We start from the raw sequence: 55,635 nt of genomic DNA on the forward strand, positions 1-55,635 counted from the left end.
CAACTCAGTGATGGAGCGCTTCTTCCTGAGCTTGAAAATGGAGCGGGTATGGCGGCGCGATTACGCCAACCACGCCGAAGCGATACGTGACATTACTGAATACATCGTTGGGTTTTACAACAACGAGCGGCTGCACTCGAAACTCGGATATCTGCCACCGACCGTTTACGAACGGGAGATGGCGTCGAAATCACCTATCGAGGTGTCCGGAATTAGTTGACCACGACACAGCCCAACGGGGATAAATCCCCTCACCACAGTTCGCCAGCTGCTACAGGGTATGCGGTGCGGTTGATGGCGGGTATTGGACACATTGCCACGCGGACACATTCCAGATACATAAGTGCGCTTTCATGGTCCCGTCCCCCATCATAATGAGAGCGTTGCCATGTTCCATAAACTGCAGCAAGCCGCCCGACTTCTCAGCCAGGGCGCGCGTTTGATGATCGGCGTCCCCGATTACGACAACTATGTCGCTCAAATGGCGCTCAAACACCCGGAAGAACCGGTCATGAGCCATTCGGCGTTTCTTCGTGAGCGTCAGGAAGCCCGCTACGGCGGCAAGCAATGCACGACGCGTTGCTGCTGAAAACCGCTCGAAACGCGGCAATCCGCACAATATCTTCGCCATTGCGTTACGGCTGCTAAGCTTCGACGTTGCAGCGTCCGAGCCTTTGCGGGATCGGGCGTTGAGCGTGGCCATGGAGTACGACTTCAGTATCAAAAACCACTTCAACAGGGGTGGCGAGCGATTGTCGATAACCTGCACGGAGGCAGGCAATGGTGATCAAGCACGTTGGCAATGCGAGTGCCGAGGGTGTTCCCGAGCCACTTGATCGTGAAGAGATGGAACGGGTGCTGGCGCTGCTGCTGGCCAGTCCGGTGTTTGCGAAGTCCAGGCGGATGGGCAGCCTGTTGCGTTTTATGGTCGATCACGACCTTCAATTTTCCAACATCCCGCTCACCGAGCACGCCATCGGCATTGCGGTGTTTCGCCGTGACCCGGCGGTTTACTGCACGGGCGACGATCCGGTGGTGCGCGTCCAGGTGGGCCGGTTGCGGCGCAAACTCGCGATACATTACGCCACCCAGGGCCAGCAGGACCCGGTACGTCTGAGCATTCCGGCCGGATGTTATCGGCTGGCTTACCAGCGGCTCAGACCCAAAAGCCTCGCGACTCGCCATCCTGTCCTGCAGATTCAGCCGTTTACCTGTATCACCAGTGACGGCGATGACTTTACCCGGGGCTTGTGTGAAGAGTTGAGCTGCCGGCTGTTCGAGTCGTTCGAGCAGACGCAAAGCCAAGGCAACCACGTGTTGATGAAGGTGCCGCGAAACAGCGTTAAAGCACTGGACGTTGTGCGGGCCGGGCGCGGTAACTATTCCCTTGAGGGCAGCGTGCGGGTGGAACCGAGCCGTGTCCGGGCATCGTTGCGCCTGATTGATGTCGCTCAGGGCCGGATCCGCTGGTCAGAGCAATTCGATCGCAATCGACCTTACGGCATTGCGACCCAGGAAGATCTGGCGGAGTCCATTTGTCGGTCGTTGACGGGCTATTTCGCCCGGGGTGGGGGGGACGTTTCCTGAATAAAAGGGGCAACCGCAAGGTTGCCCCCGGTGTGACGGTTACACCGTTTTCCATTCCCCTTCTTCGTAGAGGCGGGTTGCGTTGTTATCGAAGGTCAGGTCGATTTCGACGGCTTTTGACCGTGAGGTGCTGAACATGGTGCTGGTTTGCACGTTCTGTTCGAACCATACAAGAATGGACTCCTTAGGCGTCAGGGCGGTATCGCCGGTGACCACCTGCGCCGCGGCAACGTAGATGGGGGTGCTGACCTGTGTGCCGTCAATGCCGGTGGACAACTGGTTGATGCCGGGGTGGATCGGACCGTAGTTGTTTATCAGCGTGATGGACGTATCAGGGCCACCGGTTACCGCCGAACCCAGCAGGCCTTCTTCGCTGAGTACAGACTGTTGTCCCAGACCAATGCTGACGATGTTCGTCGCGACCTGGACCGCTACGTTAGCCTGAAAACTGTTCGACCCGAACAACTGATACTGGGGCGTCCAGCTGAAACCGTTGTTGCTCAAATACTTGTCATAGGATTGCCAGACGACGTTGTAGGCTTCGGTACCGACCTTTTTCGCAAAGCACAGCTTGTATTTGGACTGTTTGAGTAAGGTCAGATCACCGGCTGCGATCTCTATCGTGACTGACTTTTGAGTGGCCGCCAGGGTCGACGTCAGCACCTTGCTGTAGTCCGACGTTTTCAGAGCCGTGGGGGCAACACCCTGGAACGATTTGAGGGCCTCTTGCACATCATTGTGAAGTTGCAGAGCTTGTTTGCTTACAGCGCTCGACTTACTCATGGCTTTCCTCTTCCTTGGTTGTGTTAGGCAATCAATGGGCAGCGGGCAGCGAATCCGACAAGTGATCGGGCAGCACCCCCTAAACACATTGACGGCTTCACATTAGGCGCAAGATTCAGGGTGGCGAAGTGTCTTGGCGTTACAGCGGGGAGGGCGGTTAAATCGGCAAGGTAACAGCCTGCGTAACCGGGTTGTATCAAGGAATATTGCGAGGTGAAACAGCGGGGCGGCCGTGCGACCGCCCCACATTGGCCTCATGCAGCCGGGCTACTCACCTTCGCGTCCGCCCAGACGAAGTTCCAGCTGGTTCGTTTCCCTTTGGCAATGTTGATCAGGTTGTTCTCATAAGTAGTGTGATTGACCGTGCCGGTGTAAGTCAGTTTCCGGGCCGCATTGGTCCCGGTGACATCCCCGGGTTTGCCGCCAGAGTCGGTCATGGCCTTTTTCATATCGGCTTCCGACGGGGCACTGCTCTGATTTTTTTCAACGGTTACGAAACTCATGGTGTCACCTCTTCCGTGATGGGGGGATCGGCGGACTGCAGGCCGGCACTTTTTTCGTCCCGGCCCACACACCGAAGCCAATACTCTATTGGCCTGCCGCGCATCGCAGAAGTGACAACACGGTCGGTAAGGTAACAACGCGGATACAGAAAATAGAGCGATGTAACGGCTACGTATCAGCCCGCGACATCACTTCGCTTTCCAGTGACCACCACCCGATTCGCAATCGATCTTCGATTGGTTCAAGTGTTCCGCACCGTAGTAATACGTGGTGACTTGGGCGTTCTCGGGAATATTGAGCGACTTGCTGTTCTTGTCCTTGCTGGTGGAGTGGGGGTTGGCCAGGGACTCTTGAGTCAGCGTCGCGATGCAGGTGGCCTGATACTGATCGTCGCACTGTTCGACTTTTTTCTTGGTGCTGGTGAGCATTTCCTTGCTTTCGTTGCTGCACGACCAATCGATGGCGTTCACCGGCATACCTTCGTACTCATAGCAGCTATGGGACTCGACCACCGGGACGGAAGGGCTTTGGGATCGGGTCAGGACGTCACAGCCTTCAGCGAATGCCAGCGCGGGACTCAGGCTGGCGAGCAGAAACAGCAGTCTACGTTTCATCGGGATTTCCTCTCCAATGGCGCCGCTCGTGATCAAAGATTGGCGCTGATAGGGTTTCGAATACGTGAAGAGGCGCGGGGTTCAATTCGTTTTTTGATTTGACGGGGTGGCTGCTTCGCAGCCCAACGGGGCGATGCGGCTGCGCAGCAGTCGTAAACCTGTGCACACGGTTTTCCTGATGCACCGCAGCGCCTGACATCACGACTGCTTCGCAGCCGAACGCAGGCTTCGCCAGCTGCTACACAGGTCGAGTTGCGGCTCTACTGCGCAATAAACTCGCGAATCGCCTGAATGGTCTGCGTCGGCGCTTCTTCCATCAGCCAATGTCCCGCCCCCGGTATCACCACTTCCGTCACCGTGTCCGCCGCGTTGCGCATCACGATCGCTTCGTTATTTCCAAAGGATTTCTCACCGCCGATGGCCAGCACCGGCATCGTCAGTTTTGTTTTCATCGACGCTTCGTTGTCCACCGCAAATGTCGCCCGCCTGGGTCTTCTTGTCGTAGCCACTATCCGGGATCGAGGACAAGCCCATGCCACGCAGGTCCGGCACCACGACGGTGTGGTCCTTGGCCAGATCAGCTGCCAGTGGCGCCCACATGTCGCCGGTGTCGCCGAAGCCATGCAACATCACCACGGCGGGGCCTTTGCCGCCGACGCGCACATGAATCGTGGCGCCTTCGACCGGGATGTCCTGAACTCGAAAACCGGCAGGAAAGGGCGTCACCCCGGCATGGGCCGGGATGCTCAATGCAAGCAAAAAAGCGCTCAACAGGATACGGATCATCACGGTGCCCCCGTCAGTCCCCGGGGAAGGAACCCCGAAAGCAATGTGGATGAGCGTAGACCGTTTGATCCGTAGAAGGAGTGCCCTCTCGTTCGCACGAGAGGGCAGGTGCCGACCTCAGGTGTGATGAATCTCCCGGTCCTTGGTTTCCGGCATGAAGAATATGCCCAGAACGGCCGTCATCACGGCGATGACGATCGGGTACCAGAGGCCGTAGTAGATATCACCCGTGGCCGCCACCATGGCGAACGCCACCGTCGGCAGGAAGCCGCCGAACCAGCCGTTGCCGATGTGGTAGGGCAGCGACATCGAGGTGTAACGGATGCGCGCCGGGAACAGCTCCACCAGCCAGGCTGCGATCGGGCCGTAGACCATGGTCACGTAGATCACGAGGATGGTCAGGAGTAGCAGCACCATCGGGTAGTTGGTCTTGGCCGGGTCGGCTTTCTCGGGGTAGCCGGCTTCTTTGAGCGAGGCACCGAGGGAGGCGGTGAAGGCATCGTTCTTGGCTTTGAAGTCGGCGGCCGGCATGCCGGTGCCCTCGAAGCTCTGGATCACCTTGTCACCGATGCGCACCTGCGCGACGGCACCCGGTTCAGCCTTCTCGTTCTTGTAGGGGATGGCCCGCTTCGCCAGAACGGTCTTGGCGAGGTCGCAGGAGCTGGTGAATTTGGCCTTACCCACCGGGTCGAACTGGAACGAACACTGGTCGGGATCGGCGATCACCGTGACCGGGTTCTTCTCCTGCGCGACGAACACGTCGGGGTTACCGTATTGGGTCAGCGCATGGAAGATCGGGAAGTAAGTCAGCGCTGCGATAATGCAGCCGGCCATGATGATCCCTTTGCGGCCGATGCGGTCGGACAGGCTGCCGAAGATGACGAAGAACGGCGTGCCGATCAGCAGCGAGCCGGCGATCAGCAAGTTGGCGGTCTGCGGGTCGATCTTCAGCGTTTGCAGCAGGAAGAACAGCGCATAGAACTGCCCCGTGTACCAGACGACGGCCTGGCCGGCAGTGCCGCCGAGCAGGGCCATGATCACGATTTTGAGGTTGTCCCAACGGGCAAAGGACTCCGTCAGCGGCGCCTTGGAAGACTTGCCCTCAGCCTTCATTTTCAGGAACACCGGCGACTCGCTGAGCTGCAAGCGGATGTACACCGAGATGATCAGCAGCAGGATCGACAGCAGGAACGGAATCCGCCAGCCCCAGGCCTCGAAGGCTTCGGTGCCAAGGATGGTGCGGCAAGCAAGGATCACCAGAAGCGACAGGAACAGCCCGAGGGTCGCCGTGGTCTGAATCCACGAAGTGAAATAGCCCCGCTTGCCTTTCGGCGCATGCTCGGCGACGTAGGTCGCCGCACCGCCGTACTCACCACCCAGGGCCAGGCCTTGCAACAGCCGCAAAGTGATCAGAATGATTGGCGCCGCCACGCCGATGGTCGCGTAGCCGGGCAGGAAGCCCACGATGGCGGTGGAGATACCCATGATCACAATGGTGATGAGGAAGGTGTGTTTGCGCCCGATCATGTCGCCCAGTCGGCCGAACACGATGGCCCCGAATGGACGCACCGCGAAGCCTGCGGCGAACGCGAGCAGCGCGAAGATGAAGGACGTTGTCTCATTGACGCCAGCGAAGAAGTGCTTGGCGATGATCGCGGCCAGGGAGCCGTAAAGGTAAAAGTCGTACCACTCGAACACGGTGCCCAGGGACGAGGCGAAGATGACCTTGCGCTCCTCCTTGGTAATGCCGTGGTGGGGCGCGCTGCCCGTGGAAGTGTTGTCGATTGCGGCCATGAGTCTTCTCCGTCGTTCTTGTTTTAGGCCGGAGTACCTCATTACCTTTTTTGCCGCACCCAGGCCCTTGGGCTGATGTCGTCGGATTACGGATTGCGCGAAGCATGCACACAGGTTGACGGCCTCGCATCGCTGCAAGGTTTCATGAAGCATAATCGGCTTCGCGCAGATATCCACTCGACATCACGCTTAGCCGCTGGATCAGGTGGCGAGTCGGGCCGCAGGGCTCAGTTCGCAACCATTCGTTTAATCAATAATCACCATCAAGGAATGCGAGTTCAGTTTTTTTGTCATGAGAGGAGGATAGCGTCATACCAAAGTCGCCTCTGAAGGAACCTGCGCGATGAGAATATCTACCTTGCTGGCCCTTGTCGCTGTATTGACCGGCAGTGTTGCCGCCACCGTGCCGGCCTACGCGGCTGACCCGTCCTGCCATTTCCTTCCGGTGGCCGACAGCACCGCCAGCTTGCAGCACACTCAATCGGTGGGCGTGCTCTACAGCGAAAACACCCTCAACACGATCGAATACCTTGAGCAGTACCATTCTGTCGCGCTGAACGGCGCGAAGAACCCGGCGCTGGATTCGCGTATCAGCAACGCCTTCGTCAACAGCTCCGATCCGAAACTGGCGATCAACTGGCTGATGGTCTCGCTGCAAAAACAATTCGCCTCAGTGACCGTCTACGACAATCTCGACGCAGTGGTGCAAGCCCACCCGGATGTGGTGGTGATGCTGGACACCTACAGCCGTCTGGTGTCCAAGCGCAACAACCAGGTCGAGGCGCGTTTCCTGGCCAAGTTCTACGACTCGAATTTGCAATACATCGGCAAGGCCGAAGGCTCCCGTGAACAACAGATGCCTTCGGTCTGGGTGCACGGCAAAGCTGCCCCGGACATTGCCGCGCAGATTGACCGGCAAAACGTGGTGCAGGTGAATGCGTTGAAGCAGTTTGATGCGTCGTTGAAGGCGCTGGTGACGTCTGGTAACGGGGCGCAAGTCGCCAGCAACTGACGCACATTCAAGGTGATCCGTTAAGCCGCCAAACCTTGTGGCGAGGGGGCTTGCCCCCGTTGGGTCGCGCAGCGGCCCCCAAACCTGCAACCGCGTTAATTCAGAAAAAACGCGTGCACAGGATTACGAATGCTGCGCAGCCGAACGGGGGTAAACCCCCTCGCCACAGGGTGTTGGTGAATTCCTCACATCGAGGTCTGACCGCTCCCTCTGTGAGGAAGGCCGGCCAGATGATTCTCAGATTTATTCAAGCGCCACGCTCATCAGGAGGCGCACAACCTCGGTTTCCACAGCGCCTTCGTCGCCACTCTCACAAAAGGCCGCACAACTCGCCGTGCGACTGCCATCAATGCAGCGGTAGACCGCAACGACGCTGCCCGGTCCGGCTCCGGTGTGACCACTCAAGGTGACGCCACCCTCCACCTTGCCCTGCATCAAACCGAGGCCGTAACCCGGCGCAATCCAGGGACGTCCCGCAATCGGTCCGCCAAGCGTGCGTGCCGTTTGCATCTCCCGCAGCAATGATTGCGGCAACAGATGCCCGCCCAATAAACGATCCAGACACAGAACCGCGTCAGCAAGCGGACCGACCAGCAATCCGTGATAGACCCAGCGCGGGTCGTAATTCGCGGTCACGCCCATGTTGATGCCCTCCAGATCGGCTCGCGTCGTTGCAAGGCGCACGCGCGATAAACCGAGAGGGGAGAACACGCGTCGCGTCAGTGCTTCCTCAAGTGCGAGGCCTGTCACGCGTTCAATGAGTCTGGCGACGAACAGGTAGCCCACGTTCGAATATCGCCAACCGTCTCCCGGTGCGTAGCGCAACCGGGCGGCATCAAGCCGTTGCAGCAATTCATCGGCTGACCAAGGTGTCTCATGGTGGGCTACGGCGGTGTGGTATTCGGCGAGCTCATCGTAATCCGCCAGCCCCGCTTCATGCCGCAAGAGTTGGCGCAGGGTGAGCGGACCTTCATGCACAACATCGTCCAGACCGATCAATCCATCACGCACCAGCGACAGCGCCGCGGCAGCCAGAACCGTCTTGGTAAAACTCCACCACGGCACCGTTACGTCGGGCTGGTCTGGCGTGAGTAATGAACCGTTTGAGACAAGGGCGAAATGCATTTGGAGACTGCTCTGGATGGAGGCGTCGGGGGAGTTTGCCAGAAAACAAAACCGCGATTGTGTTTGTGCAACGCTTTGGCTAATCTCGCACAAACACGCAAAAGCAGGCATAAACATGCAAGATCAGCATTCGGCTACCGAGCTTCCTTCCGTCCGCCGGCAGAAAATCCTCCTGATCCTCGAACGCGACGGCAAGGTCATGGCCTCGGAATTAAGCCAGCATTTCGCAGTTTCAGAAGACACCATTCGCCGCGATCTGTCGGAGCTGCACAGCGCCGGCCTGGTGCAACGCGTCCACGGTGGCGCGCTGCCTCGTCCCAAGGACACCGGCAAGGATTACTTCACCCGCGTCGGCGAAACCGATGAAGTGAAAACCCACCTGGCACAACTCGCCTCACGCCGCGTGCAAAATGGCCAGATTGTGATGTTCGATTCCGGCAGCACCACCCTGCAGATCGCCCGGTCGCTGCCTTCGGACATTTGCATCACGGCCATCACGGCGTCGCCGATGATTGCGATCACGTTGGCGGAATACAAAGGCGTCAAGGTGATCCTGGCCGGTGGCCAACTCAATCCGGCGACGATGTCTGCCAGCGGGCATGAAACCTTGCGGCTGATCCAGTGCATCAAGGCTGATCTGCTGTTCACCGGGGTTTGCGCGATTCACCCGGGCGTCGGCATCAGCTCGCTGCATTTTGATGAAGTGCCGGTCAAGCAGGCGATGCTCGACAGCGCTTCCCATGTGGTGGCCGTGACCACGGCCGACAAACTCGGGGCGGTGGAGCCTTTCGTGGTCGCGCCGTGCAACCGCGTGCATACGCTGATTACCGAGCAGCACGTGGCGTCGGGCGATGTCGGGGATTATCGGAAACTGGGGATTGAAGTGGTGCAGGCTGACGCGTGAAGCGAAGCCTGCACGCAAAGGTGCAGAACGCTAAACCAGATATTTGTTAAACCAGGCTACTGTCCTGTCCCACGCAAGCTTCGCCGCGGCTTCATCGTAGCGAGGCGTGGAGTCGTTATGAAAACCGTGATTACAGCCTGCGTAAATGAACGCCTCGTAGGTTTTGCCCGACGCTTTCAGCGCTGTTTCATAGTCCGGCCATCCGTCATTAATGCCCTTGTCCAGTTCGCCGTAATGCAGCAGCAGCGGCGCCTTGATTCTCGGCACATCTTCGGCCTTTGGCTGACGGCCATAAAAGGGCACGGCGGCCGCCAGTTCCGGGTAGGCCACAGCGGCCGCATTGGAGACGCCACCGCCATAGCAGAACCCGGTGATACCGACTTTTCCCGTGGTCTTGTCATTTTTCATCAGCCACTCAATGGCGGCAAAGAAGTCATTCATCAGTTTTTCGGGATCGACAGTCGCCTGTAGTTCCTTGCCTTTGTCGTCGTTGCCGGGATAGCCGCCCACTGAACTCAGGCCATCGGGGGCGAGTGCAATAAAACCTGCTTTGGCGACTCGCCGGGCAACGTCCTCGATGTAAGGATTGAGCCCGCGGTTTTCATGCACGACCAACACCGCCGGCACCTTGCCCGTGGCTTTGGCCGGGCGCACCAGATAGCCGCGGACATTGCCGTGGCCCTTGGGCGAGGGATAGGAAATGTACTCGGCGAGAATGTCCGGGTCGGTAAATTCAACCTGTTCGGCGAGCGCGTAGTTCGGGCTCAGGGCGGCGAGGAGGGCACTGGCCGTCAAACCGCCCAGGGTGAACAGCGCGGCTCGATCAAGAAACTCGCGCCGGTTGATCTTGCCATGGGCGTAGTAGTCGTAGAGCTCAAGCAGTTCCGGGGCGAAGTCTTTGGCGGTGAGACGATCCATGGGGGCGCTTCCCGTTGGTTCAGGATGTGAATCAGTAAAGCAGTGTTTGGCGCACTGATTCAGTTTTCGAAGCAGGACGCCAGGAAACTCATCACCGCCTGCACTGACGGGGTGTGCCGGATGTCGCTGTGGACCACCAGCCACACTTCACGCGTAAGCCCCGCGCCCACGGTCTCCATCGCTTGCAAGCCGTAGTGCTCGCCAAGAAAGCACGGCAATGCCGCAATGCCGCAATGCCGCAACGCCGGTGCCTGCCCGGGCAATGGTCGCCTGGATGTTCAAATCATTGCTGCGCAGCAGGATCGGCCGATCCCCTGCTTGTTGCTTGAGCCAGACCTGTTGCGGAGTTTGTTCCATGGTCTCGTCGTAGGCGATGAAGGCCAAATCTTCCGGCGCCGTTCTGGATAAATAATCCGTCGAGCCATACAGGTGAAACTGCACCGTTGCGACCTTGCGTGCCACCAGGTCCGGCTCCTTGGGACGCCTCAGGCGCACGGCAATATCGGCTTCGCGCCGCGACAACGAAGCGCTGTCCAGGCTGCCAATCAACTGCAAGGACAGCCGCGGATGCTGGGTGCGCAACGCATTGATTCGCGGCGCGATCAACGCGCAGGCCAGGGCGGGCGGGGCACTGACGGTGACTTCAGCGCTAAAGCTGTCCTGCCCGGCCAACGCCGTGCGCTGCACCGCGAAAGACTCGCTTTCCATGCGCCGCCCTAACTGGGCAGTACGTTCGCCGTCCTCGGTGATGACATAGGAACGAGGGCGCCGGTCCACCAGCTTGAGATTCAGCGAGTTCTCGAGCGCACTGATGCGCCGCGCCACCGTGGCGTGGTCGACCTTGAGCTGGCGAGCCGCTGCGGACAACGACTGCTCGTGGGCGAAGACGATGAAGTAGCGAAGATCCTCCCAATCGAACATGGGCGTTTTCTCACATGAAGGGTGAATAAATGGGGAATTTTGCCCCGACGACAAGCCTGCAAGAATTCTTCAACACCTGACAAGCAGGTCTGAAGCATTCCGCAGTTTGCCGAGTGTTCATCGCACGACTTGACGAGGAAAAAGCCATGTCAAAATCAACGCCTCTCGCCTATGCCGGGATCGTCGGTGCCACGTTTTTCTGGGGCACCAACTTCAATGCCGGTGCCTACATCATCAAGAGCATGGCACCGATCAGCGCATCTATTGAGCGCTTTGCCATTTCCACCTTGTTGCTCGTGCTTATTTTCGGCCTGGCGGGCAAGTTGCGCCTCAGCACGCTGAAGAACAATCTACCGGCCTTTATCGGTCTGGGCCTGCTGGGCTTTACCGCGTTCAACCTTGCAACATTCTTCGGCCTGCAAACCACCACGCCCATCAACGGCGCACTGATCCTGGCGACCACGCCGCTCTGGACGATGATTTTTGCGGTGCTGCTGGAAGGCGAGCGCATCGATCGCGGCCGTGCCATCGGGCTGGTCCTGGGTTTGCTGGGCGTTGGCCTGGTGATTACGCGAGGGGATATCCAGGTGCTGCTCGGGTTGAAAGTGGCGACCGGCGACGCAATCATTCTGGCCGGCAGCATCGCCTGGGCGGCCAACATGGTTGGCACCCGGCGCTTCGTCAAAGACTCGACACCGCTGTAAACCACCACGTTCTCGATGCTGTTCGGGGTTATTGGCCTGATCGTGCTCGGCTTCATCTATGAGAAGCCGATTGCCAATATCAGCACCGCTTCGTTGTCGGTTCATGACGCCGTTGTCTACCTGGCTGTTTTCGGTTCGTTGATTGCTTACTGGCTGTGGTTCAAAGGGATTCACACCATCGGTGCGGCGCGTACGTCGATCTTCTTCAACCTGGCCCCTGTGTTCACTATGTTGGTGTCCTCGGTACTCGGTGTGCTGCCCAATGTCTGGTAGTTGCTGGGGGCGGGGGGCGTGATTCTCGGGGTGGTGTTTGCTTCGGGGTTGGTGTTCAGCACGGCGCAACCCTCGGTAGTCAAGGTCCGTACTGGCCTGGCAGATGAGGCCGCTTAATAGGGCAATGCTGGTCACTTAAAACAATCTTCAGGCTAGCAATAAATCTGTGGCGAGGGGATTTATCCCCGTTCGGCTGCGAAGCAGTCGCCAATCCGGACAACTCAGTCTGTCTGCCCGGTCGCTGGGGTCGCTTCGCAACCCAACGGGGATAAATCCCCTCGCCACAAATGTGGGGGTTTCACCCCGTGTAGGAAGCGCGCACCGAGTCAATAAACATCGCCGCAGAGTCATTGTTTAAGGCCTCTCAAAGTTACTTCCTGAAAGCTACAAAACCTTGCGCCGTTACCTACGGCTGCGCCAGAATCCGCCGGCTTGTGTGGCGTGGGCCTTGGTTTTATCGTTTCCGTGTCGCTGACAATTCAGCGGTCGGGCTTGGAAACTCGACGGGTAAACGACACGAAGGCACCTCTTCATAACGTACTTTTTCGCACGATGTGCATTCCGTTATGGCAGCTGTGCGTGGGAGACCTTATAGGTCTGCCGGGCTCGTTTACCCTGGTTTTCCAACCCGCGTACAGCTGCCACCCCTTCGCTTGGAAACGAACGTGGCAGCTCCACCCAGTAAACGAGGATTTACCATGTTCAAGGTCACACCAAATCCGCCGGACACTGATCCGGCCTCCCCGTACGAACCCGATTCAAAGAAGCTCAATGAGGCCGCCGAGCGGGCTCTAGACTTTCACTTCCCGTCGAGTGCCGACATCAAAGCCACCCCACGAACACGCAGCACCCTGTTTTCCGTAGACCCCGAGGCTACGGCCGAAACCCTGGCGGTTTATTTGGTCGAGACGCTGGCCTCGGTCGATGTGATGGTGCACCAGTTGGTGGATCATCTGGAGGGGGAATCGCGTTATGCGCTGCTGGGTATTTCCAACAGCATCATGACGGCGGAGATCACGGCGAATCGGGTGCTTGATAAGATTGATCTGTCCAGGTAGTCGGTAACTTGTTTGGTTGTGCAGCGGTGCCTATTTTGGGCTGCTGCGCAGCCCAACGGGGGTAAACCCCCTCGCCACAAGGGTTCGTCATGGGTGAGGCAGAGTCAGACACCCGGACAATCGCGGAGTTATTACGTTATTTGCGTTCTCCTGCGAAGAAGAACCCCAGTGGCCTGCTGATCACTGGGGTTTTTCGTGGCCGTGAAATCGGCCGGCTGCGCCGGGTATTGGCGTGGATGTTTTAGTGCCTGGCTAGCGAACGCTTGGCGTCTATTGCTGTTTGGAAGACGAAGAAACGTCAGTCGATTTATTGTCACTCGTTGACTGATTTTTCATTGCGTCTACGTCCACAAACTCCTCCGATAAGGCTTTTTTACGAAGTCGCGGCTTTCCAAAGGTCATACCGCTTTGGTTGGCACCTCGGTTGGTTCCCGCTTGGAGGCCGACAATCCCATTTTTTGTATCAATATCAAAATCCATAGCTAGTAGCTCCATGCAAATAGGCATGCAAAGCGCACAACCTGTAACACTCATTCTGTTCGCACTTTATGAATTGGAAACCTGTCAGAGTTGACAGTTTTTTAGGCTATTTTTAAGTGGCGAGTGGTCCGGTTAATCGCTCTGGCTATATAGACGGTCATTACTTTTTAAAGTGATTTTGGCCTTTGGCTTCTTGCCCGAAGGGCATTAGGGTTGTTGTTGGCTGGTCTAACGCTATCGCGAGCAAGCTCGCTCCTACAGGGGGGCTGGATGCGCTCTGTGCCGTTCACCGAATCCAAGCTATTGGCCGCGATGAAACACCACGGCAGATACCAGCACCTGATCTTCATCGATTCGATGTAAAAAAAGACCCGCTGATGCATGCACCAGCAGGTCAATTGGCTTGCCGTTCAGTGCGGCTTTTGTTGTACAGCCCCACATTCAGTTCTGCTCTTCGCAGGCCTGAGCCATTTTGAAGTAGGTGAAGGCTTCGACATTCCCGGAGGTGTCCAGATAAGTGAGTTTGGCGTTGACCACTTCGCAATCGGCGGAACGAGGCTCCTCAAGGGAAATGACTTTGGCCACGTCGATCGGCATGCCGTAGTGATAAGGCTTGGCGGGTACATTGGGCGGGTCTGCAAACGCGTTACTGGTGAGTGCTACCAAGGCGAAAGCAGCACTGGCGAACAAAGTACGGGTATTCATGGGTGTGTCTCCGGTTACTTCAAACAGGTCGGCGAATACTGCAACGCCGATCCATGCAAAAGGCTCCTGACATCCATCACGACTTCAGGTGGTCGCGCGCCGTGTGGGGGTGTCAGGATCTGCAGAAGCAATATGAAAAAAAATGTCGGTTTCATGTTGCAGTTCAACTCGAGTGCTCAGAGTCCGATCAAGTCGCGATGAACTTCCAGCGAATTACGCTCTACCCAGTTGTGCGCCAGCAGGCCATCCGGGCAAACTTCCCAGACCGCAGTGCCGAGCATTTCAAACGGGCTATTGCATGTGCGGCCACCAATAAATCCCTGGTTCTTTCCGGCCAGTTTCCAGCGAGAGGCGACACGAGTGCCTTCGGCATTCTGAAACGTCTCGATACTGCCAAATTCAAAGTCTTCAATTTTTGACAGAAAGACGCCGATCCATTGAATGAAGGCTTCGCGACCGACGATATCGATGCCTCCGGAGTTAATAACAAAGTCCTCGGCGACGAAGCGAGCGGCGGCGTGCGGGTCTTTTGCCTGCCAAACTTCGCGCCAGAAACTTTCAACAATCTCTACTGCTTTATTGACTGCCATTTTGGAACTCCTCGTATTCAGGTTGAGTACGATGTTCGGCATTTGCTATCTAGAATACAAACGCATAAATTTAATGGCATCCAGTTGAAAAGCGAATTCATCATGCAAGCCAGCGACCTTGAGATCGACCTGCTACGGGCGTTTATCGCGGTGGCGGAGACCGGCAGTTTTACGGCTGCTGCCGAAGTGATCGCGCGGTCGCAATCGGCGGTGAGCCAGAAGATCATCCGGCTGGAAGAGGTGCTTGGTTTTCGTGTCTTCGAACGCACTAGCCGCGCGCTGACGCTGACCCCGGACGGCGAGCGCCTGCTGGTGGGCGCGCGCCGGATGATGGTGCATTTCGAGTCCTTCATGCGGGATATCAAGGCGCCGGCCACCGTCAATCTGCTGCGCCTGGGGATCTCGGAAAACCTCGTACCGACCCAGCTGCCCAAGCTGCTGTCGCGCTTCACCCAGTTGTATCCCGACATTCAACTGGAACTGACCACGGGACTGAGCGACGACCTGCTCACCGACTACGAAACCGGGTTACTCGACGTGGTCATTTCCAAGCGAAAATTCAGTTCCGGCACAACGCGAGGTCGAGTCATCTGGCGCGAGCCGTTGGTGTGGATTGCCGCGAAGGATTACCAAATCGAATCGGCCAAACCTGTGCGCCTGGTAATGATGCGGCCACCCTGTGCATACCGGGCAATCATGATCGAGGCGTTGGCCACCGTCGGGCGGGAATGGGCATCAGCGTGCCTGGCCAGCAATTTGATGGGCGTTCAAGCGGCCGTTGCCGGTGGGTTGGGGATTACAGCGTTGGGGACGTCGTTTTTGCAGGAAGGGATGCGGATACTGGAACCGTCGGAGAAGTTACCGACGTTACCCAGCACAGAGGTGGCGGTGGTTGGGGATGATGTTCGTACTCAACATCTTGTGCAGCCGTTGGTGTCGTTGCTGACGGAAGGGTTGATGTCGGGGGGGCGTCTGACTTGATCCGCGCGTTGCAAGCCATAAACCCGGGCGGTTCGCCCGGGTTATGGACCGATTGACGTCTAGTGTCCGCCCACCACCATGCTACTGAACGGCGCGACATACGCCTGCAACGTGACCAACCCACCGACCAGAATCGCCAGCACTATTGAGTGGAAGAACACGTAACGCAGAATCTCCCCTTCATGCCCGTACCAGCGAGTTGCCGTGGAGGCGACCACGATCGACTGGGCGTCGACCATTTTGCCCATGACCCCGCCGGAACTGTTGGCCGCGGCCATCAACACCGGGCTGATCCCCAATTGTTCGGCGGTCACCCGTGCAAGCCGCCGAACAGTACGTTGGAAGCCGTGTCGGAGCCGGTCAAGGCTACGCCGAGCCAGCCGAGGAGGGTGCCGAACATGGGGTAGAAGATGCCTGTCGCGGCGAAGGCCAGGCCCATGGTGGCGTCGAGGCCCGAGTAGCGAGTGAGGAAGCCGAGCGCGAGCATGGCCACGATGGTGATGAGTGAGTAACGCACCACCCACAGCGTTCGCAGGTATTGGTGGATCAGTTGCGGGATGGAATATCCCATCAGCAGTCCGCCAAGAATCGCCGCCAGCAAGATGCCGCTACCGGTGCTGGTCAACCAGGTGAATTTGTACACCGCCTCTTCGGTTTTAACCGCAGGCACCACGGGGGGCACCTTCTCGATCTGCTGGTGAATGGTGGTGAAGGTCACGACCGGGGCGAAGATCGGGTTGGCTTCGCGCATCGGTTTGCCCTGTGGATCGAGCTTGGCCGAGTTGGTTTGCGGATCGATTGCCGGGCGGGTGTCGAACATGTTTTTGAAGCCTTGGGTGCCCCAGGCGAAGACGAAGACCGTGAGGATGATCCACGGCATCCACGCGCGCATTACGGCCGGTTTGGCATCGCTGGCAAAGGTCGCACTGGCTTCGGGTTTATGTTGATGCTCCTCTTCGATTTTCGAGTTGTCGACGCGTCCGGACAGGGCGGCCGAGGTGTGTATCGTGGCCGGTTTCCAGACCTTGAGGAAACCGGTCAGGCACGCCATGGAGATCAGCGCGGCGATCACGTCCACCAGCATCGGCCCGTGGTAGTTGGACACCAGGAATTGCGGCACGGCGAAACTGACCCCGGCGACCAGGATGGCCGGCCAGATTTCCAGCATCTTGCGCCAGCCGGCAAAGGCCCAGATCAACCAGAACGGGACGATCACCGAGAAGAACGGCAGTTGCCGGCCGACCATCATCGACAGCTCCATTTCATCCAGCCCGGTAACTTTGGCCAGCGTGATGATGGGCGTGCCCAGCGCACCGAATGCCACGGGCGCGGTGTTGGCAATCAATGCCAGGCCGGAGGCGGCCAGCGGCGAGAAGCCCAACCCGATCAGAATCGCCCCGGTCACCGCCACCGGCGTGCCGAACCCGGCAGCCCCTTCGAAGAAAGCGCCGAAGCAGAAGGCAATCAGCAGCAGTTGCAGGCGTCGATCGTCAGTGATGCGCGCCAGGGAATCCTGCGGCACTTTGAACGAGCCGTTCTCGGTGGTCAGCCGATGCAGGAAGATGATGTTGAGCACAATCCAGCCAATCGGCAGCAGGCCGTTGGCGGCGCCGTAGAGTGCCGCCGAGCCGGCCATGTTCGCGGGCATGCCGAAGGCAAAGATTGCGATCAATAGCGCTGAGCCAAGGGCCAGCAAGGCCGCCAGATGCGCCTTGATATGAAAGAACGCCAGGGATGCCAGCATCACCACCACGGGCACCGCCGCCATGATGGTTGAAAGCACCGGGTTACCGAAGGGGTCGTAGATTTGCTGCCAGACCATGTTCCACCTCTGCTTTTTATTGTTGGTAGTGCAGGCCCCGGGCGGGGTTGGTGGGATGGAGTATAGGTGGCATTACGCCGCTGTCCCGGGAGGTTCGTCGCGGGCGATCAGCGCCGCAAAATCTGGGTAATCACCCATCCCGACACCCACCCTCGCCACAGGGCAGGTGCTACAGGTGCCAGGATTCAATTTCAATCGGGTGTGCTGGCCCTCGACATGATTAGCGACATGAACAAGATTCGGCGTGCGGGTTTTACCGAAGTCGTCAACAATGAGGGGATCATGATCAACGCGTTGAAACGGCTTGCACAGAAGGGGGTTATTCCCGGTTAACCCGTTACTCGGCTATCACCGACGAGAGGAATGCAGCAATGACTGAACGCCATGAGGAATACAAGGAAACGCTTTCCAACGGATGCAGGATCGAGGTGAAAGCCGAGATATTAAAAGACGGCTCTCTGAAGATGTTCATCGGTGTCTACCGGCCGGATGGCTCGGTCATTGAGGAGGACAATCACCCGTCCCCGCATCTGTTGGACATGGAGGCGGCTTTGGAGTGGGCAATCGAAAAAGCCAAAAAAATCGGCGACAGCCAACATACGTTGTAAGAGCGGTGAATCACCGCTCTGTCCATCGCCCTTACGGCGTGCCGAACATGGCTGTCCAGTAAATCCCGGCGTCACTCTTTGGATCAACCGCATAGGCAGCGCCCAGTTCGCGGAATTTCGGGTTCATCAGGTTGGCGCAATGCCCGGCGCTGGCCAGCCAGCCATCGACGACCTTGCGCGGTGTGTCTTGCCCGGCGGCGATGTTCTCGCCGACCTCCTGATAGTTGTAACCCGCCAGCTCGGCGCGATCGCCCGGAGTGCGGCCGTCGCGGTCCTTGTGGTCGAAGAAGTTGTTGTTGGCCATGGACCGGGTATGCGCTTCTGCCGCGGCCGCCAGTGTGGCGTTCCAGGCCAGCGGTGTGGTCGCGGCAAACGGTTGACCACCGCACTGACGAGGTTGCGCGCGGGCGGTGTTGAGCATTTCGAGGAGCTTCTGGCCTTCCGCCGCGGCGTCACCCAGGCGCGCAGTCAATAGCGGTCGCGCGAGCACAATGCGCCAATCGCGTCCCTCGTGGCTGACACCGACGTCGATGAACTGCGGATTCAACACCACCTGGCAGAAGCTCTCCTTGATGGCCGTTATGGCGGACTGCGCATCACGCGGCCCGGACAAGGTGATCGCCTGCACGTTGACAATCGGGTACGACGCCCGGGCCATGGCCTGCTGCAAATCGACGGGCCCGCTGGGCGATAAAACCAGACGCGCATCGCTCGTCAGCGGTGGCAATTCCGGTGACGCCTGGCCAGCGCAGCGTTGCGACTGGCTGCGGTAAACGTTGATCGATTCGACCAGCTGCGTCTCTTCGGTGGCCATCGCGGTGGCGGTGAACACCAGACCCAATGACAACGCGGCAACATGCAAAACGGATGACGGAACGCGCATGGAAATCCTCCTTGAACTGAGTGCGTCCATGATGCGCGATTTCACCCCATGCCGCGCAATGCCTTTTTGCAGATTGTTGCACGCCTGATGAAATGATTTGGCTACTACACTGAAGCCAAGTCGCCAATGGGCGCTTCCCTCGACGCCATACAGAGTGTCTCCATCATGTTCCTCAAATGGTCAGTTACGTTTCTCGCCATTACCCTTCTCGCCGGTCAGGCCATCGCCGACGACCAGCAGCAAAAAAAAGAAGTAGCCGAAGACAAGGCCCAGGTGCTTGAGCACAAAGCCGCGGAGAAGGGTGGCGATGGGAAGCCAAAGGCAAGAACACCACCGACATGCAAGCGGTCGCCAGCGTGGTGATGAATCGCCTTGGCCACGCCGGTTTTCCCGACACGGTGTGCGCGGTGGTCAAGCAAGGTACCGAAACCAGGAGCTGCCAGTTTTCGTGGTGGTGCGACGGGCGCCCGGACACGGTCCAGGAAGAAACCCAATATGCCCAGGCCAAGGAAATCGCGCGCAAGGCGCTAAACAAACAGCTACCGGATATCACCCGTGGCGCGATGTATTTCCATGACCGCACGGTGAAACCGGACTGGTCCAGGGAGTACACCAAAACGGCTGAAACCGGGATGTTTCGATTTTACAAGCCGCATGATGGGTCGGCGAAGTAGGAAGTAGTTAAAAAGATCATGGGCGCTCAACGGGGCGCCCATGACGTGCAGCTAGAACTTCGCGTAGTTCAACGCATCGACCAGTGCCGCCCCCCCTATGCCGGTCAGTGAGAGCAACAGCGCTCTGACCAAAGGCTCTTCGGAGTAGCGTGAAAACGAACCGGTATTGAGCGTCGCGATGCGGTCGCGGATCATCTGGAATTTTTCGTAGCGAACGGGATCTCGAGCTTTTGGCGTTTCCAGCAAATAGGTATCCAGACGACGCAATGCAACGGTGCGTGCCTTTTCCGCCGCCCGACGCAACGACAGCGCGGAGGCGAGCAATATCAGCGCGGTCAGCAGGAAGGTGATGACGATACTGGGCGGTGTCGGCCAGTTATCGAACAAACTGCTGCGAGACGCCAACAGGATCAACATGACCACCGTCGGCGCATAGATCAGGCGGCTGACCGCCGAGGTCCGTTTGGCGATCAGCTGCATATCCACCCATTCGTCAATGCAGGAATGCTTGAGTACCCCGAAGATCTTCCGGTGTTCCTGCTGCAACGATTTGGGCCAGATTGCATGATGCTCGCTGAGGTGCCGAATGAATCGCGTCAGCAGCAGATTGGCATCCACGACCCAGAACACCAGCACCTGAAAAGCCAGGGTAGGAACCAGCCAACTGAGCATCCACACCATCGATTCGCCGCGTACGGGAATTCGCTCCATTGGCCAAATCACAAACAGCACACTGGTGACCACGACGAAAATCCACGTGGCGAGAAGGGCCCGCAGCATTCGAGCCCCGAACGAACCGCAAATGCAGTGCTCACCCCAGAAACGCGCGATGGAAATCATTTGCCGCCCATCCCCGCAGGTGGCCAGCGGGGATTTGCAGGTCTTCGACCATTTGTCATTGGCGCTCATCAGCGGGAAAAAAATCAGTAGCAGGCAATGCCCCAGTTCGTTGCACCAGCGGCGCAAGTTCCAGCGCCTGCCTTTGCGAATAAAACGTAGAACCTGCCCGCACAAACCCATTCGATATCGACGCATGTAATGCAGTAAATGGTAGTTCTTTTCGATCTCGGCCCTGTTGACGCGCAGGTTGCGCCAGCCCCAAGCCAGTGCCGAGAGGGAAATCAGTACGGCGGCCACGCGCAGCGCCACGGTTGGCCAGGCACTGATGCCTTCAAACAGGAACATCGGTTCACCCAGCCCGTCGCCGGTCAATGTGCTACGCATCTGATACGCCAGCATCAACGCAAGGATAAAACCGACGAGGGGGACAACGATGTACCACGCCGAAGAGTCGTAAAAACCACTGCCAGGCGTGGCAGTCGAGTCCTTGCTCTGAGCCGACTGCTCGGAGCGGCGGGTCAGGTTCGATGAAATGATACCCAGCAGGATCAGCACGAACGTGAACCAGAGAAACTCCGCATGCCAGAAGCGAGTGGCGATAAATGCACAGGCTGCCGCGACCATATACAGCGTCATGGGCACACCGCGCACCCAGTCCAGCTTGGCGTCGGGCTCGATTTTCGGTCCCGAGATCCACCGCCAGACAATGAATCCGGCGATTAAAAGAAGCATGACGATCAGTGGTCCGGCCCAGAAGACCGCTTGAGCGTGCTTGAATCGTTCGCGCACTGACTGGGAGGCCACTGGATAGGGCGGAGGCGATGGATCCTGAAGGCAGCGCAGTGACATAAGGTCGTGCGCACGTATGCTCTGATCCGACTTGGACAGGAGTGTTGGTGCCTCGCAACTCGTGGGGCGGTCAAGGGTCAGTGGGTTCGCCAGCGGGATAAAACCGCTGATGCCAACTTCATAGACGCCAGGCGAAAGCAGGTCCGATTTTGAGTAGTCGAATTTCGCTCGCTTGGCGTCGAAGGATTGTGGCGCCAATGCCGCCAGCACAGAGACAAACACCGAGCTTTGCAGGCTGTCGCGAAACGGCGGCACATCTTGTTGCAGGGCGCGTGTCAGTGTCAGTCCATAAGGCGCCGCCAGGATCAGGTTGCGGGTGGTTTCTGCCTGGCCTCGCTGCAGCATGCGTGCATCGAGGTCGGTGGAAAAGTACAACTTGTACGGCATACGGCTCTTGAGTGCCTGCAACACCAGCAGTTTGTCGTAGGCATCGACGCCCAGTATGGCGATGGCACCGATGCCGCTTTCGCCGTTGCGCCGATACGCCGCGTCCTCGCGTGCAATGTGGTCGGCGAGGCGTCGCAGGTAATCCAGCTGGGAATTTCCGTCGGCTTTCTCCAATGGGCTGAGGTCAAATTTGTTCGCGTCTTTGGTGTTTTTGCTGGCATCGGTGCTGGCTGTTTTATCACTGCTCGCGGATTCCTCCGGGAGGCGTCCATCCAGGCCTCGCAGATAGCTGAAGCGCAAAACCCACTGGTCGACGGCGGCCTTATCATCTTTGTCAGTCAGGCCGGCTTCGCCAGCAACCCACCCCTTGAAACTTTCGATCAGTGCCCGGCTGTAAAAACTGTCCCACTCGGAAATCAACGCGATACGGTCAGACGGCTGCGGCGAGCTTTCTTCCACGCACCTGGATTTGAATCGCTGCAAGTTGTCTTTGCTGCAACGCAACCCGGCGGCCGGATTTACATTGCGCAGTTTCATTTCCTCCAGGATCAACTGCGTCATGGTGCCGTCGTCGCTGACGGTGCGCAGCAGCTTCATGGGCAGTTTGTTGGGTAATGGTGGCGTCGGAAATTTGATGCTGTTTTTGAGCGTTATGTTGTCGGCGGTGGCCAAGGGTGAGTAGATCTCGACATTGGCGGTTGCCTGGGCGTTGGCTTCATCCTGATACATGCCACGCAGGATGGTCGAGGTAGCGGGGCCGATGACTTTGAGGATGGTGTGATGGTCGGCCACACCGGCGCAGGCCAGAGGGTAACTGTTCAAGGCTGTCTTGCACACCAGGCTTCGGCGCAGCTTTTCCAGTTGCTGCAGCGGCTGTGAACCCAGCGCGTCTTGTTTCACCCAGAACACAACGGTCTGGTTCGCTGGCTTCGGACTTCCATCCAGATCTGCAGGTGGATCGAGCGGATTGGAGACAAAGATTTCGTAGGGTACGTCCAGAAACCTCTCGGTGGTCGAGGGATCCACCGACAGGTCGGCCTTGAGTTTCAGACAATGGATGTACTGCTCCTGATCCGGCACCCTGTGCGAGTTCTTGAACCCGGCAAGCAGGGCATAACGCGTACGGCGCCGCCGCTCGACTTCGTCAGCGTAAGGGCCGCCTTCCACCAGCGAAACCATGATGTCCGGAGCAGTGGATGTGCCGGGCGGCAAGGAAACCCCCGGCGTGCACAACTGCTTGGCATCCGCACTGTCGCTAACTTTCAGCTTCTTGCGATAACGCTCCAGCGCATCGAACGGGTCCTGCCACAACCGTGCCTCAATGGGCAATTGCGCTTGAAACTGCGCACCGAGGGGCCGTGGTTCCAGGAACGGTTCACGGGTCAATGCAAACGTCGATACGACCAAACTGAGGATAACTGCGCTGCCTGGTAGCCAGAACGCCAGGTTAGTCCCCGAATCCTTGTTGTTATCCATGGCCTTTCCCTCGGAGTTCGGTCGGTTGTTACTTTTAATGTATAGACCTGATTAAAAAAACGGGTGGCAGACAAAAAATAGTCAGCGCGTTGAGGTTTTCGGTTCTGGCTGCTCTATCGGATGTGAATTGTGACGTGGGAAGTTGTCAGGTATTAAACGAAGGCTTTATGTTTTGTGTTGAATGCGTATTGAGTTGATGCGTCGCCTGAAGTGAGTGACTGGTTAAAGACGGGAAGAGGGTTGCAATTTATTGTGTGATCAGCACAGGGCTGTAGTTGGGTGATGAAATAATATGAGCACGGTCGCTAGTTTGATAGTTTAGTGGGGTGCAGTTTTGTCGGGCAGCGTTGCCGGTGCCGGTCTTGAGACTCGCGCCTTGTCCTGCGGGCCTTCTCGTAGCTTGGGTCAACAATGCGGTATCAATGAGTAATGGGTTACAAATTTAAGTTGGCGCTTGGGTCTTGAGTGACACTTATTGGATCCATGTCTGGCGGTTGCCAATCATCCGGTTGTTATAGAAATGTTATGTTGGGTGATACATGGAGAGCGGTGCAAGTGCTTGTTAAATAAATGTCCTGGTTATGAAGGCACAAGTTTGATTTGGATCCAGGCGGCGAGCGGTAATGACAAATCGAAATATCACTGGCAGGCTGATTTCGAAATGTTCTATGGCAAAATTCGACACGCTCCTATTATCACCAGCATGATCGAAGTATGAATGTGGTCATTTATAAAATCTCTGTAGCGTGCTATTGAAGTTTAGCGGTAACGCCATGAATACACTCGGTGCCGAGTTGAACTAGCCAACTTGCGTCAACGCACCGTCCTGCCACTCCGAAAGAGGCGTGCGAATATGTCAAACAGTTATCCCATCATTTATATCCGTGGTTACGCGATGACGGTCGACGAACGAAATGAAACCGCGGCGGATCCGTTCTGTGGTTTCAACGTCGGTTCAACGTTGTATCGAGCCACTGCCGATAAAGCCCAGCGACCTGAGAAGTTCGTTTTTGAATCGCCCTTGGTACGTCTGACGACTGAATACCAGTACCAGCATGTCTACCAGAATGGAATGGACATCATGGATGAAGGGTGGGAGCCGCCCCTGGATGACAAGGGTAATCCAATCCCCGGCATCCCTCCGCGCTCGATCGTGATACTGCGGTATTACGACGACGGATCGAGTTATCAAGGGGATGGCAGATCCCGAAATATTGAAGAATATGCCAGGCGGCTGAACGCCTTGATCAACAAAATCAAAACCCTCGTGTGCCAGTATCGCGAGGCTGATGGCTCGGTCATGGCTCCGGAAAAGTTTAAATGTTATCTGGTGGCCCATTCCATGGGCGGTCTTGTGGCCCGGGCATTCCTTCAAAGCACCGACCAGGAATTCGAAAAGGCACGCAGAACGGTCGACAAGCTGTTCACCTTTGCCACGCCGCACAATGGCATCGATGTGCTTGGCTTGAACGTCCCCAGTTGGCTGACGGATGACCAGAAGAACACGTTCAACCGGGACATCATGGCGAGGTATCTCAATCTTCAGGATATTTCTCCCGAGTTTAAGGGGAGGGTGGATCTGATACCCGCCAGTGCATTGAAACCGGAGCGGATCTTCTGCATGGTCGGTACCAATCGCGGTGATTACGAGGCGGGGCAAGGTATCGTTCGGGCATTTGTTGGCAACGGTTCCGACGGCTTGGTGCGAATCGATAACGCGTCCCTGTGGGGCCTGGATGACAAGCTCAAACCGGTCCAGGTGGCCACGGCCTATGCCTATCGCTCGCACTCCGGCTATTTCGGCATCGTTAACTCCGAGGAGGCTTATCAGAACCTGGTGCGTTTCCTCTTTGGTGATGTGCGGGTCGACATCAGCCTGATAGTCGAGAGTGTTTCCTTGCCAGAAGTCATTCAGGAAAAAGTGGATGACGGTGCGGAATTTGAAGCCGGCTACCAATTCGAATTTCGTGCCGCGCCCAAAGGCAAGCGCTGGTTTCTCACGCGGCGACAATCGATCGAAGACTCGCCGGCTTGTCGCTCACATGAAGAACTTACACGCCCTGATACCGCCAAACGAACGGTCTACTTGTCGAGCGTATTTCTCTCCAAACGCGGCAAGGTTGATAAGGACAAGGCACTTTCATATGTGATGACGTTCGCCGCCAAAGTACCGGACTACATCATCAATCATCGCTTCTGGCCCGATGCTCACTATGAAGGCACGGATCTTTTTCGAGGGACGGCCATCGTCAGGTTGACGCCACCCGAAAACGCGGACGGTGACTGGAACGTCAGCCTTGCCTGGATGGAAGACCCACACAGCACAATCACTCGAACGGTCCATATAACAGGCCAAGACTCTATCGAAATTGATCTGCCGTTTGATCAACCCCGAGCGCCCGGGATCAAGGGGCTTCTACGGTTGAAGGTCCGGCCATGGGATTGATGCCCTGAGGAGGTCATCGACGGTTTTTACACGGTGCAAGGCGACGGCCGTACAGTGCAGGTCAGCTGGCTGAAAAGTCGGCACACCACCTTTAAGGCCATAAGGGCTGTCGCCATGCACCACTCGGACTCATCGTCTACCCAGGCTTCCAGGTACTCGGCCTCGCCATGTGCGCCACCTTCGAGTTGGCCAACACGACCTTCGACGAGCCGGTGCACAGCATCGCCTTACTGTCCGAACACGGCGGTTCGGTGCAGGCCTCTGCCGGATTCGGCGTGGAAACCAGCGCATTCGATCAGCGCACCTTCGACGCGCTGCTGGTGATGGGCGACAACCTGATCCGACCGACATCACCAGGCATGGTGGCATTTTTGCGCAACGCCAGCCTGACCACCCGACGCCTGGGTTCGATCTGCACCGGCGCGATTGCGCTGGCTGAGGCCGGTTTGCTGGATGGTCGGCGAGCGACGACTCATTGGTGTCATGCACCAGCCTTGCGGCGGGCGTATCCAAAGGTGTTGGTGGAAGAGGATCGCTTCTTCATCAATGACGGCAACATCTGGACCGCGGCCGGCATGAGCGCTTGCGTCGATCTGGCGCTGGTGGAAAAGGATCTGGGGTGCAGAGGTGGCTCGGCAACTGGTGGTGTATCACCGACGGTCGGGAGGGCAGTCGCAGTTTTCGGTGATGCTTGAACTTGAGCCCAAGACCGATCGCATTCAGGCCGAGTTGACCTACGCCAAGCAGCACCTCAAATCAGTGCTGTCGGTAGAAGAACTGGCCGGCGCAGCCAGTCTCAGCCCACGGCAGTTCAGTCGTGTGTTCCATGCCGAAACCGGCCAATCCCCGGCCAAAGCCATCGAAAACCTGCGGGTGGAGGCTGCTCGATTGATGATGGAAACCGGTCGGCACTCTATCGATGTGGTGGCCACCGACACCGGTTTTGGTGATCGCGAGCGTATGCGCCGGGCGTTTATCCGTGCCTTCGGACAGCCGCCGCAAGTGATCCATCGCGCCAATCGCGCTTGATGTCTGTCATGTCCTAAAAGGTGGCGTATTCGGCATTTGAGACAAAATACTGTTGTCGCAATCTTGATCTCGTTGAAGCCCATTCCCTCAGTGAGATCACCGCCATGACCATTGTCAAAGCCGCCGCCGTCCAGATTGCTCCTGTTCTCTACAGCCGTGAAGGCACGGTAGAAAAGGTCGTTAACAAGATTCGTGAACTTGGCGAGAAGGGCGTGCGGTTCGCCGTTTTCCCTGAAACCATACGTGCCGTATTACCCGTATTTCTCCTTTGTGCAGAGCCCGTTCAAAATGGGTTCCGAGCACTACAAATTGCTGGAACAAGCCGTGGTTGTTCCGTCTGCGACTACCGATGCCATCGGCAAGGCAGCCAAAGACGCCAACATGGTGGTGTCCATCGGCGTCAACGAGCGTGATGGCAGCACCCTCTACAACACGCAGTTGCTGTTCGATGCTGACGGCTCCCTGATTCAGGCGCGTCGCAAGATTTCGCCGACTTATCACGAACGCATGATCTGGGGCATGGGTGATGGCTCCGGCCTGCGCGCCACCGACAGCGCGGTCGGGCGCATCGGCCAACTGGCCTGCTGGAAACATTACAACCCGCTGGTGCGTTACGCCTTGATCGAAGACGGCAAACAGATTCACGCCTTGATTTACCCGGGCTCGTTCGCAGGCCAGCTGTTCACACGCCAGATGGAAGTCAGCATCCGCATGCATGCCCTGGAATCGGCTTGTTTCGCGGTGAACTCGATGGCGTGGTTGTACCCGGAACAGCAGGCGCAAATCATGGCCGACACCGGTTGCGAGATCGGCCCGATCTCCGGCGGTTGCTACACCGCGATCATCGATCCTCAAGGTGAAGTCGTCGGTGCACTGACCGAAGGCGAGGGCGAAGTGATCGCTGACATTGACCTGTTCCAGATCGAAATCCGCAAGCGTCAGATGGACGGCCGCGGTCACTAGAGCCGTCCGGAAATACTGAGCCTCAACATCGACCGTACACCGCATCGGCATGTTCACGAACGCAACGATCAGCCGAAGCTGGGCGGCATTCCGACGAAGGGGCCATCACAGGCGCAGACAAAAAAAGGGACCTCCAACAAGCGATGGAGGTCCCCTTTTTTCACGTCTTGTCTTTACAGTTCCTGACCCAAAAAGATCAACGTATTGCCGTGGGCTTCAGCGGCTGCACGCTGGTTGTAGCTGTCGCGATGGGAGCAGTTGAAGCCATGTTCGGCCTCCGGGTACACGACAATTTCCACGTTATCGTTGTTCTCGAAACGCTCGGCGATTTTCTCCACGGCTTCCAGTGAAATGTGGCTGTCCTGTTCACCGAAGTGCATCAGCAGCGGCACTTCGATTTCGTCGGCGCGGTCCAGGTGGTTCTGGATCCCGCCGCCGTAGTAGGCAACGGCCACTTCTACCAGCCCGTTGGCGGCGGTGAGGTAGGACAGCAGGCCGCCAAAGCAATAACCGATGGAAGCGATCCCTCCGTCCAGGCCTGGCTGCGCATCGAGCGCTTCGATGGCCAGTTTGATGTCGGCCTGCGCCTTGTCGATGTCCGTGGCGTTCATCAACTCGACGGCGCGTTTCCAGCCGGCTTCGTCGTAGGTCAATTCGATGCGCTGGCCGTTGCGCCAGAACAGGTCCGGCGCGATCACCAGGTAACCATCGGCGGCGTATTGCTCCGCGACCGAGCGAATGTGTTCATTCACGCCGAAGATCTCCTGGATCAGCACGATCCCCGGGCCTTTGCGGGTATGCGGAATCGCCAGGTAAGCGCCGAATTTACCGTCGGGGCTGTCGATCTCGATCCATTGGGTGGTCACGCTCATGGTGGCTCCTGTCTACACAAGTGAGAGGGATGAAGCTTATTGCGGTGGTGTGGCCTGAAAGCTGGGCAGTGCCTGAATCCGTTTCCACCAGTCATCGAAGCCGTTGACGGCAAACACCTGCGGTGCATCCGGCGTCATTGCCATGTAAGCACAGGCCGGTGCCAGGTAAAAGTCACCCAGGCTCGGATCCTGGCCGGCGACGAATGGATCGGAACCTTTGATTTTCATCAATTCACGCAGGACCATTTTCGAGGCCTCGATGCCTTTGCGACGGGATTCTTCGTTCTTCCCGCCGATAAAGTCGGGGAACAAGTGATAGCCGAACACCGAGCCTAGCGCACCGTAGCCGTAGGAGTCGTAAATTCCCATGACCATGTGTGTGCGAGCACGGTCGTGGGCATTGTCAGGTGTCAGCGAAGGCCCCGGCAGGACTTCGTCAAGATACGCCACGATTGCGTCGGTTTCGATAATCCGGAAACCGTCGTGATCGATGACCGGTACCTTGCCAAACGGATGACGTGCCAGGTGTTCGGGCAGGCGCGGTTCGCCTTTCATCACATTGACCTGCAACTGGTCGAAATCCGCACCTTTTTCCGCAAGCAGCATCTTCACTGTGCGCACATACGTACTGCCGTCAAAACCGTAGAGAGTGAGGCTCATGGCGATTGCTCCGTTCTTATGGAAGTGGAGGACGCGATGAAGACTCTGGCGTATCAACGGTTATTGCAACGCCAGGCGAAGCGAGCCAACAGTGCATCCAGGCTGAGCTTGCCGGCACCCCAGAGCAACAACGGCATTAGGGCTGCAAGGTAGATCAGCGGCAGTTTGAAGTTGCCGTGACCTTTGTTGCTGATGGAGTAACCCTGGGCAAGCTCACTCAATGTAGACCAATCGGCCGGCCAGTGAACGGCGGCGGTCGCGACAAGGGTGACAACGATCAGAATGATGGCCGACACCCGCGTCCCGAGACCTACCAGGATGGCCAGGGCGCCAATCAGCTCGGCCCACATCGACAGTTCCCAGTTCAGCGTGGCCGACACGTGGTTGAACGGAAACGGGAAGGCATCCTGAATGTCGGCAAACCAGTTATCGCCATTCCATTTTTTCAGGCCCGACTCGAAGAATTCCCAGGCAATGAACAGCCGCAGCGTCAAAGGCGCGAGCCAGCTACCGGCACGGTCGAGGTTCAGGTGCAGGCCTTTCACGGCCGAAGAGAGTGAGGTGTTCATGGGCTTGATCTCCGTTCAGACAGTGAGGCGGGGCAACGTTGCCCCGCGCAGAGGGTTACTCGCCGGCGCCGCACTTGCCTTCGCCGCACTTGCCTTCCCCACATTTACCTTCAGCCGGTTTTTCCGCGGTGTCGGCCTGGACCTGGCTGTAGCCGTGGGCCAGTTGCTTCATGCTGAACGCCTCGGATTCGGAGGCCGAAGCCACGTTCGACAGGGCCAGGCTACCTGCGATGATCAGGCCGAGTGTCAGGGAAGAAGTCGAGAGCTTGAACATGGTGATACTCCGTAGCATTGAGTGAGTTGAGCGCTTTGATCGGCTTGGCCGATCGACAGGCACAGTTCATCAAGCGGGTGTATCTGCGATGTGTCTTTTGCCCGGGGTTTTATGGGCGGGGTGTGTCGCAAGCGGGTCTGTACACACTCCGATACACAACCACGAAAAACTCGAGCCTATGCAATCCCCCCTGTGGGAGCGAGCCTGCTCGCGAAGAGGCCGACACAGTCGACATCGAGGCTGTCTGACCCAACGCCATCGCGAGCAGGCTCGCTCCCAAAAGGGGGCAGTGTCGTGAACAAATCCAGGGCCCTGCGCAGATCAACTGTGGGAGCGGGCTTGCTCGCGAAGGCGGTGTGTCAGCCAATGTTGACGTGTCTGATCCACCGCTTTCGCGAGCAAGCCCGCTCCCACAAGGGTCAGTGTCGTGCACAAATCCCGGGCCCTGCGCAGATCAACTGTAGGAGCGAGCCTGCTCGCGATGAGGCCGGCACAGTTGACATCGATGCTGTCTGATCCACCGCTTTCGCGAGCAAGCCCGCTCCCACAAGGGATTCGTGGTGTTTTTGAGAGGGGGAGGCGGCAATCTGTGATCCAGCACCAACCAACAGCGTCTAGCTTCCGTGTCCCCACAATCCCACGGGGCGAGACTTCGGAACCCGGCATGCAAGCGCTGTTGAACGAGATCCTTGACGCCGTCCGGCCGCTGATCGGTCAGGGCAAGGTGGCTGACTACATTCCTGCCCTCGGCACGGTGCCGGCCAATCAGTTGGGCATCGCCGTGTATGGCAACGACGGCGAGTTGTATTGCGCAGGCGATGCCGACACGCCGTTCTCGGTGCAGAGCATTTCCAAGGTGTTCAGCCTGGTGCAGGCCATCGATCATTCCGGCGAAGCGATCTGGGAGCGCCTCGGTCACGAACCTTCCGGTCAACCGTTCAACTCGCTGGTGCAACTGGAGTTCGAACGCGGCCGCCCGCGCAATCCGTTCATCAACGCCGGTGCCCTGGTGATCTGCGACATCAACCAGTCACGCTTTGCCGCGCCCGCGTTGTCGATGCGCGATTTTGTCCGTCGGCTGTCCGGCAACCCGCAGGTCATGGTGGACGGCAAGGTCGCCGAATCCGAATACCAGCACCGCGCGCGTAACGCGGCCATGGCGTACCTGATGCAGTCGTTCGGCAACTTTCACAACGACGTCGAGGCCGTGCTGCGCAGCTACTTCAGCCATTGCGCGGTGCGCATGAACTGCGTGGACCTGGCGCGGGCGTTCTGCTTCCTGGCCAACGACGGGTTCTGCAAACACAGTGGCGAACAGATCCTCACCGCCCGCCAGACCCAACAGGTCAACTCGATCATGGCCACCAGCGGGCTGTACGACGAAGCCGGCAATTTTGCCTATCGCGTTGGTTTGCCGGGCAAGAGCGGCGTCGGCGGGGGGATTGTCGCAGTGGTGCCGGGGCAGTTCACGGTGTGCGTCTGGTCCCCGGAATTGAATGCCGCCGGCAACTCCCTGGCCGGGATGGCGGCGCTGGAATTGTTGAGTCAGCGGATTGGCTGGTCGGTGTTCTAAGGCGTCCGGGCCAGCGTGGTTAATGACGCTTCCTGGATTTTCCTATACATTTTCCAGCCGCCCCCTGCATGGTGAAACCGCTTCATGTCTCTTGCGCTCGAACGTCTAGTCGCTGGCACGCCGATCCCTTTTGCCGGTAATCGTGTCACTGTCGTCAGCCCCGAACTGGCTGCGCGCTTTCAGCCCGGGGACCATTTGCTGGTGGAGCAGGTCAGCGGCGAGTTGTTGTTGATCCCGGTGGCTGACCAGCAAGCGGCGGCCGTCGCCATCGAGCGCGCCGAAGCGGCGTTCACCGCGCTGTCCAGCGTCTCGGACCAGGCGATCAGCGCCTTCTTCGATCTCTTTGCCCAGCGTTTGGAAAACCCTGAGTGCTGGGCCTTGATCGAGGCCGCCAACCTGGCCGACATCGAGCGCGCCAAGGCCCGCGGGCGTTCAACCACTCGACTGCTGGCCGATGAACGCATGCGTCGCGACATGATCGCTGGCCTGCGAGCCTGGCGCGATGCAGCGGCGACTCGCGGCAAGGTGCTCAGTTGCGTCGAGCACGGCGGTTGGAAAGTCGAGCAAGTGGTGTCGCCACTGGGCATCGTCGCGTTCGTGTTCGAAGGCCGGCCGAATGTCTTCGCCGACGCCGCCGGTGTATTGCGCACCGGCAACACCGCCGTGCTGCGCATTGGCAGCGATGCGTTGGGCACCGCTCAGGCCATCGTCACTCACGCACTGAACCCTGCACTCAGTGACGCCGGCTTACCGACTGGCGCGGTGTCTCTGGTGGAAAGCGTCAATCACGCCGCCGGCTGGGCGATGTTCGCCGATCGGCGTTTGTCGCTGGCCGTCGCCCGTGGTTCGGGCCGTGCGGTGAGCCAACTGGGCAGCATTGCCCAACAGGCCGGCACCGCCGTCAGCCTCCACGGCACTGGTGGCGCCTGGCTGATTGCCGACAAAGACGCTGACGCCCAGCGCTTCGCCGCCGTGGTGCGCAATTCGCTGGACCGCAAGGTCTGCAACACCTTGAACGTCTGCCTGATCCAGCGCGACCGCGCAGCCGAACTGGTGCCGCTGTTTCTCGACGCACTGCAACAGGCCGGCACCGCCCGGGGCCAGGGTTGCAAATTGCATATCGTTGAGGGCAGTGAGCAGTGGTTGCCGACTGAATGGCAAACCGGCAGCGTTGAGGTTTATCGCGCCGAAGGCTACCAGACCGAGGCGCTGGCCGAACCGTTGCCCGAGGATCAGTTGGGCCGCGAGTGGGAATGGGAAGAAACCCCGGAAGTCAGCCTGAACATCGTCGACGACCTGGACAGCGCCATCGCCTTGTTCAATCGCTACAGCCCGCAGTTCACCGTGTCGCTGATCAGTGAAGACGGGGCGGCGCACGAACGTTTCTATAACGCGGTCAACGCACCGTTTGTGGGCGACGGGATTACCCGCTGGGTCGATGGGCAGTACGCGCTGAACAAGCCGGAGCTGGGTCTTTCGAATTGGGAGAGCGGGCGCCTGTTCGCCCGCAGCGCCATTCTGTCGGGAGATGGGGTGTTTACCGTTCGTAGTCGCATGACCCAGACCGATCTGTCGGTCAAACGCTGAGCATTCCGGGCACAGGCGACGAACGCACTATAATTAAGGTGTGTTTGCGTCTGTGTCTTGAGTGAGGGCTGCGCCATGAAACTTCATTCTTTTCAGCATTACTCCCATGATCTGGAAGCGGTCATGCACGACACGTGGATTACCGCCAGGGTGAAGTCGGCCCTGGCATTGGCCAAACCCACCCTTGGCCTGCAGATCCACGTCAAAACCCTTGGCTCTACGGTGACTTTGAGCGGTCGAGTCAACACCCATAAACAGTGCGAGCAGGCTGTTGCGCTGGCCCGCACGGTGCCGGGTGTCGTCGAAATCGATGCCCGGGATCTGCTGACTCACGTGTTCACGCCAGGCAGCGTCCCCACAGCACCCAACGCCGAAGAAACAGCCGAGCGTCGGCCACCAACGTCAGCAAAAGACGACAAGTGACAAGGGCAACCGTGTGAGTGCAGCGCTCCCGTTAACCGGGAGCGCCTTGACGCGGGCATTTCAGCTCAAGCAACAATGGATTGTGTTTTTTGGGTGTTCTCTCTTGGGGAGCAAAAGCGGACTATCTGCCGGTCCCTGAGAGGTTTACCCAATGAAACGCGTCCTCATGTTGTTGGCCAACGGTGTCGAGCCGCTGGAAATGGCGGCTTTTACCGATGTGCTCGGTTGGGCCAATCTGCTTGGCGATCAACCCGTGGAATTGATCAATGCCGGACTTCGGCCGCAGATCGTGACGACCTTCAGGCTGTCCCTTAATCCAGGTCATTTGTTGAGTGAGCTGGATCTGGACAGCTTCGATGCCTTGGCATTGCCCGGCGGATTTGAACCGTCGGGCTTTTATGAAGAAGCCTTGAGTGAGCCGTTTCTGGCGGTCATCCGGCACTTTGTCGCGGCCGGTAAAGTCGTCGCCAGTGTCTGCGTATCTTCGGTGTGTCTGGGTGTTGCAGGGGTGCTGAAAGGCAAAGACGCCACGACCTATCACCAAGTGGGTGGCAAACGCAAAAACCAGTTGGTTGAAGCCGGCGCCCGCTTTGTCGACTGGCCTGTGGTGGTCGATGGCCGCATCATCACTTCGAGCGGCCCCGGTACTGCGACGGAAGTTGCCTTCGTGCTGCTGGAACACCTGAGCAGCGCCGCGAACGCAGGCAATATCCGCCAGAAAATGCGCTTTCCGACACCGTCTCGCCAGTGGTATGAAACGCCGCAAGTGCCTTAGACCTGTGCGCCCTCATCTGCCCCGTACATCCGACGAACCTCGCTAGTCCGACACGGCGAACTACGCTTCAACGCCTGAGCGCGAAAGACACCTGTTTACGAAGGCGTAGAGGTCGTCATGAATCAGTCGCAAGAGCAGGTCGCGTCACCCTGGCACGCGGGCGAGCGGCAGTTGCAGGAAAGCGTCGGTGTGGCCGAACGCATGGAAGTCTTCGGGCGCAAGGTGGTGCGCGATTATCTGCCCGAGCAGCATCAGCTGTTCTACGCGCAACTGCCGTATTTGCTGGTGGGTGCCGTCGATGAGCAAGGCGTGCCGTGGGCGACCCTGATTGAAGGGCCGCCCGGATTTGCGCATTCGCCTGATCCCCACCAGTTGCAACTCGAACGCCTGCCCGCCGAGGGCGATCCCGTCAGGCCCGCGCTCAAGGCGGGTGCCTCGGTGGGGCTGCTCGGTATCGATCTGAAAACCCGCCGTCGCAACCGAATGAATGGCCGCATCAGCACCGCCACCCAAGGCGGTTTTGCCGTTGCCGTCGAGCACGCCTTTGGCAACTGCCCGCAATACATTCAACTGCGTGCCGTCGACCCTGGATCGGTGGGCCGCGCTTCATCTGCGGTGGGCGTCGAGCGTTTCGATGAACTCGACGAGGCCGCCCGGGCGACCATTGGCAACGCCGACACCTTTTTCCTTACCAGCTATGTAGACCTCGATGGCGACTCGAAAAAGCGCTCGGTGGATGTCTCGCATCGTGGCGGCAATGCCGGTTTCGTGCGGGTCGAGGGCAACGTGCTGACGATCCCCGATTTCGCCGGCAATCTGCACTTCAATACCTTGGGCAATCTGCTGCTCAATCCACGGGTGGGGCTGCTGTTTGTCGATTTCGAATCGGGTGATGTACTGCAAGTCGCGGGGCGCACCGAGATTATCCTCGAAGGCCCTGAAATAGCGGCGTTCCAGGGTGCAGAACGGCTTTGGCGAATGACGGTGGAGCACGTCGTGCGCCGCGCCGGCGTGCTGTCGCTGCGCTGGCAATTTGAAGGATTCTCCCCCAACAGCCTGATGACCGGCAGTTGGCAGCAGGCCGAGGGTCGATTGCAGGCCGATGCCTTGCGCGATCAATGGCGATTGTTGCGTGTAGCCCGCATCGTCGAGGAAAGCACCAGCATCCGTTCGTTTTACCTGGAGCCGACCGACGACGCCGGCCTGCCGCGCTTTGAGGCCGGGCAGCATTTACCCGTGCGCTTTTGCCTGGCCGAGGGGCAGGCGCCTTTGGTGCGCACTTACAGTCTGTCGAGCGCACCGTCGGACAGTTTCTTTCGTATCAGCGTCAAGCGTGACGGGCTGATTTCGTCGCATCTGCACGAGCGTGTCCGCGAGGGCGATCTGATCGAAGCCCGCGCGCCACAGGGCCGGTTCACGGTGAAAGCCGATGAGCGTCGGCCGCTGGTGTTGCTGGCCGCGGGCGTCGGCGTGACGCCCTTGTTGTCGATGCTGCGCGAGGTGATCTACGAAGGCGAACGCATCCGCCGCACTCGGCCGACCTGGTTTATTCAAAGTGCCCGCAGCCTCGCCGAGCTTGGGTTTCGCGATGAGTTATACGAACTGGCCACCCGTGCCAAGGAATCGGTGCGCGCGCTGCGCCTGCTTAGCCAACCCGAGGACCATGCCCGTGAAGGTGAGGATTTCGAGGTGGCCGGGCGGGTCGACATCGAGTTGCTCAAGGCGTTGCTGCCGTTGGACGATTACGATTTCTACCTGTGCGGGCCCGGTGCTTTTACTCAAGGGATCTATGACAGTTTGCGGGCCTTGCGCATCGGCGACGAGCGCATTCATGCGGAGACGTTCGGTCCTTCCACGCTGGTCCGTCTGCGGGACCAACTGAGCCCGGCTCCGGCACAAGTGCCGGCAGCGGACAGTTCGGTGAAAGTGGTGTTTTCAGCGTCGGCCAAGGAGGCTCGTTGGGAGCCGGGTGGCGGGAGTTTGCTGGAACTGGCTGAAAGCCGTGGCTTGAATCCGGACTTCAGTTGCCGTGGCGGCTCGTGCGGGACGTGCCGCACCCGGCTGCTCAGCGGACAGGTGCATTATCTGAACATGCCCGCCGAGCTGCCGGCGCCAGGGGAAGTACTGATTTGCTGCGCGGTGCCAGCCAAGGGTGATGAGCCCCTGGTGTTAGAGATCTAGGGCGGCCACCCATCAAGCGGCGTCGACGGCTTTGCCATACACGGCGCAGGTAGTCGGGTGCTCGGCCAGTGACACAAAGCTGCGGCTGCTGGCTTCCAGGGCGTCGATCGAACCGGTCTCAATGTCGTAGACCCAGCCATGCAGGTTCAGCTGACCTTTTTCCTGGGCCAGGCGCACGCTCGGATGCGTCTGGATGTTGGCCAGTTGCGCGATGACGTTCTCGCGGACCATCGAACTCACCTTCGCCGCGTCATCGGCATGAGGCCGCGATTCGTTGATGACCTTGGCCGATTCGGCGTGTTGCAGCCATCCGCTGACGGCCGGCAGGTGATCCATGCATTTGCACTTGGCGACGGCGGTCATGGCGCCGCAATCCGAGTGGCCGCAGATCACAATGTCCGTCACGCCCAGTACCGCGACCGCGTATTCGACAGTGGCCGAGACCCCGCCCGGGTGCGGACTGTAGGAGGGCACGATGTTGCCGGCGTTGCGGATCACAAACAATTCACCGGGTTCTTGCTGGGTCAGCAGTTCGGGCACGACACGGCTATCGGAACAGGTGATGAACAACGTGCCGGGATGCTGGGTGGTGGCCAGGTGTTTGAACAGGTCGGTGCGTTGCGGGAACGCTTCTTTCTGGAACTTCAAAAAACCTTCGATGAGCGCTTTCATGGTGATGTCCTCGTAAATGATTCAGATGTCTGTAGCAGCTGTCCTGTGGCGAGGGGGCTTGCGTGTGTTCAGATCGGTTAGAAAGGACGCAGTGGCAGGAACTTGCCATCAAGGGTGATCACAGCGCGGTGGCCGCCTTCCGGATCTTCGACCTTTTTCATGTCGAGTTTGAAGTTGATCGCGCTGATGATGCCGTCGCCAAACTGCTCATGAACCAGGGCTTTCAAGGTAGTGCCGTAGATCTGGATCATTTCGTAGAAACGGTAGATGGTCGGGTCGGTTGGCACACCCGAGAGGCTGCCGCGCAGCGGGATGATTTGCAGGCGGGCCACGGCGTCGGCGTCCAGCTCCAGTCTCTCGCCGATCACTTTGGCGGCGGATTCCGGCAGCGGGTGCTGGCCGAGCAGGGCGGCGGTGACGTAGGCCAGACCGAGGCCGGTGCCTTCGGTCAGGTCCTGCCAGGACAGATTTTTGCGGGCCTTGGCGTCGAGGATCGAGGTGGTCAGGGCCAGACTTGGGTCGTTGTAAGCGTGGGACTGTTGCATGGTGTTTCTCCTGTCGGCGATGTGTTGCTTGGGTGTGAAGCAATTTTCTGCCGATTGATCCATAGCGTCCAAGACCGATATACAATGCTGTGCATAAGTCCTGCCTATAGATGGTGTGCCCCATGCTGCTGCGACATCTGCGTTATCTGCTGGCGGTTGCCGACCACGGCGGCTTCACGCGCGCCGCCGAGGCGTTGCACGTTTCACAACCGACCCTGTCCCAGCAAATCCGCCAGTTGGAAGAAACCTTGGGCGTGAGCCTGTTCGACCGAACTTCGCGCACGGTCAAACCAACGGATGCAGGCGAGGCCTACATCGAGTGCGCACGTCGAGTATTGGTGGAACTGGAAGCCGGCAAGCGGGCGCTGCATGACGTGAAGGACTTGTCGCGCGGCACCTTGCGCCTGGCCATGACGCCGACGTTCATGGCGTATCTGGTGGGGCCGTTGGTGCGCGATTACGTGGCGCGGTTTCCCAACATCCATCTGCAGATTTTCGAGTTGTCGATGGATGACATCGAGGCGGGGCTGGTGGATGACTCGCTGGACATCGCCATCGCGTTTACCCAGGTCAGAAATGCCGACATCGAGTCGATCCCGGCGTTTACCGAAACCTTGGGGGTGATGGTGGGGCGGGATCATCCGTTATATGAACGCCAAGTCGCGCTGTCCGCTGAAGAGGTGGCGCAACTGGATTTTGCGCTGTTGGCCGCGGACTTCGTCACCCGCACCCGTATCAATGAATATTTTGCTCAGGAGCTGATCACGCCGAAGGTGGTGATTGAGGTCAACTCGGTGAGCACGTTGCTGGAGGTTATTCGGCACACGGCCATCGCCACCATCCTTCCGGAGCCCATCGCCACTCAGGATCGGGCACTGCACAAAATTCCGTTGCTGGGGGAAGCGCCTACGCGCGGGGCGGCGCTGCTTCGGCGCAAGAACAACTATCACAGCGCGGCGTCTGTGGCGTTCATGAATCTGGTGTTGGGCGCGGGGGCGACGGAGTCAGTCGTCCAGTGATTGGCAGACGCCATTGGGGGCCTTGCCCGTGGAGCTCACGGTCACCGAGTCGTCATCGGCGAGAACGATCGAAATCGTGACGCCCGAACCCTTGGCTTCGAAGCTGCGCGCTTTGATCATGGCTTTGGTTTCGGCTTCTACGTTGTTGATCAACACCGGTCCGTCCTGATCCGCGTGAATGATGATTTTCCCGGGGCATTCCACATCAAATGAGGGAACACCTTCGATCTTGTTTGCGTGAGCAAGCGTTGCGGTCGCCAGCAACAGCAGAAATGTCAGAGTATTTTTCATCGCAAGTCTCCAAGGGCACAACAGCGAATACGCTTAACGATAGCTGTATTTGCTGCGCACGAGACAAACAAAAAAAGGCCCCGCTCGATATTACGAGCGGGGCCTTTTTGTTGATTAGCGGCGGGGGATATCAGTAGAACCGGTCAATCACCCGAACTTCATTCTGGTTCTGCATCGAGGCCCACGCCTGTTTCAGCGTTTGCAGAACATGACCGATGAAGTCCTTGTCGGCCGCGGCTTTCTTGCCGACGTAGCCCTGGCCGCGACGGTACATCTTCAGTCGGGCGAGCAGGTTCTGGTTGTTCTGGTCGAACTCGGCTTCGTGGGCGTGCGGCGACAGGCAGTCGATATGAACCTGGCCCGATTTGCTGATCCACAGAATGTGGCTGTCATGGCTGTCTTTTTGCGCAGCGAAGATACCAGCCAGTTCATCGATAGTAGGTTGATTGTTCAGATTCATAATATGCCCCTTGACCATTTGGTGATCTTTCAAAGTTGATTCGCTAATACAGGTAGCCCATCGGTTAGTTGATCCCTGGCACCGAAACCAGGACGTCAGCGGTCAGCCGTCGATTCGACGGGGTGTCGCGTCTGTTGCATGTAGTCGTGTTGAATAACTGCTACGCAATAGCGTCACAACGAAGAGAAGCAGCGAAAACCTGGAGGCTACCGCCGACTTTTGAGGGTCGGCCACAAGCTTCATGAGGATTGATCGCCAGCGCTTCTCGTCCTTGTACTGGACGTTCGGGCCAGGTCAGCTTCTTCAATCTGCCTTGTGGGCAGCGTGTATCCGGGAAAAACAGCTCGGCGGTCAGACGAGCTTGCTCAAACATGTTGCTGTACTCCCGATCGGGGAGATGTCTGCATCATGCAAGGGCAAATCGGAGGCGTCAACCGTTATGTAGTGATTATTTTCAGTCACTACATATTGTCGGACAAAGCGCTTTGGAATTAAAAAGGGGAGTCACAACGGGCCGATCAGGACGATGGCTGCGGGCTTTGGAAGCGGTAGAAGGTGCAGGGATAACCGTCTACCGGCCGCTGATGCAGGGTGAATTCATCGCCCGCGAGCTGTGGCATCACCTTGGCCCAGAACCGCCGTGCAGGCGGGTTCGCGTCGATGTGGAAAATCTGCCATTGACCGGGGAACCGGCTCAAGAGGGTGGAAACGACAAACTTCGCGACACCTTGGCCACGAAAGCGCCGACTGACAAAAAGGTAGCCGATGTTGTGCTCGGCACCTTCGATATGAACGTCGTCGTCCACGGTCACGAAACCGGCGAGCTCACCGTCCACCTTGATCAGAAACGGTCGGGTCGCGGGGTTGCGCCAGTAATCCGTTTTCGGCTGAATGTTGTAGAAGCCGTGTTCTCCTAGTTTCAGTGGCAGCCACTCGCTGAAATCGTGCATGTAGAACTGCATCAGGTTTTCGATCGTGTCCAGTTTATCGCGGTGTGCGGCGTGCAGTTCGATCGCAGGCATGCTGGCTCGCTCCAGATCGCTGGGCCATCCGTGGCCCTTTCGGGATCACTCAGTGGGGGGCGAAGTCGTACGTCCCACCTGTCTTTAACGCAGCGGCGTAGGCAGGACGTACCTGGAAGCGTTGTACCCAGGCCGCCACATGAGGATAGTTGCCCAGCTTGCCCTGAGCCCGGGCGATCTCGCCGATAAAGCTCATCTGGATATCGGCGGCGCTGAACTCATCACCCAGCAGGTAATCGGACTGGCTCAATGCCGTGTCGAGGTAGCCGAGGTAGTTGGCCACTTCCGAGTTGATACGCGGATGCAGCGGTGCACCAGCTTCACCCAGACGCCCGACGTACAGGTTCAACATCAGCGGCAGCATGGCCGAGCCTTCGGCGAAGTGCAGCCACTGGACGTATTCGTCGTAGGCGGGGGTAGACGGATCGGGTTGCAGGCGCCCCTGGCCATGACGGCGAATCAGGTAGTCGATGATCGCGGAGGACTCGATCAGCTTCTGCGCGCCATCCTCGATAACCGGCGATTTGCCCAAGGCGTTGATCGCTTTCAATTCCGGCGGTGCCAGATTGGTTTTCGGGTCACGCTGATAGCGTTTCAGCTCATAAGGAATGGCCAGTTCTTCCAGCAGCCAGAGAATCCGTTGGGAGCGGGAGTTGTTCAGGTGGTGCACGATAATCATAAACAAGGTTCCTGTAGCAGCTGTCGAGTGAAACGAGGCTGCGATGCCTTTTCAGAAAATGGGGCCATCGCCGGGCTTGAAGAACACTAGACCATTACGGCCCATTCGAAGTGCCCTCAAGCTTTGCTGGCTGGTTTCGCCGCGCGTTTGGCGCCAGTTGATGGCTTGCGCTTGGTGGGCTTTCGTTTGTTTTTCCACGGTGTGGCACCACGCCCGGCCGGGCTCGCCGGCCCACTGATGGTCAGGCTCAGACCGGCACAACGGGCGACCTGCTTGCTCATCCATGCGGCCTGTTTGGTGACGAACTCTTCCAGGCTCATCTCGCCGCTTTGTACCATGTCCAGCGCCTGTTCCCAGATGGCCGTCGTGCCGGGGTCGGCAATGGCGCGCGGCACCGCATCGATCAGGCTGAAGGCGGCCGGGGTCGCGGCCAGGGCTTTACCGTTCTTGATCAGGTAGCCGCGGTCGAGCAGGCCCTGGATGATCGAGGCGCGGGTGGCTTCAGTGCCAATGCCTGTGGTGTCCTTGAGCTTCTGTTTGAGCAGCGGGTCTTCCACCAGTTTGGCGACGTTCTTCATTGCTTTGATCAGGTCGCCTTCGGTGAACGGTTTCGGCGGTTGCGTCCAGAGGTCCTTGAGCTTCACATCGGCCACCGCGCAGTCACGCCCTTCGGCCAATGCCGGCAGCGTTTGCGGTGCCGGCGCCTCGCGACCCTTCGCCGGGGCGAGCGCCTCGGGCAGCGCGCGTTTCCAGCCGGGCTCGACGATCTGCTTGCCGACGGCACGCAAGGCTTCACCGGCGCAGTCGAAGTCAGCCTGGGTGCGGTCGTATTCATGGTTGGGCAGGAACTGCGCCAGATAACGCGCACGGATCAGGGTGTACACCGCGCGTTGCTTGCCCACCAGTCGATCAAGATTTTTTGCTGCCGCCGTCGGAATGATGCCGTGGTGAGCCGTGACCTTGGCATCGTTCCAGGCGCGAGAGCGGCGCTGTGGCTCCAGGTGGTCGTTCAAGGCGTTCAGCGATGGATCGGCATGGCGGAGCGCGGCGAGTATGCCCGGGGCTTCGCTGTGCTGGCTCATCGGCAGGAAACCGCAATCGCTGCGCGGATAGGTGATGACCTTGTGGGTTTCATAGAGCGCCTGGGCTATGTCGAGAGTTTCCTGGGCGCCGAGCCCGAGTTTCTTCGAGCAGACTTCCTGCAAGGTGCCCAGATCGAACGGCAGCGGCGCGACTTCACGCATCCGCTCGGTACGCAGCTTGATCACCCGGGCACTCGCCGCGCTGTTGATGGCGGCGGCCGCTTGCTGGGCCAGCGCCTGATTCAGGCAGCGATCCTGATCGTCACAAACGTCGGATGCCGCGCGCCACTGGGCAGTGAACGCCGTACCGTCGTGCAACAGCTGCACGTCGATGGCCCAATAGGCGACCGGCACGAAATCGGCAATGCTGCGGTCGCGATCCACCACCAGCCGCAAGGTCGGCGTCTGCACCCGGCCCACCGGCAACACGCCTTGATAACCGGACTGTCGCCCCAGCAGCGTAAACAACCGGCTCATGTTCATCCCGATCAACCAGTCGGCTCGGGAACGTCCCAGCGCCGAATGATAAAGGCTGAAAGTCTCTGCACCCGGTTTGAGCGCCGCCAGCGCCTTGCGGATCGACGCATCGTCCAGCGCCGACAGCCACAGTCGCCAGATCGGCCCGCGATAGCGGCAATGTTCGACCAACTCCCGGGCAATCATCTCGCCCTCACGGTCGGCGTCGGTGGCAATCACCAGCTCATCAGCCTCGCCGAGCAAGCGTTTGACCGCCTTGTACTGGCTGGCCGTGCGCGGTTTGACCGTCATCTTCCATTTTTCCGGAATGATTGGCAGATCCGCTAGCACCCATCGCTTGTATCGTGCGTCGTAGGCATCCGGCGGCGCGGTTTCCAGCAGATGGCCGATGCACCAGGTCACCGTGACATCCGTTCCCAGCCAGCAGCCGTCGCCCCGACGCTTGGCGCCGAGTACTGCCGCGATGTCTTTGGCCTGGGAAGGTTTTTCACAGAGGTACAGCTGCATAACCACCGTCGTTCATCAAATGTGCAAGAGGCGCACAGAATGGCCGGTGATGAGCAATGGATCAATCATTATCTGTATGGATGTACAGCTTATGCGTTGCGATTGATTGCCAGGGCCGGGCGATGTACATCGGCAGGTGACCAGATCCGCGCCTGATCTGGATTTCAGGTGGTCCACACTTCTAGCGTGACGGCACCGTGATTGTTGAAGTACATCAACCGCGCGTCGTTGGCGAAGCAGAGGAGTGGACCGGAGGCCGGCGCTACCCAGCCCTCCGGCCAGCGGAGTCCATCGCCAATGGCAAAAAAACTGTCGCGATCCTTGCCAATTGCCCCCACGAGCGTGAACCAGGCGACATCCGCTGATTGACAGCGAATGAAACGTTCGAAAGGTCGCAATTTTTCAATGCGCAAGCCGTTGGCATCGTGCGGCTGGTTCCAGTCGGTCCATGACCCTGACGCCCGAAAGAAATAGCGTTCTCCAGAGGTGAGTTGCACCGGTGTCTCGAACCAGGGGTCATCCGCTTCCACGGAGCCGCGATAGAGCAGTTTTCCGGCCCCCGGGGGGGCAATTTGCGAATCAGGCATGGAGAAGACCCTTAGATTGCTGAGACTCGAAACCCCACGCCACGAACGCTTATCTGCACAGTAGGGAAGTGACCGCTGACATGAATCGTAGATGATATTTCAACGTAGCCAGGTTTGTTGTCCGCGAGTCTCGCTGACAGCCGCATCGCCCCGTTCGGCTGCGAAGCAGTCGTGGTTGCGAAATTTGGGTTATACCTGACAGTTCGCAGTCTCAAATTTTGGGGCCGCTGCGCAGCCAGCGGGAGCAAGGTCCCTCGCTACATGAGCGGGGCGCAAATCTTGCTTTCACAGGTCCATCACCGTCATGAGGAACGTATTCCATGAAAAGCACCGGTCCTAGTCCTGTCATTACCATCGCAGAGCAGCCAGGCATTCTGTTGGTGAAATTTCACGGTATTCAGGTGGCCGCCTCCTCGCGCGCACTGGTGCTGCTTGAGGCCAATTATCCTCCGGTGTACTACGTTCCATGGGAGGACATTGCCGAAGAGTATTTCGCCCGTACCGACCACACGACCTATTGCCCGTACAAAGGCGACGCCACTTATTACAGCCTGCAAATCCCGGGGCATGAGGGCGCTAACGCGGTGTGGCGCTATGAAGACCCCAAAGTGTCGGTCGATCAGATTCGCGGCTACGTGGCGTTCTATCCAGATCAGGTTACGTTTGAGGTGCTCAAAGACGTTGAGTGATGTCGCGCATTGACGGTAATGCTGGTCACTTAACCCAATCTCCAGTCGAGCACGAACCCTGGGGTGAGGGGCGTTATTACATCAGCGAACAGCCCCCACCAGCGTAGATTCATCAATCTGACCAATCGAAGTCACCCCCGTTAACGTCATGGCCACGCGCATTTCCTTGGCGAAGATATCCAGCATGTTCTCCACCCCGCGTTGACCACCGGCCGCCAGTGCATAGGCCATGGATCGCCCCAGCAACACGCCTTTGGCGCCCATGGCCAGCATTCGCACGACATCCAGCCCCGAGCGAATACCCGAGTCGACCAGCACCGTCAGGTCATTCCCCACCGCTTGCATGATCGGCGGCAATGCCTTGGTGGTAGAGAGCACGCCGTCAAGCTGCCGCCCACCGTGGTTCGACACCACAATGCCGTCCGCACCAAAGCTGACCGCGTCCCTGGCATCCTGCGGGTCGAGGATGCCTTTGATGATCATCGGGCCTTTCCAGAATTCACGAATCCACTCCAGATCGCTCCAGCTGATCGACGGGTCGAAGTTATTGGCCAGCCAGCCCATGTAGTCCTCGAGCGTGACGGCTTTGCCAAGGTACTTCGAAATGTTGCCCAGGTCGTGTGGACGACCCATAACGCCGACGTTGAGCGCCCAGTCGGGCCGGGTCATGGCCTGAAGCATTCGCCGCGATGACGCGAAAGGACCTGACATGCCTGAATGCGCGTCCCGGTAGCGGGCGCCGGGGGTGGGCATGTCGACGGTAAACACCAGGTTTTTTACCCCGGCGGCTTTCGCGCGTTCCAGGGCATTTTTCATGAAGCCCCGGTCTTTGAGCACGTACAGCTGAAACCAGATGGATTGCTGGCTCTGCGCCGCGACTTCCTCGATCGAACACACCGATACCGTTGAAAGGCACAGGGGAATGCCTTTGTTTTCCGCTGCTCTGACCGCCTGCACTTCACCTCGGCGGGCGAACATGCCCGTCAGGCCGACCGGCGCCAATATGACGGGCATTGAAAGCGGTTGATCGAAGAGGGTGGTTTGCAGGCTCAGGGTTTCGACGTTTTTCAGAATGCGCTGGCGCAGGCTGATGCCCGTCAGGTCGGCGCTGTTGGCCCTCAGGGTATGCTCTGCATAAGCCCCGCCATCGATGTAGTCGAACAGGAAACGCGGGAGTTTGCGACGTGCTGCCTCGCGGTAGTCGGATGCGGATGAAATGATCATGGTGCCTCGGTCGGGTGAGTGTCGGGGCTGTAAAGATCGTTGAGCTTACCTGTGGCGAGGGGATTTATCCCCGTTGGGCTGCGAAGCGGCCCTCAGCGTTCTTTCATACAGAATGAGTTGTCTGTATTTACGACTGCTTCGCAGCCGAACGGGGGCAAGCCCCCTCGCCACAGGGGATTGTGGTGACTTCAGTTGGTATCCAGATCCACGTTTTTCGTCTCACGCAGACAAATCATCCCCACCACGAGGCTCACCGCGGTAATTACCACCGGGTACCACAGCCCGTAGAAGATGTCCCCGGTGTACACCACCAACGCAAACGACACCGTCGGCAGGAACCCGCCGAACCAGCCGTTGCCGATGTGGTACGGCAGGGACATCGAGGTGTAGCGGATGCGCGTCGGGAACAGTTCGACCATCAGCGCCGCCAGCGGGCCGTAGCACATGGCGGAAATGATGATCAGCACCACCATCAGCGCCACGATCATGGTCTTGTTGACCTGTTGCGTATCGGCTTGTGACGGATAGCCCGCCAGGGTCACCGCACCGCGCAGGGCCGCTTCGTCGAAGCCATCCAGTTTCACATCACCGACGCTGACCTGCACGCCGCTACCGGCCGGGGCCGCTTCGCTGCTGTAGGGCAGGCCTTGTTTCACCAGGAAGGTTTTGACCTTGTCGCAAGGGCTGTCAAATTTCGCTTTGCCTACCGGGTCAAACTGGAACGTGCAGGTGGCCGGGTCCGCCAGTACGGTGATCGGTGCCTGACGGCTGGCCTGGTCGATGGCCGGGTTGGCGTAGTGGGCGATGGATTTGAAGATCGGGAAATACAGCGCGGTCGCCAGCAGCAGGCCGATCATCAGCACCGGTTTGCGCCCGACCTTGTCCGACAGCCAGCCAAAAAAGATGAAGAACGGCGCGCCGATAATCACGCTGACGATCAACAGACTATTAGCCAGGGCAGGGTCCATTTTCAGGAACTGGGTGAGGAAAAACAGCACGTAGAACTGCGCCGCATAAAACGTCACCGCTTGCCCGGCGTTGATGCTGAACAGGGCAATCAGCACCACTTTGAGGTTTTCCCATTTGCCGAAGGAATCACGCAGCGGTGACTTGCAGAGCTTGCCTTCCTCTTTCATTTTCACGAAGGCCGGCGACTCGTGCAGGCTCAAGCGAATCCAGGTCGAGATGCCCAGCAGAACGATCGAAAACAGAAACGGAATCCGCCAGCCCCAGACTTCGAACTGGTCACCGGTGAAGTAGCGGCAACCGAGTACCACCAGCAGCGACAGCAACAGGCCGAGGGTCGCGGTGGACTGAATCCAGCTGGTGTGGAAACCGCGTTTACCCATCGGCGCGTGTTCGGCGACGTACGTCGCGGCACCGCCGTACTCGCCGCCCAAGGCCAGGCCCTGAAGCATGCGCAACACCACGAGGATGATCGGTGCGGCGATGCCGATGCTTGAATAAGTCGGCAGCAGCCCCACGCAGAAGGTCGCCAGGCCCATGAGGACGATGGTCGCGAGGAAGGTGTATTTACGCCCGATCATGTCCCCCAGCCGTCCGAACACCAACGCACCGAATGGCCTCACGATGAAACCAGCGGCAAAGGCCATCAGCGCAAAGATGAACGCCGTGGTGTCGTTGACCCCGGCGAAAAACTGCTTGCTGATCACCGCCGCGAGGGCGCCATAGAGGAAAAAGTCGTACCACTCGAAAACCGTCCCGAGTGACGACGCGAAGATGACTTTGCGGGTGTCGGGGCTGATGTCGACGCTGCGCGCGGCATCCAGCGGCTGAACATGTTCTGACATATCGGTATCCCTCACAGTGATTGTTTTTGTTGTTCCACTGTCGGCGCCTGCCTTGTGGTCGGGTGCCGCGCATCCATAAAGCGCGTGAATATCAATCTTTGTAGGAGCGAACGGTGCGGCGATCCGACTTGCTCGCGAAGGCGTCAGACCTGATACACCGCGTCATCGTTTTTCGCGGGCAAGCCTCGCTCCTACGGGTGTGATTCAGGCGTTAGTCAGCAGTTCGTTCTCCGGGGTGAGGCTCCCTGCGCCGGGGATGAGGATCAACTGCGCAGCTTTTTCGGCAATCATCAGCGTAGGCGAACACGTATTGCCCGAGGTAATCCGCGGCATGATCGACGCATCAGCGATGCGCAAGCCGGGAATCCCGTGAACACGCAACTCGGCATCGACCACCGCATCCACATCATTGCCCATGCGACACGTCCCCACCGGATGGAAAATCGTCGTGCCAATCCGCGCCGCGGCTTCGTGCAATTCTTCTTCACTCTGCAAGCTTCCACCGGGCAAATACTCGACCGGTTTGAACGCTTGCAAGGCCGGCGCGGCGACGATGCGTCGGGTCAGGCGAATGGCGTCAGCGGCGACCCGCAAATCTTCCGGATGACTCAAGTAATTGGGCTGAATCAACGGTGCTTCCTGCGGATCAGCTGAACGAATTTCCACCCGTCCACGACTCTGCGGCCTTAGATCGCAAACCGACGCCGTAAAAGCGGGAAAGGCATGCAACGGCTCACCAAAACGCTCCAGCGACAACGGTTGCACGTGGTATTCGAGATTGGCCGAAGTCTGTTCCGGCCCCGACCGGGCAAATGCCCCCAGCTGACTCGGCGCCATCGACAGCGGGCCGCTGCGGTCATACAGATAACGCAGGCCCATGCCCATTTTGCCCCACACGCTGCCGGCGATCTGGTTCAGGGTGCGCGCGTTTTCCAGTTTGTAGATCAGCCGCAGTTGCAGGTGATCCTGCAGATTTCCGCCAACGCCAGGCAGCTCATGGGCCACGCCGATCCCCAGTTTTTGCAGCAGCGGGCGAGGGCCGATCCCGGAACGTTGGAGGATGCTCGGCGAACCGACGGAGCCTGCGCACAACACGATTTCCTTGCGCGCCTTGAAGGTTTTCGCCTGACCTTGATAGCGCGTACTGACCGCCGATGCACGGCCATTCTCCAGCAGCACACGATCCACTTCGACATCGGTCAGCACGGTCAGACTGGCGCGATTGCGGATCGGTTTAAGAAACGCCTTGGCCGCGTTCCAGCGAATCCCGGCCTTCTGATTGACCTGGAAATAGCCGCAGCCTTCGTTATCGCCCTGATTGAAATCATCGATGCTGGCAATGCCGGATTGCTCGGCAGCGCTGCGGAACGCATCCAGAATCGGCCACGACAGCCGCTGACGCTCGATCCGCCATTCCCCGGCGGCACCGTGAAACTCCGAGTCGCCGGCAAAATGGTTTTCGCTTTTCTTGAACAGCGGCAGGACGTCGTCCCAGCTCCAGCCCGGATTGCCATCGGCGGCCCAGCCGTCATAGTCGCCGGCCTGGCCACGCATGTAGATCATGCCGTTGATCGAGGAGCAGCCGCCCAGCACTTTGCCGCGCGGGTAACTCAGCGCGCGACCTTGCAGGCCAGGTTGCGCTTCGGTCTTGAAGCACCAGTCGGTGCGCGGGTTGCCGATGCAGAACAGGTAACCCACGGGGATGTGAATCCACGCATAGTTATCGCGGCCGCCGGCTTCGAGCAGCAATACGCGGTGTTGCGGGTTGGCTGACAGCCGATTGGCCAGCAAACAACCGGCCGGCCCGGCGCCGACCACGATGTAGTCGAATTCATCAAGGGAAGTCTGCATCCCTGACCTCGCATTGTTGTTCTTGTTGTCGGTCATCCTAGTTGTTAGCTTTCGTCAAAAGAATGTTAGTTTTTGCGCAGCCGCTGTGCGTTTTCAGACAGCGCCTCACACAGCGTAGACCCAAGGACGACTCATGTTCGACTGGAATGACCTGCGGTTTTTTCTCGAGTTGCAGCGCAGCGGGCGTTTGCTCACCGCCGCCCGCCGTTTGAACACCACCCACGCCACCGTCGCCCGGCACATCGAAGCCATCGAAAAGAGCCTCGGCACCGCGTTGTTTGTCCAGCATGCCCAAGGCTACGAATTGACCCCGGCCGGCGAAGCGCTGCTCAAACACGCTGAAGCCATGGAAAATGTCGCGTTGCTGGCGCAAGAGGAAATCACCCAATCCACGGCGCCACTGGGCAAGATTCGCGTCGGCGTAACGGAAGGGCTGGGCATCATGTTCCTCGCCAGCCGTATGAACGGCCTGTTCGAACGCTACCCGGGACTGGAAGTGGAGCTGGTGGCCGTGCCGCGCTTCGTCAGCATCCTCAACCGCGAAGCCGAAATCAGCATCCACCTCGAACGCCCGGCCGCCGACATGCTGGTCACGCGCAAACTCACTGACTATCGCCTGGCGCTCTACGCCAGCCAGGCCTACCTCGAAAAGGCACCCCCGCTGCACAGCCGCGAAGACCTCGGCCGCCACGCCTGGATCGGCTACGTCGACGACCTGCTGTTCAGCCAGGAACTGATGTTCCTCAACAGCTTCTGCCGCAACCCGCAGGTGGTGTTCCACAGCACCAGCGTCATCGCCCAGCAACAAGCGGCGCGCTCGGGGTTGGGGATCGCGGTGCTGCCGTGCTACATGGCCAGTGCCGATCCGGAGCTGGTGCCGTTGTTTGCGGATGAGAGCATTCAGCGCAGTTACTGGATCAGCACGCGGCGGGAGTTGCACAAGTCGGTAAGGCTGCGGGTGATGTGGGATTACGTGGTGGAGTTGTGCGAACGCGAACAAACCTTACTGCTAGGCCCAACCTAACGGGCCTACGCAATCCCCTGTAGGAGCGAAGCTTGCTCGCGAAGGCGCCAAGCCTGACACACTGCGTATTCGTTCTTCGCGGGCAAGCCTCGCTCCTACACCGATCAGGTGACTGGTCGATGAAGTTCAGACGATTTCGGAGTGGGAGCGTGTCAGATTCATTTTTCCAAATGTCCACTCACGCCTCAGAACGTGCCGACACTCTTTGCGGTGAAAGCCAACTTAACGATGTTGTTGGGATTGTTCTGCCACTTCTGCACGTCGGTCGGAACGGTCTCGTTGCGCACGATGCACTTCCATTCCACGTCTTTGCCGTCGTCCGCGCCTGGGAAAAGTACCTTGCCGGTCCATGTAGGGTAGTCGGGTTTATCGTTGAGTTTTACGGCCTTGGCCGGGTCCCAGCTCCCTAACTTCGGATGGTCGCCCACAACATAAACGCTATAGCCCGGCGTCGTGTTGCCGTTAACGCACTTAAATTCCACTTCGTCTGTTAAGGGCGTCCACTGGGCACCTTGGGCGTCGTGGAACACCGGCAGCATCGCCAACAAGAGAACGCCCAGGGGCAACAGGTAGCGGTTGCGAGACATGATGAACACCTCAGTTCAATTCAGTGGAGGCAGCTTAGCCCCGGAAAATCTGAAAGTGACCTGTAAGAACTGACAGTTCGTTAGAGCGCTTCGCGATAGCTTCCATCGTTGCTTATTAAATGAGAGCTCGTTCTCCCACTGGACTGCGCAGCCGTCCTGGCCTTCAATCGTTGGGTGAAGACAAGGAGCGTCCACCGACACTCCGTCGCGAACAAGGGAGCTTGCAGCATGAGCGAAGAGACAAAAGTGAAAGGCCCGGCGTCGTACTTCTCGTCCATCGAGAAAAAGTATGGGAAGCCCATCAACCATTGGCTGGATCTGCTCGGGACAGTGAGTGGCAAGAAGCATATGGAAATGGTGGCTTGGCTGAAGGATGAGCACGGGATGGGGCATGGGCATGCGAATGCGTTGGTGGCGCATTACTTGGCGAGTGCTAAAAAGTGAGTCATCTGTAAACGGCTCGCAAGGTGGCATGGCAATGACATAGTTGTTGGATGTGCCGCCGTCTTCGCGAGCAAGCCCGCTCCCACATGGGTACTGTGTCGACCATAACACTCAAAATCGACACCAGACCCATGTGGGAGCGAGCTTGCTCGCGAAGGCGTCAGATCTGGCACACCGCATTTAGCCGAGATTCTTCGCTTGGCAGCGTTCCTGATGAGTTACTACCGCAAGCCCCTGCCGGAGATCACTCAAGCATTCGGCGGCAACTCACGCGTGGTGCGTTGTAAAGGATCGCGGGGCTGGCTGTCGGGAATGGACAGCGTCGCGCGTAAGCCGCCTTCCGGGCGGTTGGCCAGCGTGATGCGTCCCCCCAGCCAACGTCGATGATCCGCAAACCGTCGCCGCCGCCGGCCTCGACCCACTCCGGGTTGACATTGCGTCCGAAACTGGTGACGAATTGATGCTTCTTGCGTCCCTTGAGGTAGAGAAAACCTTCGGGGTCGAACTCGCCGAGATCGCCGGTCGGCCACCATTCATCGGTGTGCGGCGCCTCTCCCAAATAACCCAGCAAAGTCGAACCCTTGATCAGCACTTCGCCGTCCTTGGCCAGGTGAATCTCGACGTGAGGCAGGGGCCGACCGACACTGCCGGGACGGCGCGCTTCGGGCCGATTGAGGCACACCACCGAGCCGCACTCCGACAGCCCATAGCCTTCGTAAACGGGTATGCCGATGCGCTGTGCGCGATGCAGCAATTCCTCGGAAACCCGCGCGCCCCCCACTGCGGCGAAACGCAAAGAATAGGGGTTGAAGGCTTTCTGTTCGGCGGCGCTGACCAGCATCAGCAACAACTGCGGCACCAGGATCAGACTCTCGGGCGCCCGGGTCGCCAGGCAACCGAGTAGGCGTGGCACATCAACGCCGCTGGCGCCCTGAATCCCGAGGGTTTTCTGACTGGGCAAACTCAACGTCGCACCGGCATACAACGCGGCATAACAACCGAGGTTTTCCAGCAAAATCGCCAGGGGCAACAGGGCCAGGTGATGCTGCGGATCGGTGGGTTTGCTGGCCTGATCCAGTTCGCGAGCGACCGTCAGCAGGCTCTCGGCGCTGAGGCATACGCCTTTGGGCGTGCCCGTGGTGCCAGAGGTGAACGTCAGTTTGGCGGTCCCTTCAGGCATCCGGTTCGGGCCGCTAAAGGTGCGACGCCAGAATTCACCGGTTTTCTCGTACCCGGCCATTTCCAGTTCATCGTCCAGCCCAGGCTCGGCAATTACCCGTTCCGCCTGGCTCTGCTCCAGGCAATGGGCGCGTTGAGCCGGGCTGAAAAACGGCGGCAGCGTCAGGCACGTCAAGCCTTCGAACAGCGCCGCCAGGTCCCAAAGCATGGCTTCGACGCCATTGTCCAACGCCAGCGCAATCACCTTGACCTGCTCATCGCGCAGCCGTTGCTGGCGATACACCACTTCGGCGTACAGCGTGGCGTAATCCACTTTCAGCTGATCACCCCACAACGCGATGGCGCCGGTCTTGCGCTCGGCATGGCTGCGCAGGGTCTGTTTGAAACGCTCGGTTTCAGGCGACATGGCTGGACTCCTCAAGGGACGTCGGCAACCCCAGGCGATTGAACATCCCGATGTTGCGCAAATGAATGAAGCCGGCGCGGATGTTGCCGACATGCACCCAGGGTTTGCTCTCGTAATAACTGCCCCAGTGCTGGCGCTCATCCCCCAGCCGCTCAGGGTCGGCCGCGCACAGCGTCACGGGTTTCAAGCCCAGGCGATGAAAGCTGTTGACCAGCCCGATGTTGCCGGTGAACGCCACCCATTCCAGCCCGCCCATGGCCAGCAGATAAGTGATGGCGATAATGCTCATCCGCGCGCTGCCGGTGTCGCTGGCGGCCAGATTGCCGACTTCGACGATGCCGGCGCGATCCACCGGGCGGTCAGCCGCAGCGCTGATCAGCGGCTCGATCGACTCGTCCAGATAACGTTCCAGAAACAACGATTCGGCATTGGCCAGACGCACGCCGGCCACTGCGCTGAGCGTGCCTGTTTGATCGCGCATGCCGAACAATTCCGGCATGAAGTGGCGGATATCAGCGCCGTGGGCCTTACGAAAACGTTGCTGGATAAAGGCTTCGAAGACAGGCCGCTCGACGTTGTCCGGCAACGCTCTGGCCAGACTCATCGTCTGCGTTTCAGCCTGGCCGAAGCGCAGGGGTAGAGGAATAATCCATTCAAAGTCAGGCATTGGAATGCGCCTCCCAAGTAAGTGTGGGAGGAGTATCGGAGGCATTTCTTAACGGAGTCTGAAGGTGAAAAAAAGAGCGACCGGCGCAGTCTTCAGATTGCCTTAAGACTGGACGGGCAGGGTGTGGCCCGTCGGTGCGGTGACACACCGGACCCCGGCCGCACGAATGACTCGGCAGCCGGCAATGAAGTTCTCGAGGCCCTTTATGACCCGCGACTCAGCAGCACAACGCTATGGAAAACTCTCGATCACCTTGCACTGGTTGATGCTGGCGCTGTTTGTGGGCGTGTATGCCTGCATCGAAATCAAAGGCCTGCTGCCAAAGGGGCATGCCTTGAGGGGAATGTTTCTCGGACTGCACGGCCTCTTCGGCTTGAGCATTTTTGCCTTGGTATGGGTGCGACTGCTCGGACGCCTGACACCTCGGCCACCGATTACCCCGGCACTGCCCAAATGGCAGACCGGCGTTTCGCACGTGATGCACCTGGCGTTGTACGTCTTGATGATCGCCACTCCATTATTGGCCTGGCTGATGCTCTCGGCTGGGGGCAAGCCGATGCCCTATTTCGAGTTCTACCTGCCATCGCCAGTGGCGGCTGATCCGGACTTGGCTAAGCAATTCAAGTACTGGCATGAACTGCTGGGTAGCACCGGTTACTGGCTGATCGGCTTGCACGCGGCGGCGGGGTTGTTTCATCACTATTGGGTCCGCGACAACACCCTGCCCCGCATGTTGCCGGGCCGGTCCAGTAATCCCATCAACCAGCGCCAGCTATAATCCCGAACCCGGTGCCAACCAGACACCGGCCATACCCATTGTCACCCCGAAACCCCGAATTCACCCCAACCCCCTGTGGGAGCGAGCCTGCTCGCGATAGCGTCAGACCTGAAACCATAGATTTCAGCCGAGGATTTTTCGCCCGACTGTTGATGCTTTAAACATGTTTTGGCGCACATGTTTAAAGACACTCAGTGTTACGTCCCAACGGCTACAACGCCTTGCGTCATTACCTACGCGTACGCCAGAATCCGCCGGCTTGTGCGCCTGTGGGGCGGGCTATATCGTTTCCCGGTCACTGAAAAACAGTGATCGGGTTTGGTAGCCCGCTTGTGACAGTCGCATGGCGACACCTTTCATAGTCTCCTTTTTTGGACGCTGCTTTATGGTGGTCATGCGTGGGGCTCCTTTGTGAGCGCCGGGTTTCCTGTCGCAACCGGTCTACCAACCCATGCATGGCCGCCACTCTTCGTTTGGTAGCGAGGGTGATGGCTCCTTAAATTTGCGATGGGAGCTTCATCTATGATCAAACCAACACCCAACCCACCGGACACCAATCCGGCATCCCCCTACGAATCCCTCGGCTCCAAAAAACTCCACGAAGCCGCCGAACGCGCCCTCGACCACTACCTCAATCCAGGTGCCAACATCATGGCCAGCACCCACGAACCCGAACCCATGTTCCTCGCCAACCCGGCGTACGACACCGAATCCCTGCTGGCCAACGCCAGCGAATCACTGGGCTCGGCCACCACCATGCTCAGCAATTTCGCGGCGTTGCTGGATAACTCGCACCGCAAGACGTTGCTGGGGATTACTCAGGTGGTGATGTTGGGGGAGTTGGCGGTGAATCAGGCGCTGGATAAGGTTGAGGTGAAGGAGTAAGTAGATACCCTCTGTGGCGGTGGGTTAGTTAGTCGTCACAGAGGGGAAGTTCGTAAGTTGGCATTCACCTGTATGACGTCTCAGCTATCGGGTGGAGTCGGATCATTACTGGCTGCAAT

At 58.7% G+C, this 55,635-nt stretch carries 52 protein-coding genes and 6 pseudogenes; 26 read left to right on the forward strand and 32 right to left on the reverse strand.

Translation table 11 applies throughout. The features are described from left to right. From EYC95_RS09535 to EYC95_RS09545, 3 genes are all read left to right on the forward strand, one after another. Positions 1-220: IS3 family transposase (locus EYC95_RS09535; protein ID WP_165557438.1), on the forward strand; the 220-nt coding region annotated here is incomplete at its 5' end. 168 nt (positions 221-388) lie between these two features. Beyond that, positions 389-589: a YbdD/YjiX family protein gene (locus tag EYC95_RS09540; protein ID WP_131060128.1), complete on the forward strand. Its 201-nt coding sequence runs from the start codon at positions 389-391 to the stop codon at positions 587-589. Positions 590-780: 191 nt separating this feature from the next. Beyond that, the gene (locus EYC95_RS09545) at positions 781-1,587 is read left to right on the forward strand and encodes a hypothetical protein (RefSeq protein ID WP_131060129.1); all 807 of its coding nucleotides are present in this window, start codon (positions 781-783) and stop codon (positions 1,585-1,587) included. Positions 1,588-1,626: 39 nt separating this feature from the next. Here EYC95_RS09545 and EYC95_RS09550 read toward each other — a convergent pair whose 3' ends face one another. From EYC95_RS09550 to EYC95_RS09570, 5 genes and pseudogenes are all read right to left on the reverse strand, one after another. Beyond that, a complete protein-coding gene (locus EYC95_RS09550; protein ID WP_131060130.1) occupies positions 1,627-2,370 on the reverse strand; it encodes a hypothetical protein in 744 nt (247 codons plus the stop codon). A gap of 254 nt (positions 2,371-2,624) precedes the next feature. Further along, positions 2,625-2,873, reverse strand: coding sequence for a hypothetical protein (locus EYC95_RS09555; RefSeq protein ID WP_131060131.1), 249 nt, complete (start codon positions 2,871-2,873; stop codon positions 2,625-2,627). Between the two features lie 189 nt (positions 2,874-3,062). Continuing rightward, on the reverse strand, positions 3,063-3,488 hold the full coding sequence (locus EYC95_RS09560; protein WP_131060132.1) for a hypothetical protein: 426 nt from the start codon (positions 3,486-3,488) through the stop codon (positions 3,063-3,065). Positions 3,489-3,748: 260 nt separating this feature from the next. Next, positions 3,749-4,274 (reverse strand): annotated as a pseudogene (locus EYC95_RS09565) (alpha/beta fold hydrolase). Between the two features lie 117 nt (positions 4,275-4,391). Next, positions 4,392-6,068: an MFS transporter gene (locus tag EYC95_RS09570; protein ID WP_131060133.1), complete on the reverse strand. Its 1,677-nt coding sequence runs from the start codon at positions 6,066-6,068 to the stop codon at positions 4,392-4,394. 343 nt (positions 6,069-6,411) lie between these two features. Here EYC95_RS09570 and EYC95_RS09575 point away from each other — a divergent pair, with 343 nt between their 5' ends. Continuing rightward, positions 6,412-7,080 carry an ATPase gene (locus EYC95_RS09575; RefSeq protein ID WP_131060134.1) on the forward strand — a complete coding sequence of 223 codons (669 nt, stop codon included), beginning with the start codon at positions 6,412-6,414 and terminating at the stop codon, positions 7,078-7,080. Positions 7,081-7,323: 243 nt separating this feature from the next. On the opposite strand, the gene EYC95_RS09580 is transcribed toward EYC95_RS09575, so the two are convergent. Then, on the reverse strand, positions 7,324-8,205 hold the full coding sequence (locus tag EYC95_RS09580; protein ID WP_131060135.1) for a serine hydrolase: 882 nt from the start codon (positions 8,203-8,205) through the stop codon (positions 7,324-7,326). Positions 8,206-8,320: 115 nt separating this feature from the next. Here EYC95_RS09580 and EYC95_RS09585 point away from each other — a divergent pair, with 115 nt between their 5' ends. Beyond that, positions 8,321-9,109, forward strand: coding sequence for a DeoR/GlpR family DNA-binding transcription regulator (locus EYC95_RS09585; protein WP_131060136.1), 789 nt, complete (start codon positions 8,321-8,323; stop codon positions 9,107-9,109). A 30-nt stretch (positions 9,110-9,139) separates the two neighbouring features. On the opposite strand, the gene yghX is transcribed toward EYC95_RS09585, so the two are convergent. Together yghX and EYC95_RS09595 are read right to left on the reverse strand one after the other, a co-directional pair. After that, positions 9,140-10,027: a YghX family hydrolase gene (gene yghX / locus EYC95_RS09590; RefSeq protein WP_131060137.1), complete on the reverse strand. Its 888-nt coding sequence runs from the start codon at positions 10,025-10,027 to the stop codon at positions 9,140-9,142. 147 nt (positions 10,028-10,174) lie between these two features. Then, on the reverse strand, positions 10,175-10,948 hold the full coding sequence (locus tag EYC95_RS09595; protein ID WP_256656924.1) for a LysR family transcriptional regulator: 774 nt from the start codon (positions 10,946-10,948) through the stop codon (positions 10,175-10,177). Positions 10,949-11,094: 146 nt separating this feature from the next. Between EYC95_RS09595 and EYC95_RS09600 the strand changes: the two genes are divergently transcribed. From EYC95_RS09600 to EYC95_RS09605, 3 genes are all read left to right on the forward strand, one after another. Next, positions 11,095-11,652: a DMT family transporter gene (locus EYC95_RS09600; protein ID WP_256656925.1), complete on the forward strand. Its 558-nt coding sequence runs from the start codon at positions 11,095-11,097 to the stop codon at positions 11,650-11,652. Between the two features lie 15 nt (positions 11,653-11,667). Next, the gene (locus tag EYC95_RS30540; protein WP_256656926.1) at positions 11,668-11,925 is read left to right on the forward strand and encodes an EamA family transporter; all 258 of its coding nucleotides are present in this window, start codon (positions 11,668-11,670) and stop codon (positions 11,923-11,925) included. Between the two features lie 698 nt (positions 11,926-12,623). Next, the gene (locus EYC95_RS09605) at positions 12,624-12,983 is read left to right on the forward strand and encodes a DUF6124 family protein (protein ID WP_131060138.1); all 360 of its coding nucleotides are present in this window, start codon (positions 12,624-12,626) and stop codon (positions 12,981-12,983) included. A 270-nt stretch (positions 12,984-13,253) separates the two neighbouring features. Here EYC95_RS09605 and EYC95_RS09610 read toward each other — a convergent pair whose 3' ends face one another. The 3 genes from EYC95_RS09610 to EYC95_RS09620 all read right to left on the reverse strand — a co-directional run bounded on the left by EYC95_RS09610 (position 13,254) and on the right by EYC95_RS09620 (position 14,758). Then, positions 13,254-13,463, reverse strand: coding sequence for a calponin repeat domain-containing protein (locus EYC95_RS09610; RefSeq protein ID WP_165557446.1), 210 nt, complete (start codon positions 13,461-13,463; stop codon positions 13,254-13,256). Positions 13,464-13,904: 441 nt separating this feature from the next. Beyond that, entirely contained in the window at positions 13,905-14,168 is a 264-nt protein-coding gene (locus EYC95_RS09615) for a DUF2790 domain-containing protein (protein ID WP_131060140.1), read from the reverse strand. Between the two features lie 176 nt (positions 14,169-14,344). Then, positions 14,345-14,758 (reverse strand): ester cyclase, encoded by a 414-nt coding sequence (locus EYC95_RS09620; protein ID WP_131060141.1) that lies wholly within the window; start codon positions 14,756-14,758, stop codon positions 14,345-14,347. A gap of 102 nt (positions 14,759-14,860) precedes the next feature. Here EYC95_RS09620 and EYC95_RS09625 point away from each other — a divergent pair, with 102 nt between their 5' ends. Next, entirely contained in the window at positions 14,861-15,739 is an 879-nt protein-coding gene (locus tag EYC95_RS09625; RefSeq protein WP_131060142.1) for a LysR substrate-binding domain-containing protein, read from the forward strand. 59 nt (positions 15,740-15,798) lie between these two features. On the opposite strand, the pseudogene EYC95_RS09630 reads toward EYC95_RS09625, so the two are convergent. Further along, a pseudogene (locus EYC95_RS09630) lies at positions 15,799-17,561 on the reverse strand (L-lactate permease). Between the two features lie 66 nt (positions 17,562-17,627). Here EYC95_RS09630 and EYC95_RS09635 point away from each other — a divergent pair. Then, positions 17,628-17,894, forward strand: a complete 267-nt coding sequence (locus EYC95_RS09635) for a hypothetical protein (protein ID WP_131060143.1) — start codon at positions 17,628-17,630, stop codon at positions 17,892-17,894. Positions 17,895-17,932: 38 nt separating this feature from the next. Beyond that, positions 17,933-18,169 (forward strand): hypothetical protein, encoded by a 237-nt coding sequence (locus EYC95_RS09640; protein WP_131060144.1) that lies wholly within the window; start codon positions 17,933-17,935, stop codon positions 18,167-18,169. Between the two features lie 31 nt (positions 18,170-18,200). Here EYC95_RS09640 and EYC95_RS09645 read toward each other — a convergent pair whose 3' ends face one another. Continuing rightward, a complete protein-coding gene (locus EYC95_RS09645) occupies positions 18,201-19,052 on the reverse strand; it encodes a CAP domain-containing protein (RefSeq protein WP_131060145.1) in 852 nt (283 codons plus the stop codon). A 165-nt stretch (positions 19,053-19,217) separates the two neighbouring features. Between EYC95_RS09645 and EYC95_RS09650 the strand changes: the two are divergent. After that, a pseudogene (locus EYC95_RS09650) lies at positions 19,218-19,726 on the forward strand (cell wall hydrolase). A gap of 51 nt (positions 19,727-19,777) precedes the next feature. Here the strand turns inward: EYC95_RS09650 and EYC95_RS09655 are convergent. Next, positions 19,778-23,278: a hypothetical protein gene (locus EYC95_RS09655; protein ID WP_131060146.1), complete on the reverse strand. Its 3,501-nt coding sequence runs from the start codon at positions 23,276-23,278 to the stop codon at positions 19,778-19,780. An 853-nt stretch (positions 23,279-24,131) separates the two neighbouring features. Between EYC95_RS09655 and EYC95_RS09660 the strand changes: the two genes are divergently transcribed. From EYC95_RS09660 to EYC95_RS09670, 3 genes and pseudogenes are all read left to right on the forward strand, one after another. Continuing rightward, positions 24,132-25,724, forward strand: a complete 1,593-nt coding sequence (locus EYC95_RS09660) for a triacylglycerol lipase (protein ID WP_131060147.1) — start codon at positions 24,132-24,134, stop codon at positions 25,722-25,724. Between the two features lie 167 nt (positions 25,725-25,891). Further along, positions 25,892-26,753 (forward strand): annotated as a pseudogene (locus EYC95_RS09665) (GlxA family transcriptional regulator). Between the two features lie 104 nt (positions 26,754-26,857). Continuing rightward, positions 26,858-27,797, forward strand: a pseudogene (locus EYC95_RS09670) (nitrilase-related carbon-nitrogen hydrolase); the annotation flags it as partial. Positions 27,798-27,889: 92 nt separating this feature from the next. On the opposite strand, the gene EYC95_RS09675 reads toward EYC95_RS09670, so the two are convergent. The 4 genes from EYC95_RS09675 to EYC95_RS09690 are packed head-to-tail and all read right to left on the reverse strand — an operon-like array spanning position 27,890 to position 30,091. Beyond that, entirely contained in the window at positions 27,890-28,588 is a 699-nt protein-coding gene (locus tag EYC95_RS09675; RefSeq protein ID WP_131060148.1) for a dienelactone hydrolase family protein, read from the reverse strand. A gap of 36 nt (positions 28,589-28,624) precedes the next feature. Beyond that, the gene (locus tag EYC95_RS09680; protein ID WP_131060149.1) at positions 28,625-29,248 is read right to left on the reverse strand and encodes a glutathione S-transferase family protein; all 624 of its coding nucleotides are present in this window, start codon (positions 29,246-29,248) and stop codon (positions 28,625-28,627) included. A gap of 53 nt (positions 29,249-29,301) precedes the next feature. Further along, a complete protein-coding gene (locus tag EYC95_RS09685; RefSeq protein WP_131060150.1) occupies positions 29,302-29,817 on the reverse strand; it encodes a DoxX family protein in 516 nt (171 codons plus the stop codon). A 55-nt stretch (positions 29,818-29,872) separates the two neighbouring features. Further along, positions 29,873-30,091, reverse strand: coding sequence for a hypothetical protein (locus tag EYC95_RS09690; protein ID WP_131060151.1), 219 nt, complete (start codon positions 30,089-30,091; stop codon positions 29,873-29,875). A gap of 664 nt (positions 30,092-30,755) precedes the next feature. Between EYC95_RS09690 and glsB the strand changes: the two genes are divergently transcribed. The 5 genes from glsB (at position 30,756) to EYC95_RS09725 (ending at position 36,630) form a co-directional block, all read left to right on the forward strand. After that, positions 30,756-31,664 carry a glutaminase B gene (glsB, locus tag EYC95_RS09705; RefSeq protein WP_010459549.1) on the forward strand — a complete coding sequence of 303 codons (909 nt, stop codon included), beginning with the start codon at positions 30,756-30,758 and terminating at the stop codon, positions 31,662-31,664. An 84-nt stretch (positions 31,665-31,748) separates the two neighbouring features. Next, a complete protein-coding gene (locus EYC95_RS09710) occupies positions 31,749-33,251 on the forward strand; it encodes an aldehyde dehydrogenase family protein (RefSeq protein WP_131060153.1) in 1,503 nt (500 codons plus the stop codon). Between the two features lie 75 nt (positions 33,252-33,326). Then, a complete protein-coding gene (locus tag EYC95_RS09715; protein ID WP_131060154.1) occupies positions 33,327-33,674 on the forward strand; it encodes a BON domain-containing protein in 348 nt (115 codons plus the stop codon). A gap of 151 nt (positions 33,675-33,825) precedes the next feature. Beyond that, on the forward strand, positions 33,826-34,449 hold the full coding sequence (locus tag EYC95_RS09720) for a DJ-1/PfpI family protein (RefSeq protein ID WP_131060155.1): 624 nt from the start codon (positions 33,826-33,828) through the stop codon (positions 34,447-34,449). Positions 34,450-34,566: 117 nt separating this feature from the next. Beyond that, positions 34,567-36,630, forward strand: a complete 2,064-nt coding sequence (locus EYC95_RS09725; RefSeq protein ID WP_131060156.1) for a pyridoxamine 5'-phosphate oxidase family protein — start codon at positions 34,567-34,569, stop codon at positions 36,628-36,630. Between the two features lie 12 nt (positions 36,631-36,642). On the opposite strand, the gene EYC95_RS09730 is transcribed toward EYC95_RS09725, so the two are convergent. Beyond that, a complete protein-coding gene (locus EYC95_RS09730; protein ID WP_131060157.1) occupies positions 36,643-37,302 on the reverse strand; it encodes a carbonic anhydrase in 660 nt (219 codons plus the stop codon). Positions 37,303-37,379: 77 nt separating this feature from the next. Then, positions 37,380-37,847 (reverse strand): cyanase, encoded by a 468-nt coding sequence (cynS, locus tag EYC95_RS09735; protein ID WP_131060158.1) that lies wholly within the window; start codon positions 37,845-37,847, stop codon positions 37,380-37,382. A gap of 122 nt (positions 37,848-37,969) precedes the next feature. Here cynS and cynR point away from each other — a divergent pair, with 122 nt between their 5' ends. Continuing rightward, complete coding sequence (gene cynR, locus EYC95_RS09740; protein WP_131060159.1) at positions 37,970-38,866, forward strand: transcriptional regulator CynR; 897 nt, start codon at positions 37,970-37,972, stop codon at positions 38,864-38,866. On the opposite strand, the gene EYC95_RS09745 is transcribed toward cynR, so the two are convergent. The 6 genes from EYC95_RS09745 to EYC95_RS09770 form a co-directional block, all read right to left on the reverse strand. Next, positions 38,852-39,157, reverse strand: a complete 306-nt coding sequence (locus EYC95_RS09745) for a hypothetical protein (RefSeq protein ID WP_131060160.1) — start codon at positions 39,155-39,157, stop codon at positions 38,852-38,854. The two genes, cynR and EYC95_RS09745, sit on opposite strands and share 15 nt — an antisense overlap. A gap of 130 nt (positions 39,158-39,287) precedes the next feature. Beyond that, the gene (locus tag EYC95_RS09750) at positions 39,288-39,617 is read right to left on the reverse strand and encodes a hypothetical protein (protein WP_131060161.1); all 330 of its coding nucleotides are present in this window, start codon (positions 39,615-39,617) and stop codon (positions 39,288-39,290) included. Between the two features lie 518 nt (positions 39,618-40,135). Continuing rightward, positions 40,136-40,639, reverse strand: coding sequence for a GNAT family N-acetyltransferase (locus EYC95_RS09755; RefSeq protein WP_131060162.1), 504 nt, complete (start codon positions 40,637-40,639; stop codon positions 40,136-40,138). 49 nt (positions 40,640-40,688) lie between these two features. After that, entirely contained in the window at positions 40,689-41,318 is a 630-nt protein-coding gene (locus EYC95_RS09760) for a glutathione S-transferase family protein (protein WP_131060163.1), read from the reverse strand. A 116-nt stretch (positions 41,319-41,434) separates the two neighbouring features. Beyond that, entirely contained in the window at positions 41,435-43,384 is a 1,950-nt protein-coding gene (locus tag EYC95_RS09765; RefSeq protein ID WP_131060164.1) for a DNA topoisomerase III, read from the reverse strand. A gap of 164 nt (positions 43,385-43,548) precedes the next feature. Further along, positions 43,549-43,971, reverse strand: coding sequence for a hypothetical protein (locus tag EYC95_RS09770; RefSeq protein WP_131060165.1), 423 nt, complete (start codon positions 43,969-43,971; stop codon positions 43,549-43,551). Between the two features lie 320 nt (positions 43,972-44,291). Between EYC95_RS09770 and EYC95_RS09775 the strand changes: the two genes are divergently transcribed. Beyond that, positions 44,292-44,660 carry a DUF427 domain-containing protein gene (locus EYC95_RS09775; protein WP_131060166.1) on the forward strand — a complete coding sequence of 123 codons (369 nt, stop codon included), beginning with the start codon at positions 44,292-44,294 and terminating at the stop codon, positions 44,658-44,660. 81 nt (positions 44,661-44,741) lie between these two features. On the opposite strand, the gene lldD is transcribed toward EYC95_RS09775, so the two are convergent. The 3 genes from lldD to EYC95_RS09795 form a co-directional block, all read right to left on the reverse strand. Continuing rightward, positions 44,742-45,884 carry an FMN-dependent L-lactate dehydrogenase LldD gene (gene lldD / locus EYC95_RS09780; RefSeq protein WP_131060167.1) on the reverse strand — a complete coding sequence of 381 codons (1,143 nt, stop codon included), beginning with the start codon at positions 45,882-45,884 and terminating at the stop codon, positions 44,742-44,744. Positions 45,885-46,072: 188 nt separating this feature from the next. After that, a complete protein-coding gene (locus tag EYC95_RS09790) occupies positions 46,073-47,695 on the reverse strand; it encodes an MFS transporter (RefSeq protein ID WP_131060168.1) in 1,623 nt (540 codons plus the stop codon). Between the two features lie 204 nt (positions 47,696-47,899). Continuing rightward, positions 47,900-49,546 carry a GMC family oxidoreductase gene (locus tag EYC95_RS09795; RefSeq protein ID WP_131060169.1) on the reverse strand — a complete coding sequence of 549 codons (1,647 nt, stop codon included), beginning with the start codon at positions 49,544-49,546 and terminating at the stop codon, positions 47,900-47,902. Between the two features lie 133 nt (positions 49,547-49,679). Between EYC95_RS09795 and EYC95_RS09800 the strand changes: the two genes are divergently transcribed. Next, the gene (locus EYC95_RS09800) at positions 49,680-50,570 is read left to right on the forward strand and encodes a LysR family transcriptional regulator (RefSeq protein ID WP_131060170.1); all 891 of its coding nucleotides are present in this window, start codon (positions 49,680-49,682) and stop codon (positions 50,568-50,570) included. Positions 50,571-50,755: 185 nt separating this feature from the next. On the opposite strand, the gene EYC95_RS09805 is transcribed toward EYC95_RS09800, so the two are convergent. Then, a complete protein-coding gene (locus tag EYC95_RS09805) occupies positions 50,756-51,157 on the reverse strand; it encodes a carbohydrate-binding module family 20 domain-containing protein (protein ID WP_256656927.1) in 402 nt (133 codons plus the stop codon). 228 nt (positions 51,158-51,385) lie between these two features. Between EYC95_RS09805 and EYC95_RS09810 the strand changes: the two genes are divergently transcribed. Next, the gene (locus tag EYC95_RS09810) at positions 51,386-51,601 is read left to right on the forward strand and encodes a DUF4287 domain-containing protein (RefSeq protein ID WP_131060172.1); all 216 of its coding nucleotides are present in this window, start codon (positions 51,386-51,388) and stop codon (positions 51,599-51,601) included. Between the two features lie 409 nt (positions 51,602-52,010). Here the strand turns inward: EYC95_RS09810 and EYC95_RS09815 are convergent. Both EYC95_RS09815 and EYC95_RS09820 read right to left on the reverse strand, forming a co-directional pair. Continuing rightward, positions 52,011-53,186: pseudogene (locus EYC95_RS09815) on the reverse strand (AMP-binding protein); the annotation flags it as partial. Beyond that, positions 53,176-53,853, reverse strand: a complete 678-nt coding sequence (locus EYC95_RS09820; protein WP_131060173.1) for a thermostable hemolysin — start codon at positions 53,851-53,853, stop codon at positions 53,176-53,178. The gene EYC95_RS09820 and the pseudogene EYC95_RS09815, both read right to left, overlap by 11 nt. 205 nt (positions 53,854-54,058) lie before the next feature. On the opposite strand from EYC95_RS09820, the gene EYC95_RS09825 reads away from it, so the two are divergent. Then, positions 54,059-54,631: a cytochrome b gene (locus EYC95_RS09825; RefSeq protein WP_131060174.1), complete on the forward strand. Its 573-nt coding sequence runs from the start codon at positions 54,059-54,061 to the stop codon at positions 54,629-54,631. Positions 54,632-55,153: 522 nt separating this feature from the next. Beyond that, complete coding sequence (locus tag EYC95_RS09830) at positions 55,154-55,516, forward strand: DUF6124 family protein (RefSeq protein WP_131060175.1); 363 nt, start codon at positions 55,154-55,156, stop codon at positions 55,514-55,516. Positions 55,517-55,635 lie beyond the last annotated feature (119 nt).

The sequence above is a fragment of the Pseudomonas sp. BGI-2 genome (assembly GCF_004310295.1).
Taxonomy (GTDB): Bacteria; Pseudomonadota; Gammaproteobacteria; order Pseudomonadales; family Pseudomonadaceae; genus Aquipseudomonas.

Excerpts from the sequence above, each read along its gene's own strand:
- EYC95_RS09585 (WP_131060136.1), top strand. The coding sequence starts at position 8,321 with ATGCAAGATCAGCATTCGGCTACCGAGCTTCCTTCCGTCCGCCGGCAG.
- EYC95_RS09825 (WP_131060174.1), top strand. The coding sequence starts at position 54,059 with ATGACCCGCGACTCAGCAGCACAACGCTATGGAAAACTCTCGATCACC.
- EYC95_RS09560 (WP_131060132.1), bottom strand. The coding sequence starts at position 3,488 with ATGAAACGTAGACTGCTGTTTCTGCTCGCCAGCCTGAGTCCCGCGCTG.
- EYC95_RS09625 (WP_131060142.1), top strand. The coding sequence starts at position 14,861 with ATGCAAGCCAGCGACCTTGAGATCGACCTGCTACGGGCGTTTATCGCG.
- EYC95_RS09685 (WP_131060150.1), bottom strand. The coding sequence starts at position 29,817 with ATGAACACCTCACTCTCTTCGGCCGTGAAAGGCCTGCACCTGAACCTC.
- EYC95_RS09675 (WP_131060148.1), bottom strand. The coding sequence starts at position 28,588 with ATGAGCGTGACCACCCAATGGATCGAGATCGACAGCCCCGACGGTAAA.
- EYC95_RS09710 (WP_131060153.1), top strand. The coding sequence starts at position 31,749 with ATGTCTCTTGCGCTCGAACGTCTAGTCGCTGGCACGCCGATCCCTTTT.
- EYC95_RS09660 (WP_131060147.1), top strand. The coding sequence starts at position 24,132 with ATGTCAAACAGTTATCCCATCATTTATATCCGTGGTTACGCGATGACG.
- EYC95_RS09600 (WP_256656925.1), top strand. The coding sequence starts at position 11,095 with ATGTCAAAATCAACGCCTCTCGCCTATGCCGGGATCGTCGGTGCCACG.
- EYC95_RS09575 (WP_131060134.1), top strand. The coding sequence starts at position 6,412 with ATGAGAATATCTACCTTGCTGGCCCTTGTCGCTGTATTGACCGGCAGT.
- EYC95_RS09555 (WP_131060131.1), bottom strand. The coding sequence starts at position 2,873 with ATGAGTTTCGTAACCGTTGAAAAAAATCAGAGCAGTGCCCCGTCGGAA.
- EYC95_RS09605 (WP_131060138.1), top strand. The coding sequence starts at position 12,624 with ATGTTCAAGGTCACACCAAATCCGCCGGACACTGATCCGGCCTCCCCG.
- lldD (WP_131060167.1), bottom strand. The coding sequence starts at position 45,884 with ATGATCATTTCATCCGCATCCGACTACCGCGAGGCAGCACGTCGCAAA.
- EYC95_RS09730 (WP_131060157.1), bottom strand. The coding sequence starts at position 37,302 with ATGAAAGCGCTCATCGAAGGTTTTTTGAAGTTCCAGAAAGAAGCGTTC.
- EYC95_RS09750 (WP_131060161.1), bottom strand. The coding sequence starts at position 39,617 with ATGAATCTGAACAATCAACCTACTATCGATGAACTGGCTGGTATCTTC.
- EYC95_RS09570 (WP_131060133.1), bottom strand. The coding sequence starts at position 6,068 with ATGGCCGCAATCGACAACACTTCCACGGGCAGCGCGCCCCACCACGGC.
- EYC95_RS09770 (WP_131060165.1), bottom strand. The coding sequence starts at position 43,971 with ATGCCTGATTCGCAAATTGCCCCCCCGGGGGCCGGAAAACTGCTCTAT.
- EYC95_RS09800 (WP_131060170.1), top strand. The coding sequence starts at position 49,680 with ATGTTCGACTGGAATGACCTGCGGTTTTTTCTCGAGTTGCAGCGCAGC.
- EYC95_RS09810 (WP_131060172.1), top strand. The coding sequence starts at position 51,386 with ATGAGCGAAGAGACAAAAGTGAAAGGCCCGGCGTCGTACTTCTCGTCC.
- EYC95_RS09830 (WP_131060175.1), top strand. The coding sequence starts at position 55,154 with ATGATCAAACCAACACCCAACCCACCGGACACCAATCCGGCATCCCCC.
- EYC95_RS09595 (WP_256656924.1), bottom strand. The coding sequence starts at position 10,948 with ATGTTCGATTGGGAGGATCTTCGCTACTTCATCGTCTTCGCCCACGAG.
- EYC95_RS09820 (WP_131060173.1), bottom strand. The coding sequence starts at position 53,853 with ATGCCTGACTTTGAATGGATTATTCCTCTACCCCTGCGCTTCGGCCAG.
- EYC95_RS09775 (WP_131060166.1), top strand. The coding sequence starts at position 44,292 with ATGAAAAGCACCGGTCCTAGTCCTGTCATTACCATCGCAGAGCAGCCA.
- EYC95_RS09680 (WP_131060149.1), bottom strand. The coding sequence starts at position 29,248 with ATGAGCCTCACTCTCTACGGTTTTGACGGCAGTACGTATGTGCGCACA.
- EYC95_RS09620 (WP_131060141.1), bottom strand. The coding sequence starts at position 14,758 with ATGGCAGTCAATAAAGCAGTAGAGATTGTTGAAAGTTTCTGGCGCGAA.
- EYC95_RS09645 (WP_131060145.1), bottom strand. The coding sequence starts at position 19,052 with ATGCGCGTTCCGTCATCCGTTTTGCATGTTGCCGCGTTGTCATTGGGT.
- EYC95_RS09725 (WP_131060156.1), top strand. The coding sequence starts at position 34,567 with ATGAATCAGTCGCAAGAGCAGGTCGCGTCACCCTGGCACGCGGGCGAG.
- EYC95_RS09760 (WP_131060163.1), bottom strand. The coding sequence starts at position 41,318 with ATGATTATCGTGCACCACCTGAACAACTCCCGCTCCCAACGGATTCTC.
- EYC95_RS09715 (WP_131060154.1), top strand. The coding sequence starts at position 33,327 with ATGAAACTTCATTCTTTTCAGCATTACTCCCATGATCTGGAAGCGGTC.
- cynR (WP_131060159.1), top strand. The coding sequence starts at position 37,970 with ATGCTGCTGCGACATCTGCGTTATCTGCTGGCGGTTGCCGACCACGGC.
- EYC95_RS09755 (WP_131060162.1), bottom strand. The coding sequence starts at position 40,639 with ATGCCTGCGATCGAACTGCACGCCGCACACCGCGATAAACTGGACACG.
- EYC95_RS09540 (WP_131060128.1), top strand. The coding sequence starts at position 389 with ATGTTCCATAAACTGCAGCAAGCCGCCCGACTTCTCAGCCAGGGCGCG.
- EYC95_RS09790 (WP_131060168.1), bottom strand. The coding sequence starts at position 47,695 with ATGTCAGAACATGTTCAGCCGCTGGATGCCGCGCGCAGCGTCGACATC.
- EYC95_RS09610 (WP_165557446.1), bottom strand. The coding sequence starts at position 13,463 with ATGGATTTTGATATTGATACAAAAAATGGGATTGTCGGCCTCCAAGCG.
- EYC95_RS09545 (WP_131060129.1), top strand. The coding sequence starts at position 781 with ATGGTGATCAAGCACGTTGGCAATGCGAGTGCCGAGGGTGTTCCCGAG.
- EYC95_RS09720 (WP_131060155.1), top strand. The coding sequence starts at position 33,826 with ATGAAACGCGTCCTCATGTTGTTGGCCAACGGTGTCGAGCCGCTGGAA.
- yghX (WP_131060137.1), bottom strand. The coding sequence starts at position 10,027 with ATGGATCGTCTCACCGCCAAAGACTTCGCCCCGGAACTGCTTGAGCTC.
- EYC95_RS09640 (WP_131060144.1), top strand. The coding sequence starts at position 17,933 with ATGACTGAACGCCATGAGGAATACAAGGAAACGCTTTCCAACGGATGC.
- EYC95_RS30540 (WP_256656926.1), top strand. The coding sequence starts at position 11,668 with ATGCTGTTCGGGGTTATTGGCCTGATCGTGCTCGGCTTCATCTATGAG.
- EYC95_RS09550 (WP_131060130.1), bottom strand. The coding sequence starts at position 2,370 with ATGAGTAAGTCGAGCGCTGTAAGCAAACAAGCTCTGCAACTTCACAAT.
- EYC95_RS09615 (WP_131060140.1), bottom strand. The coding sequence starts at position 14,168 with ATGAATACCCGTACTTTGTTCGCCAGTGCTGCTTTCGCCTTGGTAGCA.
- EYC95_RS09655 (WP_131060146.1), bottom strand. The coding sequence starts at position 23,278 with ATGGATAACAACAAGGATTCGGGGACTAACCTGGCGTTCTGGCTACCA.
- EYC95_RS09805 (WP_256656927.1), bottom strand. The coding sequence starts at position 51,157 with ATGTCTCGCAACCGCTACCTGTTGCCCCTGGGCGTTCTCTTGTTGGCG.
- cynS (WP_131060158.1), bottom strand. The coding sequence starts at position 37,847 with ATGCAACAGTCCCACGCTTACAACGACCCAAGTCTGGCCCTGACCACC.
- EYC95_RS09745 (WP_131060160.1), bottom strand. The coding sequence starts at position 39,157 with ATGAAAAATACTCTGACATTTCTGCTGTTGCTGGCGACCGCAACGCTT.
- EYC95_RS09580 (WP_131060135.1), bottom strand. The coding sequence starts at position 8,205 with ATGCATTTCGCCCTTGTCTCAAACGGTTCATTACTCACGCCAGACCAG.
- EYC95_RS09765 (WP_131060164.1), bottom strand. The coding sequence starts at position 43,384 with ATGCAGCTGTACCTCTGTGAAAAACCTTCCCAGGCCAAAGACATCGCG.
- EYC95_RS09690 (WP_131060151.1), bottom strand. The coding sequence starts at position 30,091 with ATGTTCAAGCTCTCGACTTCTTCCCTGACACTCGGCCTGATCATCGCA.
- glsB (WP_010459549.1), top strand. The coding sequence starts at position 30,756 with ATGCAAGCGCTGTTGAACGAGATCCTTGACGCCGTCCGGCCGCTGATC.
- EYC95_RS09795 (WP_131060169.1), bottom strand. The coding sequence starts at position 49,546 with ATGCAGACTTCCCTTGATGAATTCGACTACATCGTGGTCGGCGCCGGG.